The 57,440-nt window shown below is 66.5% G+C and carries 50 protein-coding genes and 1 tRNA gene (2 of these 51 only partly in view); 23 read left to right on the forward strand and 28 right to left on the reverse strand.

Annotated features, from left to right (window positions below):
- Positions 1 to 216: the 5' portion of an ATP-binding response regulator gene (locus AC6BOR_RS08785; protein WP_498058097.1), read on the reverse strand. 1,239 nt of this gene lie to the left of the window's left edge; 216 of the gene's 1,455 nt are visible here — the first part of the coding sequence; its start codon is at positions 214 to 216; its stop codon lies off the left edge, out of view.
- A gap of 116 nt (positions 217 to 332) precedes the next feature.
- Here AC6BOR_RS08785 and AC6BOR_RS08790 point away from each other — a divergent pair, with 116 nt between their 5' ends.
- Positions 333 to 1,883, forward strand: coding sequence for an amidase (locus AC6BOR_RS08790; RefSeq protein ID WP_498058098.1), 1,551 nt, complete (start codon positions 333 to 335; stop codon positions 1,881 to 1,883).
- Positions 1,884 to 1,891: 8 nt separating this feature from the next.
- Here the strand turns inward: AC6BOR_RS08790 and AC6BOR_RS08795 are convergent, their stop codons facing one another.
- Entirely contained in the window at positions 1,892 to 2,356 is a 465-nt protein-coding gene (locus AC6BOR_RS08795; RefSeq protein WP_498058099.1) for a DUF2244 domain-containing protein, read from the reverse strand.
- 90 nt (positions 2,357 to 2,446) lie between these two features.
- Here AC6BOR_RS08795 and nth point away from each other — a divergent pair, with 90 nt between their 5' ends.
- From nth to AC6BOR_RS08830, 7 genes are all read left to right on the forward strand, one after another.
- The gene (nth, locus tag AC6BOR_RS08800) at positions 2,447 to 3,088 is read left to right on the forward strand and encodes an endonuclease III (RefSeq protein WP_498060633.1); all 642 of its coding nucleotides are present in this window, start codon (positions 2,447 to 2,449) and stop codon (positions 3,086 to 3,088) included.
- 55 nt (positions 3,089 to 3,143) lie between these two features.
- Positions 3,144 to 3,506 (forward strand): hypothetical protein, encoded by a 363-nt coding sequence (locus AC6BOR_RS08805; protein ID WP_498058100.1) that lies wholly within the window; start codon positions 3,144 to 3,146, stop codon positions 3,504 to 3,506.
- A 46-nt stretch (positions 3,507 to 3,552) separates the two neighbouring features.
- Positions 3,553 to 3,629, forward strand: a tRNA-Arg gene (locus AC6BOR_RS08810).
- Between the two features lie 301 nt (positions 3,630 to 3,930).
- A complete protein-coding gene (locus AC6BOR_RS08815; protein WP_498060634.1) occupies positions 3,931 to 5,304 on the forward strand; it encodes an MFS transporter in 1,374 nt (457 codons plus the stop codon).
- 41 nt (positions 5,305 to 5,345) lie between these two features.
- Positions 5,346 to 6,137, forward strand: coding sequence for a class I mannose-6-phosphate isomerase (locus AC6BOR_RS08820; protein ID WP_498058101.1), 792 nt, complete (start codon positions 5,346 to 5,348; stop codon positions 6,135 to 6,137).
- Positions 6,138 to 6,186: 49 nt separating this feature from the next.
- On the forward strand, positions 6,187 to 7,842 hold the full coding sequence (locus AC6BOR_RS08825; protein ID WP_498058102.1) for a sulfatase family protein: 1,656 nt from the start codon (positions 6,187 to 6,189) through the stop codon (positions 7,840 to 7,842).
- 101 nt (positions 7,843 to 7,943) lie between these two features.
- Positions 7,944 to 9,176 (forward strand): ROK family transcriptional regulator, encoded by a 1,233-nt coding sequence (locus tag AC6BOR_RS08830; RefSeq protein WP_498058103.1) that lies wholly within the window; start codon positions 7,944 to 7,946, stop codon positions 9,174 to 9,176.
- Positions 9,177 to 9,183: 7 nt separating this feature from the next.
- On the opposite strand, the gene AC6BOR_RS08835 is transcribed toward AC6BOR_RS08830, so the two are convergent.
- The gene (locus AC6BOR_RS08835; protein WP_498058104.1) at positions 9,184 to 10,110 is read right to left on the reverse strand and encodes an ROK family protein; all 927 of its coding nucleotides are present in this window, start codon (positions 10,108 to 10,110) and stop codon (positions 9,184 to 9,186) included.
- Positions 10,111 to 10,136: 26 nt separating this feature from the next.
- On the reverse strand, positions 10,137 to 13,562 hold the full coding sequence (locus AC6BOR_RS08840; protein WP_498058105.1) for a glycosyl hydrolase 2 galactose-binding domain-containing protein: 3,426 nt from the start codon (positions 13,560 to 13,562) through the stop codon (positions 10,137 to 10,139).
- 402 nt (positions 13,563 to 13,964) lie between these two features.
- On the opposite strand from AC6BOR_RS08840, the gene AC6BOR_RS08845 reads away from it, so the two are divergent.
- From AC6BOR_RS08845 to AC6BOR_RS08865, 5 genes are all read left to right on the forward strand, one after another.
- On the forward strand, positions 13,965 to 17,141 hold the full coding sequence (locus tag AC6BOR_RS08845; RefSeq protein ID WP_498058106.1) for a TonB-dependent receptor: 3,177 nt from the start codon (positions 13,965 to 13,967) through the stop codon (positions 17,139 to 17,141).
- Positions 17,142 to 17,188: 47 nt separating this feature from the next.
- Positions 17,189 to 18,478 (forward strand): hypothetical protein, encoded by a 1,290-nt coding sequence (locus AC6BOR_RS08850; protein ID WP_498058107.1) that lies wholly within the window; start codon positions 17,189 to 17,191, stop codon positions 18,476 to 18,478.
- 209 nt (positions 18,479 to 18,687) lie between these two features.
- Positions 18,688 to 19,482, forward strand: coding sequence for an ImuA family protein (locus AC6BOR_RS08855; protein WP_498058108.1), 795 nt, complete (start codon positions 18,688 to 18,690; stop codon positions 19,480 to 19,482).
- Positions 19,397 to 20,929, forward strand: a complete 1,533-nt coding sequence (locus AC6BOR_RS08860) for a Y-family DNA polymerase (RefSeq protein ID WP_498058109.1) — start codon at positions 19,397 to 19,399, stop codon at positions 20,927 to 20,929. The genes AC6BOR_RS08855 and AC6BOR_RS08860 overlap by 86 nt, the downstream gene beginning before the upstream one ends.
- Complete coding sequence (locus AC6BOR_RS08865; protein WP_498058110.1) at positions 20,926 to 24,270, forward strand: error-prone DNA polymerase; 3,345 nt, start codon at positions 20,926 to 20,928, stop codon at positions 24,268 to 24,270. The genes AC6BOR_RS08860 and AC6BOR_RS08865 overlap by 4 nt, the downstream gene beginning before the upstream one ends.
- Before the next feature lie 13 nt (positions 24,271 to 24,283).
- Here the strand turns inward: AC6BOR_RS08865 and AC6BOR_RS08870 are convergent, their stop codons facing one another.
- Positions 24,284 to 25,618 carry an MFS transporter gene (locus AC6BOR_RS08870; protein ID WP_498058111.1) on the reverse strand — a complete coding sequence of 445 codons (1,335 nt, stop codon included), beginning with the start codon at positions 25,616 to 25,618 and terminating at the stop codon, positions 24,284 to 24,286.
- Between the two features lie 39 nt (positions 25,619 to 25,657).
- Positions 25,658 to 26,200 carry a TetR/AcrR family transcriptional regulator gene (locus AC6BOR_RS08875; RefSeq protein WP_498058112.1) on the reverse strand — a complete coding sequence of 181 codons (543 nt, stop codon included), beginning with the start codon at positions 26,198 to 26,200 and terminating at the stop codon, positions 25,658 to 25,660.
- 42 nt (positions 26,201 to 26,242) lie between these two features.
- Here AC6BOR_RS08875 and AC6BOR_RS08880 point away from each other — a divergent pair, with 42 nt between their 5' ends.
- The gene (locus tag AC6BOR_RS08880) at positions 26,243 to 27,268 is read left to right on the forward strand and encodes an SDR family oxidoreductase (protein ID WP_498058113.1); all 1,026 of its coding nucleotides are present in this window, start codon (positions 26,243 to 26,245) and stop codon (positions 27,266 to 27,268) included.
- A 125-nt stretch (positions 27,269 to 27,393) separates the two neighbouring features.
- Here the strand turns inward: AC6BOR_RS08880 and AC6BOR_RS08885 are convergent, their stop codons facing one another.
- Complete coding sequence (locus tag AC6BOR_RS08885) at positions 27,394 to 29,202, reverse strand: DUF885 domain-containing protein (protein WP_498058114.1); 1,809 nt, start codon at positions 29,200 to 29,202, stop codon at positions 27,394 to 27,396.
- Between the two features lie 295 nt (positions 29,203 to 29,497).
- Between AC6BOR_RS08885 and AC6BOR_RS08890 the strand changes: the two genes are divergently transcribed.
- Complete coding sequence (locus tag AC6BOR_RS08890) at positions 29,498 to 29,632, forward strand: hypothetical protein (protein ID WP_498060635.1); 135 nt, start codon at positions 29,498 to 29,500, stop codon at positions 29,630 to 29,632.
- On the opposite strand, the gene AC6BOR_RS08895 is transcribed toward AC6BOR_RS08890, so the two are convergent.
- From AC6BOR_RS08895 to AC6BOR_RS08910, 4 genes are all read right to left on the reverse strand, one after another.
- Positions 29,577 to 29,768, reverse strand: coding sequence for a hypothetical protein (locus AC6BOR_RS08895; protein ID WP_498060699.1), 192 nt, complete (start codon positions 29,766 to 29,768; stop codon positions 29,577 to 29,579). The two genes, AC6BOR_RS08890 and AC6BOR_RS08895, sit on opposite strands and share 56 nt — an antisense overlap.
- Positions 29,769 to 29,923: 155 nt before the next feature.
- Positions 29,924 to 31,186 carry a metal-dependent hydrolase family protein gene (locus AC6BOR_RS08900; protein ID WP_498058115.1) on the reverse strand — a complete coding sequence of 421 codons (1,263 nt, stop codon included), beginning with the start codon at positions 31,184 to 31,186 and terminating at the stop codon, positions 29,924 to 29,926.
- Between the two features lie 220 nt (positions 31,187 to 31,406).
- Positions 31,407 to 31,832 carry a CoA-binding protein gene (locus AC6BOR_RS08905; RefSeq protein ID WP_498058116.1) on the reverse strand — a complete coding sequence of 142 codons (426 nt, stop codon included), beginning with the start codon at positions 31,830 to 31,832 and terminating at the stop codon, positions 31,407 to 31,409.
- Position 31,833: 1 nt separating this feature from the next.
- Positions 31,834 to 32,862: an Mrp/NBP35 family ATP-binding protein gene (locus tag AC6BOR_RS08910; RefSeq protein WP_498058117.1), complete on the reverse strand. Its 1,029-nt coding sequence runs from the start codon at positions 32,860 to 32,862 to the stop codon at positions 31,834 to 31,836.
- A 125-nt stretch (positions 32,863 to 32,987) separates the two neighbouring features.
- On the opposite strand from AC6BOR_RS08910, the gene hflK reads away from it, so the two are divergent.
- From hflK to AC6BOR_RS08925, 3 genes are all read left to right on the forward strand, one after another.
- Entirely contained in the window at positions 32,988 to 34,079 is a 1,092-nt protein-coding gene (gene hflK / locus AC6BOR_RS08915) for an FtsH protease activity modulator HflK (RefSeq protein WP_498058118.1), read from the forward strand.
- A gap of 17 nt (positions 34,080 to 34,096) precedes the next feature.
- The gene (gene hflC / locus AC6BOR_RS08920) at positions 34,097 to 34,945 is read left to right on the forward strand and encodes a protease modulator HflC (RefSeq protein ID WP_498060636.1); all 849 of its coding nucleotides are present in this window, start codon (positions 34,097 to 34,099) and stop codon (positions 34,943 to 34,945) included.
- 94 nt (positions 34,946 to 35,039) lie between these two features.
- Positions 35,040 to 36,593, forward strand: coding sequence for a Do family serine endopeptidase (locus AC6BOR_RS08925; protein WP_498058119.1), 1,554 nt, complete (start codon positions 35,040 to 35,042; stop codon positions 36,591 to 36,593).
- A 54-nt stretch (positions 36,594 to 36,647) separates the two neighbouring features.
- Here the strand turns inward: AC6BOR_RS08925 and AC6BOR_RS08930 are convergent, their stop codons facing one another.
- From AC6BOR_RS08930 to AC6BOR_RS08960, 7 genes are all read right to left on the reverse strand, one after another.
- Positions 36,648 to 37,802 carry an N-acetyltransferase gene (locus AC6BOR_RS08930; protein ID WP_498058120.1) on the reverse strand — a complete coding sequence of 385 codons (1,155 nt, stop codon included), beginning with the start codon at positions 37,800 to 37,802 and terminating at the stop codon, positions 36,648 to 36,650.
- Between the two features lie 41 nt (positions 37,803 to 37,843).
- Positions 37,844 to 38,932: an LPS export ABC transporter permease LptG gene (gene lptG / locus AC6BOR_RS08935; RefSeq protein WP_498058121.1), complete on the reverse strand. Its 1,089-nt coding sequence runs from the start codon at positions 38,930 to 38,932 to the stop codon at positions 37,844 to 37,846.
- 5 nt (positions 38,933 to 38,937) lie between these two features.
- On the reverse strand, positions 38,938 to 40,152 hold the full coding sequence (gene lptF, locus AC6BOR_RS08940) for an LPS export ABC transporter permease LptF (protein WP_498058122.1): 1,215 nt from the start codon (positions 40,150 to 40,152) through the stop codon (positions 38,938 to 38,940).
- 92 nt (positions 40,153 to 40,244) lie between these two features.
- Positions 40,245 to 41,459: a serine palmitoyltransferase gene (spt, locus tag AC6BOR_RS08945; RefSeq protein WP_498058123.1), complete on the reverse strand. Its 1,215-nt coding sequence runs from the start codon at positions 41,457 to 41,459 to the stop codon at positions 40,245 to 40,247.
- A gap of 4 nt (positions 41,460 to 41,463) precedes the next feature.
- On the reverse strand, positions 41,464 to 41,715 hold the full coding sequence (locus AC6BOR_RS08950; protein ID WP_498058124.1) for an acyl carrier protein: 252 nt from the start codon (positions 41,713 to 41,715) through the stop codon (positions 41,464 to 41,466).
- A 264-nt stretch (positions 41,716 to 41,979) separates the two neighbouring features.
- Positions 41,980 to 42,909: an NAD-dependent epimerase/dehydratase family protein gene (locus AC6BOR_RS08955; protein WP_498060637.1), complete on the reverse strand. Its 930-nt coding sequence runs from the start codon at positions 42,907 to 42,909 to the stop codon at positions 41,980 to 41,982.
- Between the two features lie 72 nt (positions 42,910 to 42,981).
- Positions 42,982 to 44,733, reverse strand: a complete 1,752-nt coding sequence (locus AC6BOR_RS08960; protein ID WP_498058125.1) for a fatty acyl-AMP ligase — start codon at positions 44,731 to 44,733, stop codon at positions 42,982 to 42,984.
- A gap of 122 nt (positions 44,734 to 44,855) precedes the next feature.
- On the opposite strand from AC6BOR_RS08960, the gene AC6BOR_RS08965 reads away from it, so the two are divergent.
- Positions 44,856 to 45,410 carry a regulatory protein RecX gene (locus AC6BOR_RS08965; RefSeq protein WP_498058126.1) on the forward strand — a complete coding sequence of 185 codons (555 nt, stop codon included), beginning with the start codon at positions 44,856 to 44,858 and terminating at the stop codon, positions 45,408 to 45,410.
- Here AC6BOR_RS08965 and AC6BOR_RS08970 read toward each other — a convergent pair.
- Both AC6BOR_RS08970 and clpA read right to left on the reverse strand, forming a co-directional pair.
- A complete protein-coding gene (locus AC6BOR_RS08970; protein WP_498058127.1) occupies positions 45,395 to 45,598 on the reverse strand; it encodes a hypothetical protein in 204 nt (67 codons plus the stop codon). The two genes, AC6BOR_RS08965 and AC6BOR_RS08970, sit on opposite strands and share 16 nt — an antisense overlap.
- A gap of 77 nt (positions 45,599 to 45,675) precedes the next feature.
- The gene (gene clpA, locus AC6BOR_RS08975; protein WP_498058128.1) at positions 45,676 to 48,030 is read right to left on the reverse strand and encodes an ATP-dependent Clp protease ATP-binding subunit ClpA; all 2,355 of its coding nucleotides are present in this window, start codon (positions 48,028 to 48,030) and stop codon (positions 45,676 to 45,678) included.
- A gap of 234 nt (positions 48,031 to 48,264) precedes the next feature.
- On the opposite strand from clpA, the gene AC6BOR_RS08980 reads away from it, so the two are divergent.
- Entirely contained in the window at positions 48,265 to 48,990 is a 726-nt protein-coding gene (locus AC6BOR_RS08980) for a phosphatase PAP2 family protein (protein ID WP_498058129.1), read from the forward strand.
- 13 nt (positions 48,991 to 49,003) lie between these two features.
- The gene (locus AC6BOR_RS08985) at positions 49,004 to 49,771 is read left to right on the forward strand and encodes an acid phosphatase (protein ID WP_498058130.1); all 768 of its coding nucleotides are present in this window, start codon (positions 49,004 to 49,006) and stop codon (positions 49,769 to 49,771) included.
- Positions 49,772 to 49,828: 57 nt separating this feature from the next.
- Here the strand turns inward: AC6BOR_RS08985 and AC6BOR_RS08990 are convergent, their stop codons facing one another.
- The 7 genes from AC6BOR_RS08990 to AC6BOR_RS09020 form a co-directional block, all read right to left on the reverse strand.
- Positions 49,829 to 51,055 carry an acyl-CoA dehydrogenase family protein gene (locus AC6BOR_RS08990; RefSeq protein ID WP_498058131.1) on the reverse strand — a complete coding sequence of 409 codons (1,227 nt, stop codon included), beginning with the start codon at positions 51,053 to 51,055 and terminating at the stop codon, positions 49,829 to 49,831.
- Positions 51,056 to 51,076: 21 nt separating this feature from the next.
- Positions 51,077 to 52,189 carry an acyl-CoA dehydrogenase family protein gene (locus AC6BOR_RS08995; RefSeq protein WP_498058132.1) on the reverse strand — a complete coding sequence of 371 codons (1,113 nt, stop codon included), beginning with the start codon at positions 52,187 to 52,189 and terminating at the stop codon, positions 51,077 to 51,079.
- Between the two features lie 347 nt (positions 52,190 to 52,536).
- Positions 52,537 to 53,253: a sulfotransferase-like domain-containing protein gene (locus AC6BOR_RS09000; protein ID WP_498058133.1), complete on the reverse strand. Its 717-nt coding sequence runs from the start codon at positions 53,251 to 53,253 to the stop codon at positions 52,537 to 52,539.
- Positions 53,250 to 54,200 carry an aminotransferase class IV gene (locus AC6BOR_RS09005; protein WP_498058134.1) on the reverse strand — a complete coding sequence of 317 codons (951 nt, stop codon included), beginning with the start codon at positions 54,198 to 54,200 and terminating at the stop codon, positions 53,250 to 53,252. Before AC6BOR_RS09005 ends, AC6BOR_RS09000 begins: the two co-directional genes overlap by 4 nt.
- Complete coding sequence (locus AC6BOR_RS09010; protein WP_498058135.1) at positions 54,197 to 54,391, reverse strand: DUF1192 family protein; 195 nt, start codon at positions 54,389 to 54,391, stop codon at positions 54,197 to 54,199. Before AC6BOR_RS09010 ends, AC6BOR_RS09005 begins: the two co-directional genes overlap by 4 nt.
- 55 nt (positions 54,392 to 54,446) lie before the next feature.
- Positions 54,447 to 54,893, reverse strand: a complete 447-nt coding sequence (locus AC6BOR_RS09015; RefSeq protein ID WP_498058136.1) for a DUF417 family protein — start codon at positions 54,891 to 54,893, stop codon at positions 54,447 to 54,449.
- Positions 54,894 to 54,972: 79 nt separating this feature from the next.
- Entirely contained in the window at positions 54,973 to 55,479 is a 507-nt protein-coding gene (locus AC6BOR_RS09020) for a MarR family winged helix-turn-helix transcriptional regulator (RefSeq protein ID WP_498058137.1), read from the reverse strand.
- 72 nt (positions 55,480 to 55,551) lie between these two features.
- Here AC6BOR_RS09020 and AC6BOR_RS09025 point away from each other — a divergent pair, with 72 nt between their 5' ends.
- On the forward strand, positions 55,552 to 56,553 hold the full coding sequence (locus AC6BOR_RS09025) for an NAD(P)H-quinone oxidoreductase (RefSeq protein ID WP_498058138.1): 1,002 nt from the start codon (positions 55,552 to 55,554) through the stop codon (positions 56,551 to 56,553).
- Positions 56,546 to 57,208 carry an HPP family protein gene (locus AC6BOR_RS09030; protein ID WP_498058139.1) on the forward strand — a complete coding sequence of 221 codons (663 nt, stop codon included), beginning with the start codon at positions 56,546 to 56,548 and terminating at the stop codon, positions 57,206 to 57,208. The genes AC6BOR_RS09025 and AC6BOR_RS09030 overlap by 8 nt, the downstream gene beginning before the upstream one ends.
- Here AC6BOR_RS09030 and AC6BOR_RS09035 read toward each other — a convergent pair whose 3' ends face one another.
- Positions 57,209 to 57,440 carry the 3' end of an aminotransferase class V-fold PLP-dependent enzyme gene (locus AC6BOR_RS09035; protein ID WP_498058140.1) on the reverse strand. It continues 989 nt past the right edge of the window, so only the last 232 of its 1,221 coding nucleotides appear in the window; its start codon lies off the right edge, out of view; it ends in the stop codon at positions 57,209 to 57,211.

The following is a 57,440-nucleotide window of genomic DNA, read 5'->3' on the forward strand; positions in this document are numbered from 1 at the left end:
GATGATGCGCCCGGCCTCGCTGGGCGAAATTGCCGCGCCGCGCTCCAGCAGCTGGGCATAGCCGTGGATGGCATTCAGCGGCGTGCGGATTTCGTGGCTCAGGCCCATCAGGAACCGGGTCTTGGCCAGATTGGCCGCTTCGGCCACATCGCGCGCCTGGGCCAGCGCTGCCAGCTGCTGCGCCGTGCTGTCCTCCCCTGGCGGCCGTGATGGCACGCTGCATCCCCCGTCTGTGCTGCACTGCGGCAAACATTAGGGTGACATTGCGTCCGTTGCAAATGTCAGCGGGGCTGGCATGAGCAGGCCATCTGCATTTGCGAGGGGGATCATCGATGCGCACCACCCTGTTTGCCCTGCTGCTGGCCAGCACCACCCCGGCGCTGGCTGCGCCGACTGTCGGTGCTTCTGCCCCGGCGGTGGGCGTTGCCGAAGCCAACACCGCCGCCGCCATCACCCGCATCAAGGCGCTGAACCCGCGCCTCAACGCGGTGATCGCCATCGATCCCACCGCGCTGGATCAGGCAAAAGCGCTGGATGCCGCCAGGACGCGCGGGCCCCTGTTTGGCCTGCCGATCCTGGTGAAGGACAATGTCGACATGGCCGGCCCGCTGCCCACCACCGCCGGCAGCCTGGCCCTGAAGGACAATGTCACCGGCCGCGATGCGCCGTTCCTCGCCCGGCTGCGCGCTGCCGGCGCCGTGCTGCTGGGCAAGACCAACCTGTCGGAATGGGCCAATATCCGCGCCGATGCCTCGATCTCGGGCTGGAGCGCGGTGGGCGGGCAGACCCGCAACCCGCATGCCCTGTCGCGCAACACCTGCGGCTCCTCCTCCGGCAGTGGCGCGGCGGTCGCAGCCCAGATGGTCGATGCCGCGATCGGCACCGAAACCGATGGCAGCATCACCTGCCCGGCGGCGATGAACGGCATTGTCGGCATCAAGCCGACCGTTGGCCTCGTCAGCCGCACCCATGTCGTGCCGATCAGCCACAGCCAGGACACGGCGGGCCCGATGACGCGCGACGTGCGCACCGCCGCCCGGCTGCTCACCGCCATGGCCGGCAGCGACCCGGCCGATCCGGCGACGAAAGAGGCGGACGCGCGCAAGACCGATTACACCGCTGCGCTGAAGCCCGATGCCCTGAAGGGCGCGCGCATCGGCGTGCTGCGTTGGGCCACCGGCTGGCACGCCGGCGTCGATGCCCGCTTCGAAGCCGCGCTGGCCGTGCTGAAGGCGCAAGGCGCAACGCTGGTGGACATCACCACCGGCCCCAACCGGCGCGAGATCGGCCCCAACGAATTCCAGGTGCTGCTGACCGAACTGAAGGCCGATCTGGCGGCCTATCTCGCCAGCACGCCAGCCACGGTCAAAACCCGCACGCTGGCCGACGTGATTGCCTTCAACAAGGCCAATGCAGCCACCGAAATGGGTCTGTTCGGGCAGGACACGTTCGAAAAGGCCGAAGCCACCAAGGGCCTGACCGATCCCGCCTATCTGACGGCGCGCGAAACCTCGCTGAAGTTTGCCGGCAGGGAGGGGATCGACAAGATGCTGGCCGAGGCCAAGGTGGAGGTTCTGGTCGCCCCCACTGCCGCGCCGGCCTGGTTCATCGATCCGGTCAATGCCGATCAGGCGCCGGGCGGCAGTGCCGGCGGGCTGGCGGCGGTGGCAGGCTACCCGCACCTCACCGTGCCGATGGGCGGCGTGCGCGGGCTGCCGGTTGGCCTGTCGTTCATCGGCCCGGCGTGGAGCGAGGCACGGCTGCTCGCCCTGGGTTATGCCTTTGAACAGGCCGCCCCGGCCATGAAGCTGATCCCGGCCATGGTGCAGACGGTGGAAGAAAACGCCGAGGTGCAGGCGCTGTTTGCGCCGGCCAAACGCTGATCCTGACCCTAGCGGGCCTGGTTGCGCCAGCGCGCCAGCCCCTCGCGGATCAGCGCGCCCACCTCGCGCCGTTCGGGGGCCGACAGGAACTGGCCAACCCGCAGCCGCCTGCCCTGGCTGGCCAGGAACAGATGCGCATCGCCCAGCGGCGTCTCCTCGATCTGGACACGGGTGAAATAGGGCTCCAGCTCGGCCACCCTGGCCTCTCCCCACGGCGAGATGCGGGTGAAGGTGAACTGGCCATCATCGGCCAGCACCAGCCGTTCCCGCGCACCGCCCGACCGGTAACTGGCCCGCAAGGCCCAGGCCAGCAACGCCACATCGGCCACCATGAACGGGATCACCGGCCACAGGCCCAGGATCAGGAAGCGGATGGACCCGATCAGGAAAAACCCGCCCACCAGCACCAGCAACCACCGCGCCTGATCCCTGCGCAGCGAACGGTTGGGGGTGAGGGTGAGATCGAGAATCACGACGCCCGTTCTTTATGTCACAGCCACTTTACCCGCCACCGGCTTTGGTGGAAGCAAGGTCGCACCATGACCAAGCTTGCTCGCCGGCAGATGACGCCGCCCGAAATCCACGAGTTTTTCGCCCGGCTGTCGGCCGCCAACCCGGCGCCGGTGACGGAATTGGCCTATGGCAATGGCTACCAGCTGCTGGTGGCCGTCGTGCTGTCGGCCCAGGCCACCGATGTGGGGGTGAACAAGGCGACGCGACGCCTGTTCGAACTGGTCCACACCCCGGCCCAGATGCTGGAACTGGGCGAAGATGGGCTAAAGGCCCATATCCGCACCATCGGCCTGTTCAACAGCAAGGCCAAGAATGTCATCGCCCTGTCGCACCGGCTGGTGGCGGAATTTGGCGGCCAGGTGCCCGACAGCCGCGACGTGCTGGAAACCCTGCCCGGCGTTGGCCGCAAGACCGCCAATGTGGTGGTGAACGTGTTGTTTGGCCAGGAAACCTGTGCGGTCGATACCCATGTGTTCCGGCTGGCCAACCGCACCGGCCTCGCACCCGGCAAAACCCCGCTGGCGGTGGAAAACGGCATCATGAAACGGGTGAAGGCGCCGTGGCGGCGCGATGCCCATCATTGGCTGATCCTGCACGGCCGCTATGTCTGCACCGCCCGCAGCCCGAAATGCGGGGAGTGCGCGGTGGCCGATCTGTGCCAGTTCCGCGGCAAGGCGCTGGCGGCGGGCTGAATTCAGCACGGGTTCAGCCGCCGATCCGCAGCCTGCGCGGCGAAGGGAGTGACTGATGCGCCATCTGATCCTCACCCTGGCCCTGCTGGCCGTTCCCGCCAGCGCGGCGCCGCCGGAACCCGGCACCACCCGCTCCTGCCTGGCACTCGCGATGATCCGCAACAGCAAGGTGGTTGATGGCAAGACCATCGATTTCACCCTGCGCGATGGCAGCGTGTGGCGCAGCACCCTGCCCGGCGGCGAATGCCCGCAACTGGGCTTTGAACGTGCCTTTTCCTATGAAACCTCGATAAGCCAGCTGTGCAAGCAGGACATCATCACCGTGCTGCAGAACATGGGCGGCCTGATGCGCGGCGCCCGCTGCGGCCTGGGCGAATTCGTGGCGCAACCGCCGCCACCTGCCAAGGCCAAACGCTGATTCCCGCTGGCGCCCGCCCGCCACCCCTGCTAACAGCCCTGCCCACGCACCCGTAGCTCAGCTGGATAGAGCGCTGCCCTCCGAAGGCAGAGGTCACAGGTTCGAATCCTGTCGGGTGCGCCATCTTCCAAAAAATGCCGGATTCGCAGCCATCCTGCCATGTCAGGAGCTGGCCAGCGAAACGCGCGTGGCATCGGTGTCCGCGCGCAACGCGGGCGAACGCGCGGAGCATTTCCAGAAACGCGTCTCGCGGGCTGCAACGCGGCGGCAGGCTGGGCTGCTGCGATTGGAAAAACATATTCCGCAACATGATGGGATTTCGTGGCGGGGAACGCCCTTCCGCACGAAGGAGACGCCCTAACAATAACAAAAACATTTTTGCTTTACAGAATGAAATTCCCGGCTATCGTCCCATGTCGTGGCGATGGCCGACGTGCCTGCCGATCCGGCCGGCCCGCAGCATTGCCGTGGGGGATCGCGCATGGGCAGCAGCCAGTCGTCAGGCAATGTGCCGACCAGCCAAAGCGACAGTGGCGGCTTCGCCTTTGCCGCGGTCACCACCCTGTTTTTCGCCTGGGGCTTCATCACCTCGCTGATCGACCCGCTCGTTGCGGCCGTGAAGGGCATCTTCACCCTGTCCGACTTCGAGGCGCAGCTGAGCGCTTCGGCTTTCTTCATCGCCTATGGCGTGATGAGCCTGCCGGCTGCCGCCCTGCTGGCGCGCTGCCAGCCGGTTGCCACCGTGCTGATTGCCCTGGTCACGATGATCACCGGCTGCCTGATCATGCTGCTGGCGGCCAATGTCGCAGTTTATGGCCTGGTCCTGCTCGGCCTGTTCATCCTAGCCAGCGGGATCACCATCCTGCAGGTGGCGGCCAACCCGCTGGCCGCGGCGCTGGGCCGGCCCGAACGCAGCCACCTGCGCCTCACACTCAGCCAGGCGTTCAACAGCCTGGGCACCTTCATCGGGCCGTTCATCGGTGCATCGCTGTTTCTGGCCGGTGTCGAAATCGTCGAAGGCGAAGCGCTGAACCCGGCGGTGCGGGCAGCGGCGCTGGTGGGCATCGATGCCGCCTTCCTGTGGATCGCCGTGCTGATTGGCCTGTTGGCGCTGTTCATCTGGTTCGCCCGCGGCCTCATCGCTGCTGCCGCCGCCCGCAGTGCTGCTGCTCCGGCAGCGGTCTCCATTGGCGCGATGCTGGCCGACGTGGCCCGATCGCGCTGGGCATTGCTCGGGGGCGCGGCCATCTTCCTTTATGTGGGCGCCGAGGTTGCCATCGGCACGCAGATGGCGCTGTTCCTCAGCAGCCGCGACGTGCTGGACATCGGCCTTGAACAGGCCGGCAAGCTGGTCAGCCTCTACTGGGGCGGTGCCATGGTCGGGCGGCTGATCGGCTCCGTGCTGCTGGCCCGGCTGCCGGCGGCATGGCTGCTCGCCGGTTTTGCCGCTGCGGCCTGCGGGTTGTGCCTGTTCGTCGCCAGCGTTGGCGGGGCGGCTGCCGGTTATGCTGCGCTGGCCATCGGCCTGTTCAATTCGATCATGTTCCCGGTGATCTTCACCCTCACGCTGGAACGCTCGACGGCCAGCAAGGAGGCGACATCGGGCTTCCTGTGCTTTGCCATTGTCGGCGGGGCGGCGGTGCCGTTGCTGGCCGGCCTGGTGTCGGGCGCCACCAGCTATGCCACCGCCTTCCTGGTGCCGGCGCTCTGCTATGCCATGCTGCTGGCCTTTGGCGCCGCCGCCGCCCGCGCGCCGGTGCTGCGCAGCGGGCCGGTTGCCGTTGCGGCTGGCCATTGAGCGGGGAGGGCGCCGTGGCCATCCGCCAACTTGCCGGACACGTGGTCGAGAAGCTCTGGGGCCGGCGTGACGTGCCGCTGCAGCTGGCCGATGCCCGCCACACGGCCGAGCCGGTGGGTGAGGTGTGGTTTGCCGATGCGGCTGCGCCCGATCTGATGGTGAAATGGCTGTTCACCTCCGAAAAACTGTCGATCCAGGTGCATCCCGATGATGCGCTGGCACAGGCCAGTGGCCACAAACGCGGCAAGGAAGAGGCCTGGTATGTGATCTCGGCCGAGCCGGGGGCGGTGATCGGCGCCGGCTTTGCCGAAGCGCTGACCACGGACGAGCTGCACGCGGCCTCGCTGGATGGCCGGGTCGAGGCGCTGATGACCTGGCACCCGGCCGGGCCGGGCGATTTCTTTCATGTGCCGGCCGGCACCGTGCATGCCATCGGCGCCGGCCTGTCGCTGATCGAGATTCAGCAGAATGTCGATCTCACCTATCGCCTGTTCGATTATGGCCGGCCGCGGCCGCTGCAGCTTGATGAAGGGCTGGCGGCCGCCGTGGCAGCGCCCTTCGTGCCCGCCGCGCCCTTGCCGTCGGGCCCGGCCCGCACGCAACTGGTTGCCAGCCCGCGCTTTGCCATCGAACGGCTGGTGGGTGTGGCCGACCATCACGTGACCGCCAGCGCCGGGCACCCCGCCTGGCTGATCCCGGTGGCCGGCGATTGCCGGGCCGGTGACACGACGCTGCCGGCGTTCACGGTGTGGTTGGCTGATGCGGCGACCACCATCAACCTGGGGCCAGGGGGCTGCCTGCTGGTTGCACGGGCAGGGCCGCCGGCGCCATGATCAACCGCCCGCACGGCGGCAGCCGGACAGACATGAAGGTGAGGATGCCATGATCAAGACAGGCTTTCTGCGCGGCTCTGCCCTGGTGCTGGCGATGCTGGTTGCGGCTGCTGGCCCAATCGGCGCCGTCGCGGCCCAACAAGCGGCCAAGGCTGCACCGGCCAAGCCGGCCGAAGCGCCGCGCCGCCCGCCCAACTTCATCTTCATCCTGAATGATGACCAGCGCTATGATGCGATGGGCTTTCTCGACCCCGCGCTCCGCACGCCCAACATGGATCGCATGGCGCGCGAAGGCGTGCATTTCCCCAACGCCTTTGTCACCACGGCGCTGTGCAGCCCCAGCCGGGCGTCCATCCTGACCGGGCAATATATGCACAACCACGGCATCGCCGATAACAACATCAAGTTCCGGCCGGGCACCTTCTTCTTCCCGATGGCGCTGCAGGCGGCCGGCTATCGCACCGCCTTCATGGGCAAGTGGCACATGGGCGGGCACAGCGATGATCCCCAGCCCGGCTTTGATCGCTGGATCAGCTTCCGTGGCCAGGGCGAATATCTGCCCGATGATGGCAAGGGCGGCCCGCGCCACACGCTCAACATCGATGGCCAGCGGGTCGAACGGCAGGGCTATATCACGGATGAGCTCAACAACCATGCGCTGGCCTGGCTCAACAGCCAGACCGGCGACAAGCCCTTCTTCCTCTATCTCAGCCACAAGGCCGTGCACGCCGATTTCATTCCGGCCGAACGCCACCGCAACAGCCTGAGCCGTGATGACGTCAAGCTGCCGGCCAGCATGGCCAACACGCCGGAGAATTATGACGGCAAGCCGCGCTGGACGAAGGATCAGCGCAACAGCTGGCACGGGGTCGAATTTCCCTATCACTCCACCCTCGACGTCACCGATTACAAGCTGCGCTACAACCGCACCCTGATGGCGGTTGACGATGGCATCGGCGCCATCCTCGCCGCGCTGAAGAAGAAGAACATGCTGGACAACACCATCGTCGTGATGATGGGCGACAATGGCTTCCTGTTTGGCGAACATGGCATGATCGACAAGCGCAGCGCCTATGAGGAATCGATGCGCGTGCCGCTGATCGCCTTTGGTGGCGGCATCCCCAAGGGGCGGGTGGTGAACGAAATTGTCGCCAACATCGATCTGGCGCCGACCTTCCTGGCCCTGGCTGGCGCCCAGCCCCCTGCCGGCGTGCACTTTGACGGCATGAGCTATGCCGATCTCCTTATGGGCCGCAGCCCGGCCGCGCCCTGGCGCACCGCGCTCAATTACGAATATTATTGGGAATATAATTACCCGCAGACGCCCACCACCTTCGCGCTGCGCGGCGATCGTTACAAATATATCCAGTATCACGGCGTGTGGGACACCGAGGAGCTTTATGACCTCAAGGCCGATCCCAAGGAGATGCACAACCTGATCGCTGATCCGGCGCTGCGCCCGGTGATCCGCAAGATGCGCGCCGATCTGTTCGCGGGCCTTGATCCCGATCAGGGCCGCTCCAGCGTCACCTTCACCCAGCGGATGGACGAAGGCTCGGTGCTGCGCAACCGCAACGGTTCGAAACCGGGCGACTTCCCCACGCGCTGGCTGCGCGATGGCACGGAAACCGATCTGGGCAATGGCAACAAGGACAATGGCGCCAGGGGCACCGGTGCCAACACCAGCCCGCCGCACGGCCAGTAATCTGGCCCGGCCAGCCAGTTGCCGGGCGCAAATTGCGCTGGCGCGGCGGAGCGCCTAAGCTGAACGGCAGACGGCGGCTGCCAGATGGAGATGATCGCGCAATGACGACAACCGAACGCCAGCCGTCAACTGTTGGCATTTCGGCGCGCGACCGGGTCAATCTGCTCAGCAACGGCCTGTCGGGCACCAACCTGGAACGCGGCAGCTCGCACAATCTGCGCGTCACCTTGCAGGCGATCCGCCTCAACGCGCCGGTGACCAAGGTGGAACTGGCCGAAATCACCGGCCTGACCCCGCCATCGATCACCAACATCGCGCGCAAGCTGTTTGCCGATGGCCTGATCGTCGAAGCCGGCCGCCGCCGGGGGGAGCGCGGGCAGCCGGCGCTGAAGCTGGCCATCAACCCGGATGGCGCCTTTTCGATCGGCGTGAATGTCGACCGCGATCACATGACCATGGTGGCGCTGGATTTCCTCGGCGATCTGCGGCTGCGCATTGTCGAACCCGTGCAATTTCCCATGCCCGATCAGGTGCGCGATTTCGTCGGCCGCAATTTCGATGCGATGCGCGCTGGCGGCGAGATCGACATGAACCGCATCGCCGGCATCGGCCTTGCCATTCCCGATGATTTCGGCGGAGTTGACTTGCCCAACCGGCCGGCCGCCTTCGGCATTTGGGAAAGCACCGATCCCCGCCAGCTGCTGGGCAGCCATGGCCTTGATGTCATCACCGAAAATGATGCGACCGCGGCCGCCATCGGCGAATTGCAGTTCGGCCATGGCCGGGTGGCCCAGACCTTCTTCTATCTGCTGGTCAATGCTGGCCTCGGCGGCGGCCTCGTCATCGATGGCCATTCGGTCACCGGCGCATCGGGGCGCAGCGGCGAGGTGGGCTTCCTGCCGATTGCCCGCACCCGCCGCAATCCGGTGGTGCTGCAGGATATTGTCTCGCTGTCAGGCCTGGCCAGCCATCTTGCCGAAGCCGGCATCGCCGATCCCGGGCCGCTGGACCAGTTGAGCGGCGCTGCAGCCGTCGCAGCGGCCGACTGGATCGAAAAGGCTGCCGATCTGCTGACGGATCCGCTGATGGTGATCAATGCTGTCATCGATCCCGACGCCATCTTCATCGGCGGGCGGCTGCCGGCGGCGCTGGTTGATCAGCTGTGCGACCGGCTGGCGCTCAACATGCGCCATCGCGGGACCACATTGCCCGCCCGGGCGCCGATCCGCCGCGCGCAGCTGGCCGAAGATGCGGCGGCCATCGGTGCCGCCATCCTGCCCTTTGCCACGCGGTTCCTGCCCAACCGCACCGCGCTGATGAAGATCGAGGGCTGATCAGCCCTTACCCAAGCGCGGTGACCAGACTGGGGTGCGGCCGCGCAATCGGCACGGCCAGCGCGATCGGCCCCAGCGGCCCGGCCAGCGTGCCCAGGCCCGGCGGCACCACATAGAGCTCCAGCCGCTCCAGCTCGCGTGCGGTCAGATAGCCATTCAGGCTGGCGTGCAGGCCGCGCCGGATGATCGGAAACAGCTGCGGCTGGGCCGTGATGACGCCGCCGCCCAGGAAGATCTGGCGCGGCGTCGCGGTCAGCACGATGTTGTGCAGCATCTGCGCGATGGCATGGCCCACCAGCGACCAGATCGGATCATCGGTCGCAATCAGGCTGGCGCGCATGCCAGACCGCTGGATGATCGCCGGGCCGGCGGCAAGCCCTTCGACACAATCGCCATGATAGGGGCATGAGCCCGGCCAATTATCGCCTGCCACGCGCGGCACCCGCATATGGCCCAGTTCGGCGTGGCCAAAGCCGCTGATCGGTGCGCCGCCAACGATCAGACCCACACCAACGCCGGTGCCGATGGTGACATAGGCAAAATTGTCCAGCCCGGCAGCGGCACCCCACCGCATCTCGGCCAGGGCAGCGCCATTGACATCGGTGTCCAGCGCCACCGGCACATCCAGCCCGGCGCTCAATTCCTGGGCAACGGCAACGCCGCTCCAGCCCGGCTTGGGGGTCTGGCCGATATGCCCCCAGTGCGGCGAGGCGCGGTCGACATGGACCGGACCAAAGGCGGCAATGCCAAGCCCGCGAATGTCATGCCCATCATCGAACCAGCGGTGCAGCACCGCCCGGATGCGGGGCAGAGTGATGTCGGGCGCTTCAGTGTCAACACGCTCCTGGGCCAGGATGGCCCCATCGGCGGTGGCCAGCACGCACACGCACTTGGTGCCCCCCAGTTCCACGCCTGCCAGCAATGCGTCGGCCATCTTGTCCCCCTTTGGTGCGTGCGCCGTCATGGCATCACCGTCGATGCCGTTGCCCCGACATTCCAACCCTGCACCGCGATGCTCTGCGCCGCCGGGCCACCCATTGGCGACCGGATGGTGATCGTGCGCGTTTCGCCTGGCAGCAACGCAACATAATTGTCGCTGGCATAGGCCGGCAGCACGCGTTTGCCCGCAGCATCACGCGGAGACAGCCTGACCATCAGCGCCGGCTGGCGGCCGGGATTGTGCAACTGCACCTCGATCACCTGTTCATTGGCATCGGCCACACGCCGCGCCGTCACCGCGATCGTGGCCGGCGCCATTGCCGCCAGGGCGCGATAGGCGGCGGGATCCTGCGCCAGCCAATAGACATTCTCGCTGATCAGCCGGCCGTCGCTGGCCAGCAATGACAGGCGGGTGAGGACCACAGGCGCCGCGGCAAACAGCGCATCCGGCACAGCGGCACCAAGGCTGGCAACGGCATGGCCGGCAACGTTCACGGCAACGGTGCGATCCTCCAGGCTGGTGCCGTCCAGCGCCAGGGTTTGCACGCGCAGCGTTGCACCCGAAATCGGCTGGGCCAGGCTGTTGACCACGGCAAGGGCGCGATCCGGCAGGTTGATCTGCACATGCACCGGCTCCGAACCCTTTTTCGCACCGAAGAAGGCGGCGTGGGTGTCATAATCATGGCTGTAGATCTGCCAGGCCGTGCTGGGCCAGGCCGGCTGGGTCATCCACAGCAGCCGGCCGCTGTTGCGGGTGAACAGGCCGGCGTTCATGCCTTCGAAGATGGCGCGGTGCGATTCATAGTTCAGCAGCTGTGCCTTGGCCTCGAAATCGGCGAGATCGCGCGGTGGGCCCAGCCGGTTGGCCATCGCCTTGTTGAAGCTGGCGACATCGCCGGCCTTGCCCTGGTGCCAGTCGTGATAGGCCCAGCTGTCGCTCACCGGCCACTGGTCGGCCGCCGGCATCATCGCCTGGAACGCCTCCAGCGTGGGGAAGGACGGCGTGCCGACCTCGGTGGAAAAGCCGCGCCCGATGCGGGTGAAATAGGCTTCGGGCGGCTGATAATTCCACGGGCCGCTGCCAGCCATGTTGATCTCGCGCGAGTTGGGCAGATAGGCGCGCGTGCCATCCAGGTTGCGCACCAGCCGGTCGAGGCCGAGGTTCAGTACCGGCGGCGGCACGCCTTCGTTGCGGCCGATCCACAGCGCGATCGAAGGATGGTGCTGAAACCGGCTGATGCTGTCGGCGGCATTGGCCAGGAACAAGGCGCTGTCGCCGGGTTCGGCGTTGTGATCCTGGGTCGACAGCCAGAAATCGTTCAGCACCAGCAGGCCATATTCATCGGCCAGATCGAAGAAAAGCGGCGCGCTGCTCTGCCCCATCCAGTTGCGGATGGTGTTCACATTGGCTTCCCGGTGCAGCCGGAAATAAGGCTCCATGCGCTCGCGCGAGACGCGCTTCAGCCAATCATCCATCCCCCAGTTGCCGCCGCGCACGGCGATGGGCACGCCGTTCACCTTGATCAGCAGGTGCGGGGCCAGTGTCGTGTCGGCCACGCTGGTCAGCGCCGGCGACCCGGCCGGCGCCCGCGCCAGTGACACGGCCCAGCCGCCGGTCACCTTGCGGATGCCCTCGTGCGCGACATCGATCAGCGCCTCACCGGGGCTGCGCGCCGGGGCCAGCGCAACCCGCTGCATCTCTTCGTTCGCATCGACCGCCGACAGTTCATAGCTGATCTCCCGGATGCCGAAGCGGATCGACCGGCTGTCGCTGACCAGATCACCCACCTTGGCAACCAGCGTCAGGTCCTGCAGCGCCGCTGCGCCATAGCCGTTGGGCCACCACAGCTGCGGATTGCGCACGCGCAGCGCTGCATGCCGGGCCGGCGTGAAGCGGACGCTGCTGGTCGCCCCCGGCGCGACGCGGGCCGTTTCCCGCAAGATGGCGCCGGCCACGCGGGCCTCCACCACGACATCCTGTTCGGTCACGCCGTCATTGCTGACGGGCACCGAAATGGTCAATTCGGCCACGCTGTTGTCCGGCAGGGGCAGCACCGTGGTCACATGGGGATCGCCCAGCCGGGCATCGCCGGTCGCCTGCAACAGCACGTCCTGCCAGATGCCGGTATTGCGATCCCTGACGCTGGGGATCCAGTCCCAGCCCTGAGCCGCGCCAAAGGTCGGGCCGTCGATCATCATCGCCCCGCCATTCTGGCCGGGCCCGGCGGCAAGCGATTCCTCGTGGGGGCGATCAGGATGCGGCGGCGGCGAGACCCGTACAGCCACCGCCAGGCGGCTGGCAGACTGGAACCGCGCCGGCAGCTCAAAGCGCCCACGGATGAAGGCGCCTTCGCTGCGGCCCAGCCGTTCGCCATTCACCCAGATTTCGCCAGCATAGTTGATGCCCTGGAATTCCAGCGCAAGCCGGGCGCGGCCCGGGCTGGCGGGGCGGTCAAACTCGGTCCGATACCAGTAATCCTGCTTGTTAAGTTTCTCAGGAATCAGCAGATTGTTGAGGCCGTGGGCCGGATCGGGATAGACTCCATTGGCAACATAGCTGGTGAGCACCGTGCCCGGCACGACGGCCGGCAGCCAGCCTGCGGGATTGAAACCGGGCTGCGCCAGGGCGGCCGGGGCGGCCTTCATGTCGGGGGCCGCCACGAATTGCCAGCCGCCCACGCGCCAGCGGCCGTCGCCGGCTGCCACCAGCGGCGCGGTGTTCGCGGGTGTCATCGGGCGGGGCGGCGGTGCGGCGGCAGCGCGGCTGACCGGCAAGGTCGCCGGGTCCTGCGGGGCCGTCAGCCCCACCGTCTGCTTTGTCTGCAATGGCCAGCTCGGGCTGCCGCTGTCAAAATCAATCAGCTGCTCGTCCGGTTTGCTGCTTGCGAGGTGCAGCGCAGCCGCCGATTCGCCTTGCCACATCAGTAGATTGGCAACCGCGCCGCGAAACACGGGCTTGCCGGGCAGGCGCGGGGCCAGCACCAGCGCCATCGGTGTGGCGGTGGCGGCCAGGCCGAGGGGCCTCGCCGGCTTGTCGCCTGCACGGAGGGACAATTGACCCTGGGTAAGCGACAGGCTGATCAGCTGCCAGTCCCCCGGATTGCCGGTCAGCGGCACGGCGGTGCGAGCCGGGCCCGACACGGCGTACAGGGCGCCGCCCTCCAGCCCGAGTTCGACCAGGCTGTTGCCCTTGTCGTCCACCAGGGCCGCCACCGGACGGGCGGCCTGCATCGCTGACGGTGCGTCGAGCTTGATCCAGCCCATGAGAGTCCAGCCCGGCGACGGGGTGAGCGGTGAGGTCAGATCCCGCCGGATGGCGGTGCCTGCGGCCGGGAAGACGGCGTTGACCGGGCCGACGAGAATCGGACTGGCCGGGCGGGACGCGCTCGCGGCTGGCTGGGCTGAGGCCATGCCGGCCGGCAGGGCAAGGCCCAGGAGCACAATCATGCAGGGCAGCGCCGGATACGGCCGGGCCATAGATTGTCACTCCCCCCTTGGCGCGTGGAGTCGCGCCTAATTACAAAAGCCATTTTATTTATATGCGGAGGTGCTGGTCAAGCGCTTATCCATCCAAACCTGCGGTTGCGGGGCGATGGCGCCTTGGGAGGCGGCATTTCCGCGCAATTTCAGGCGGTTCGTGCGGTCGCAAAGGGCAGCGAGCGGGCGCAAATTTAAATGAAACAATTTTCTTTACTAAAGCGATTGTCTGGGTGTAGCCTTTGCAATGAGGGGCAAAGACCGTGGGAGACGCAAGCGCCAGAAGTCCGGCGCGCGACAACCGGGGCGGCTCGGCGGCCTTCACACAGAACAAGAATGTCGAGACGGCCAGAAAATTGGGGGGAGAAACACATGATGCAGCGTCTGTTCGCTTCGGGTTCCAGGCTCGCCCTTGTCGCAGGCGCCCTTGGCGTCGGCAGCACGGCAGCCCTGGCACAGGATGCGCCGCCGAAGCCGGCAACCCCGCCCCAATCCGTAACGGCGCCAGCTGCCGCCACGCCAGCTGCTGCCCCGGCGCAAACGACTGATGCCGAAAACACCATCGTCGTGGTTGGTGTGCGCCAGTCGATCGTCAGCTCGATCACCGACAAGCAGAACGCCACCGAGATCAAGGATGTCATCACGGCTGAGGACATCGGCCAGCTCGCCAACGACAACGTGGCCGAAGCGCTGCAGCGTATCCCGGGCGTCGAGATCAACCGCAGCAACGACGGCGCCGGCAAGCAGGTGCAAATTCGCGGCCTGTCGGAAAACAATGTGACCATCAACGGCGCGACGGCGACCGGCACCGGCGACGTCGATCTGTCAAACGGCAATGACCGCAGCGTCAATTTCCAGGACATTCCTGCCGAGCTGTTCTCGGGCGTCGAAATCCTCAAGGCCTCCACCGCCGACAAGATCGAAGGTTCGCTGGGCGGCACCATCAACCTGCAGACCCGCGCGCCCCTGAAGGGCAAGAAGAATTTCACCGTCAACGTGTCGGCGTCTGATATCTACCGCCCCTATGGCGACAAGTGGAGCCCGTCCGGCAACCTGTTCGTCCAGAAGAAGTTCCGCGACACGCCGCTGGGCGATTTCGGGGTCATCCTGAACTTCGGCTACAAGCGGATTTCATCGGTCACGGCGGTTTATGGCGGGGGCGAGTTTTTCGGCGCCCCTGGCATCTGGTTGCGCATGTCTGGCGCATCGCCGCTGCCGACCAGTACCGGCACTGATCAGAACAACAACAATTACAACTTCTTCTCGCTTGCAACGGTGCCCAACGCCACCGGCGGCGGCTCGTTGCCAAACCCTTATCGTTATGCCCCACTCGATGCCAATGGGGATGGCCTGGCCAATGGCAGCGACACGCTGTACATTCCCAATTCCTTCGGCCTGTCACGCCGCACCCGCGACGACACGCGCAAGACCTTCAACGGCACCCTGCAATGGAAGCCGGCCAGCAACCTGGACATCCGCTTTGATACCGTGCTGTCCAGCCTCAACCAGAACCTGACCGGGGCAAACTTCAACCTCGTGTCGAGCGTCCCCCGCGCTGGGATTCTCAGCGGCGGCCCCGCCAACGTGTTCCAGCAACTGGGCACCACGGCTGGTCTTGGCCCGGTCTATGTCATGACCGGTGGCCGGCTCGCGTCGTTCGTCCTGCGTGGCGGCGCCCAGCCGTCGATCAACGAGACACGGCGAGATTCCCAACAATTCGCGTTGCAGACGACCTGGGATATCACGTCCAACTTCAGCCTGTTCGCGGAAGGGTCGGTTTCACGCGGCAAGGCCACGACGCTCAATTTCGGGCAGCTCAACACCTCGATCGAGCAGCAGGGCGGTGTGGCGGCCCGTCTCAACAACCAGGATTTCTACAACGTCGTCGATTTCAGCCTGGGGGACAATCTGATCCCCAACGTCACCTTGTATGAAGACCCGTTCCCATCGTCCTTCTTCGGGGTCAATTCGGTCGTTCCCAATTCCGGCTTGAAGCGACTGACCATCGGCGACCTGAACTATGAACGGCTGCGCTATTTCACCTATCAACGCAATGCGGCCGACACCAACAACAAGGATGACTCTGTCCGACTTGATGCCACCTGGAAGTTCGACGGCGGCCTTGTTTCGGTGTTGAAAGGCGGCTTCCGCTGGGCAAAGCGCGAATTCGAGCGCCAGAGCTTCGTCAACCAGAACCAGGGTGGCACCAACATCCCCTACAGCATCTGGGATGGCGTGCGCCCCCCTGCCCAGTCGGTGCTGATCCAGCAGATCCCGGTCAATCCGGCCAGAACCACCGACACGGCGGCTGCCGCGACGGCACAATTCCTGACCGCGTGCCAGACAACGACCGATCTCGGCAACGCGCTGACCAAGTTCGGCGGCACCCTTCCCTTCAGCTTCGGCACGACGGGCGGTTGCGACATCACCGCGGTGCAGAATTATTTCAACATGATCGATATCCGCGCGGTCAACCCAGCCACCGGCGCCGGCTATTACGAGAATATCCCCGAACGCTTCAACGTGGGAGACGAAACGGCCGCCGCCTATCTGCAGGCCGATTTCAAGTTCCCGATTGGCCAGGTGGACGTGTTCGGCAACGTTGGTGTGCGCTATGTGCGGACCAATACCAGATCGTCAGGCTATGCCCTGCAGGCCGACAAGACTTATGCCATCACCACATTCCGGAACCAGTATGACGATTTCCTGCCGTCGGGGAACATCAACTTCTCGCTGAAGCGCAATCTGTTGCTGCGCATGGCTTACTCGCGCACGCTGGGCCGGCCGCAGCTGACCCAGATTGCACCCAGCCTGATCCTCGTTCGGCCGACCTCACCTGATCCGGGCTATGCCGGTTCCGGCACCGCGGGGAACCCCTATCTGCAGGCAATCCATTCCGACAATTTCGACACATCGCTGGAATGGTATTATGACAAGGCCAGCTATGTGTCGGTGGCGGTCTTTGCCAAGAATATCGACTCAACCATCTTTCTCGATCCGACCCCGGTCGATTTCCAGATCGGTGATGAGCTCTTCAAGGTTCAGACCTACAGGAATTTCGGTGGCACCAAGATCAAGGGCCTCGAAGTCGGCATGTCGCACGCCTTCAACTATCTGCCCGGCGTCCTCAAGCACCTGGGCGTGACCGGCAACCTGACCTTGCTCGACGAAAGCAGCAGCTTGCGTGACCAGGAAGGCGATCCGATCCGCCGCCGCGGCCTGTCCAAGGCCACTTACAACGTGAGCGGCTATTATGACGACGGCCGGCTCAGCCTGCGCCTTGCATACAACTGGCGGTCGGCCTTCACCCGGGTCGAAACCGTGCCGCTTGGCTTTGGCAGCGCCAACTCGTTGCCGGAAATCGAAGGAGCGCGCGGCCAACTTGATTTCTCGACACGCTTCGCAATCACCAAGCAGGTGAAATTCACGCTTGATGCGATCAACATCACCGATACGGGCACCTTCCGTTACATGAAATACCCGGTGCTGGTGAACTATGTCGCGCGTGCTGGCCGGGCCTTCAGCCTGGGCGTCAACGTTAACTTCTGATTGCGACCATCCGGTCGGGCAGCGCCCGGCCGGACATAAGGATGGGCATGATCGCGTTTCCCCGCACCGCGCCAGTGCTGCTGGCAACGGCCCTGCTGACCATCGCGCTGGCGGCCCAACCGGCCGATGCCCAACCAGCCGCCAAGAGCTGCGCCGCCGATCCCGACGCTGCCGCCAGCAGCTTCAACTATGTGCTGGGCACCCAGGCAATTGGCGGCAACTATCAGTTCGGCGCCGGCAGCCGCCTGCTGGAACAGGCACAGCAGATCCGCGGGATGGGATCCAATCTTCTGAAAATCTCGTTCGGCAGGGGCTCAGCAAAGCGCTACGGCACCGAAGCGGCGGCGGCCAAGGCCCGGACAACGCTTGAATATCTGCAATCCTCGCCCGAGATGCAGCAAGCGCTGGACATGGATTTCCGCTACTATCAGGCGTGGGTGCACAGCTACACTGGTGCCGAATGGCACGATGGCATCACGCTTGCCGAAGCGCGGCAGCTGTATGACGAGATGTATGCCCTGACCGCCTGGTTGCTGAAGCGCTATTCCGGCACAGGCAAGATGTTCATGCTGGGCAACTGGGAAGGGGACTGGCAGCTGCTCGGCCGTCAGAAGCGCGAAGCGGAACCGACACCCAAGGCCATCACCGGCATGATCGCCCTGTTGAAGATCAGGCAGCTTGCGATCGACACGGCAAAGGCACAGATACCCCACCAGAATGTCGAGGTTTATCATTATCTTGAGGTCAATCTGGTCCGCAAGGCCATGGCAGGCAAGCCCAGCGTGGCGCTCAGTGTGCTGCCCGCTGTCGACGTCGATCTGGTGTCCTATTCCAGTTACGAGGCCATCAAGCAGTCGCCAACGCCGGATCCGGATGCGATCCGCCAGCCCTTGACCGAGACGCTTGCCTATCTGGAGGCGCAGATGCGGCCCAAGGCTGGTCTGCCGTTCGCCCGGCGGGTGTTCATTGGCGAATATGGCTATCATGCCGATCGAAGCAAGCCGCTCACCGTCAAGCAGCAATTTATGAAAAGCCGCTTTGTCATGCAGAGCGCCATCGGGCTGGATCTGCCCTTTGCCCTGATCTGGCAGATGTACAACAATGAATATGCCGAAGATGGCACATCGAAGGAAATGTCCCTGATCGACGAGAGCGGCCGCAAGCGGGCGCTCTACATGCTGCACCAGCAGTATCTGGCGCAGATGCAGCAATTCGTGGCCCAATCCTGCCGCGACACCGGCGCCGTGCCCAGCCGCGCGGCGTTCAAGGCGCGGGCGCTGCAACTGCTCAACCAGTCCGGCTTCGAGAAACTCGACGCAGTGGCAGCCGCGCCCTGACAGCGCCCGTTAAGGGCCGAAATCAGCAATGGAAGGCGCCAGTTGGCCTGGCCAGCACTGGTTTTGCGACATTCCGACAGTGGCCGCCGCATACCCGGCGATAACCATCAGATCGCCCTGCTCGAGCACAGTCTAGACGTTCCGCGCGACTGCTGCGCCGCCCGAGTGTCGCATTGACGCTGGCCCCGATTGGAACATAATAGGAACAAATGAGTGAGTCGCTTCGCCTTGCCCAGCAGAGGCTCGCATCGATCGAGCATCGTCGGCCCTTGATGACGAGCCAGCCGGCATCGCTGCTGACGACAGGCCATGATGCGATCGACGAGGCCCTGGGCGGCGGATTGATGTGTGGGCGCATGCACGAAGTGCTGGCCGATCGCGACGATGCGGGCAGCGGATCGGGCTTCGCCGGTCTCATCACCCGCCTGATTGGCGGCGAGGCGCTGTGGCTGGTTGAGGAGACGGCGTGGCGGCAGGCCGGGGCGCTTTGCCCGACCGGGCTGGCGGCCATCGGGCTGAATCCGGCGCTGCTGATCCTCGCCGTCTTGCCCGATGCAACGGCGGTGCTGCGGGCGGCGGTGGACGGGCTGCGCTGTCCGGCGCTGGGCGCGGTGGTGATCATGCTGGCGGGCAATCCGCGCGTGCTTGATCTGACGGCCAGCCGCCGTCTGGCGCTGGCAGCCGAGGCAGATGGTGTCACCGCGATCCTGCTGCGCCTCGGCGGGCAGGCGGCGCCCAATGCGGCGCAGACGCGGTGGCGGGTGGCGGCGGCGCCATCGGTGCCGCTGGCGGCCAACGCCCCCGGTTATCCGGCGTGGGATCTGGAATTGCTGCGTCAGCGCGGCCGCCCCGATGGTGGCCAGTGGCGGGTGGAATGGAATCGTGAGCAGGGACGATTGTGTGAATGGCGAGAAGAGGATGGAGCGACGCTTCCTGGCGCTTTGGCTGCCGTTCCTGGAAACCGATCGCCTGGGATGGGAACGGCCCTTCGCCGCGTCCGCTGATGCGCCGCTCGCGCTGATCGAGCCGCATCGCGGTGCGTTGCGGCTGGCGGCGTGCGATGCGGCGGCGCTTTCGCTGGGCCTCAGCCGCGGGATGACGCTGGCCGATGCCCGGGCGCGGGTACCGGAACTGGTGGTGACACAGGCCGATCTGGCCGCCAGCCGATACTGGTTGGAGCGGATTGCCGATGCCTGTGACCGCTTCACCCCGCTGGTTGAAGTGGAGCCGCCTGATGGCCTGATCCTGGATGTGACCGGATGCCTGCATCTGTTCAACGGTGAGGCCGGGCTGATCGCGGCGGTGGAGGCAGCCATGCGCCGCTGGGCCAGCCAGTTGCGGCTGGCGATGGCGGCAACACCGGAAGGCGCGCGGGCACTGGCGCGGTTTCAATCGGCGCCGGCGCGGGATGAGGCAGCAGCGCTGCGCCGCCTGCCGGTTGCGGCGCTGGAACTGGATGGAGAGGCGGAGCGCGGCCTGCGCCGGGCGGGCCTCAAGACGCTGGGTGACCTCGCTGACAGGCCATCGGCACCGCTGGCCGCGCGCTTTGGGCGGGAGCTGATCGACCGGCTCGACCGGGTGCTGGGGCGCAGCGACAGCCGCATCACCCCGCGCCGCCCGCGCCCCGCCCTGCTGCTGGAGCGGCGCTTTGCCGAACCGATCACCACCGCCGATGCCGCCATGGCGGTGATCGGCGATCTGGCCGAGGATGCGGCACGTGCCCTGGAAGAGCGCCACCGGGGCGGTCGCCGCTTCGTGGCGCGCCTTTATCGCAGCGACGGCCATGTGATCGATCTTGCCGTCGAAAGCGGGCTGCCCCTGCGTGACCGGCCGCGCATCCAGCGCCTGTTCGAGGAGCGGGTGGGGGCGCTGGCCGATCCGATCGATCCCGGCTTTGGCTTTGACATGATCCGCCTGGCCGTGCCGCACGACGAACCGCTGGCAGCAGCACAGCTGGGGCTGGAGGGCGGCGCGGCCAAGGAGGAGGCGGTGGCGGCGCTGATCGATCGGCTGAGCGCGCGGGTGGGCCGGCGGCGCGTGCGCCGATTTGTGCCGCGCAACAGCCATCTGCCCGAACAGGCATCGCTGGCCCTGCCGGCGATCACGTTGAGCAACCCGGCCGCCTGGCCCAAGCCCGATACCGGCGAGCCGCCGCTGCGGCCCATTCACCTGTTCGATCCGCCCCAACCGGTTGAGGTGATCGCTGGCCTGCCCGATGGCCCGCCCCAACGCTTCCGCTGGCAGCGCATGTTGCACGAGGTTGCCCGGGCGGAGGGGCCAGAACGCATCGGGGCCGAATGGTGGCGGCGCGCGCCCGGTGATCCGGGGCTGACCCGCGATTACTACCGGGTGGAGGATGTGCGCGGCCGCCGCTTCTGGCTGTTCCGCCACGGCCTTTATGGTGACGAGCGCGCCGAACCGCGCTGGTATGTCCATGGGCTGTTTTCGTGAACGAACGGCCGGCCTATGCCGAACTGGTCACGGCCACGCATTTTTCGTTCCTGCGCGGGGCATCGCAACCGGCCGACCTGATCGCGCGCGCCATCGATCTGGACCTGGCCGGAATCGGCATTGCCGACCGCAACAGCGTCGCCGGTGTGGTGCGCGCCTGGACGGCCATGCGGATCGCCCGTGAAGCTGAGCCCGGCGCAACCCGGCCGCTGCCACGCTTCGTCGTCGGCGCACGGCTCGTGTTCGCCGATGGCACGCCAGACATCGTCGCCTATCCGGTTGATCGCGCGGCATGGGGCCGGCTGACCCGGCTGCTGACCGTGGGCAATCTGCGCGCCGAAAAGGGTGACTGCATATTGAAGCTGACAGACCTGCTGGCCTTTCAGGAGGGGTTGCAGCTTATCGTCCTGCCCGAAAGCACCGCCACGCCGCAGCGCCTGCACCGCAACCCGGTGGCGCACGACAGCGCCGCGCCGGTGCCGCCGCTGTCGCTGGTGCATCCGGAAGGGCTGGCGGCGCTGCTCGGCCGGCTGGCCCGCATCGCGCCAAACCGGGTGTGGCTGGGGGTGACGATGCCACGGCGCGGGCGCGATGCGCGGCGCCTGGCCATGCTGAATGCGCTTGCCGCCAGCGCCGGCGTGCCGGTGATTGCCACCAACGACGTGCTCTATGCCGCCCCGCAGGAGCGCCCGCTGCATGACGTGCTGACCTGTATCCGCGAAGGCGTGACAATCGCCGATGTCGGAACGCGGCTGGAGGTCAACGCCGAACGCCATCTGAAACCGCCGCACGAGATGGCCCGCCTGTACCGTGACTGCCCCCAGGCCCTGGCCGAGACAATCCGCTTTCTGGACGGGATCAGCTTCGATCTTGAACAGCTGCGCTATCAATATCCGGACGAGCCTGTCCCCGCCGACTGGGAACCGCAGGCCTGGCTGGAGCATATCGTCATGGCGGCGGCAAAGGCACGCTATGGCCCTGATCTGACACCCGATGTCCGCAAGCGGCTGGACGATGAGTTCGGCCTGATCCGCCAGCGCAATTATGCCCCCTATTTCCTCACCGTGCATGATCTGGTGCGGTTCGCACGCGCCCAGCAACCGCCGATCCTGTGCCAGGGGCGGGGCAGCGCTGCCAACTCCATCGTGTGCTTCCTGCTGGGCGTCACCTCGGTCGATCCCAGCGCGCATGATCTGCTGTTTTCGCGCTTCGTGTCCGAAGAGCGCAACGAGCCGCCCGATATCGACGTCGATTTCGAGCATGAACGCCGGGAAGAGGTGATCCAGTATATCTATCGCCGTTATGGCCGCCACCGCGCCGCCATAGCCGCAACCGTCATTCATTACCGCCCGCGCAGCGCGGTCCGCGAAATCGGCAAGGCCCTGGGCATGAGCGAGGATGTGACCGCGCGCATCGTTTCGACCGTGTGGGGCAGCTTCACCCGCGACCTGCCCGAACAGCGGATCAGCGAAGCCGGCTTTGATCCGCAGGCCCCCGAGGTGCGCCGCCTGATCGACCTGACCCAGCAGCTGCTGGCCGCCCCCTTTCCGCGGCATCTGTCACAGCATGTCGGCGGCTTCATCCTCACGCAGGACCGGCTGGATGAAACCGTGCCGCTGCACAATGCCGCGATGGCCGATCGCACCTTTGCCGAGTGGGACAAGGACGACATCGACGCCCTGGGCATCATGAAGGTCGATGTGCTGGCGCTGGGCATGCTCAGCTGCATCCGCCGGGCCTTTGCCTTGATGGCCCGGCACGGGCTGGGCGAGCACACGCTGGAACTGGATATCAAGGCGGATGATCCCGCCGTTTATGCCATGCTGGAACGCGGCGACAGCATCGGCGTGTTCCAGGTGGAAAGCCGGGCCCAGATGAACATGCTGCCCCGGCTGAAACCGCGCAGCCTCTATGATCTCACCGTTCAGGTGGCGATCGTGCGGCCGGGCCCAATCGAGGGCGACATGGTCCACCCCTATCTGCGCCGCCGTGCCGGCCTGGAGGCGGCGGAATATCCCTCCCCTGGCCCTGGGCATAACCCCAACGAGCTGAAGGAGCTGCTCGGGCGCACCTATGGCGTGCCGATTTTCCAGGAACAGGCGATGAAGCTGGCCATCGTGGCCGCAGGGTTCACGCCATCAGAGGCCGACCAGCTGCGGCGGGCGATGGCGACATTCCGCAACCGCGGCGGCATCGACAAGTTCGGGGAAAAGATGATCGGCGGCATGGTCGCCCGCGGCTATGACCGCGCCTTTGCCGAGCGCTGCTACAAGCAGATCGAAGGCTTTGGCAGCTATGGTTTCCCCGAAAGCCACGCCTTGTCCTTTGCCCGGCTCGTCTATGTGTCGAGCTGGATCAAATGCCATCACCCCGGCATCTTCGCCTGCGCGCTGCTGAATTCGCAGCCCATGGGCTTTTATGCGCCCGCCCAGATCGTCCGCGATGCGCGCGAGCATGGCGTTGAAGTGCGGCCGATCGACATCAATCACAGCGGGTGGGATTCAAGTATGGAGCCCGTTGGCGAAACCGGTCTGGCCCTCCGGCTTGGCCTGCGCCTGATTGACGGGTTCCATCAGCAATGGGCCGATTGGATGGCAGCGGCACGCATCGACGGCCGCTTTGCCTCGACCGAGGATCTGGCCCGTCGCGCCGATCTGCCGGCCCGGGCGCTGCGCCTGCTCGCCGATGCCGATGCGCTCGGCTCGCTTGGCCTGTCGCGGCGTGAGGCGCTTTGGGAAGCGCGGCGAACCCCATCGGGGGAGCTGCCGCTGTTTGCTGCGGCCCGGGCGCGCGAGCTGGGCGACGAACCTGCCGCACGCCTGCCGGCCATGCCGATGCCCGAGGAGGTGGCAAATGATTACCAGAGCTTCCGCCTGTCGCTGAAGGATCATCCGATGAGCTTCATCCGCCCGGTGCTGGCGGCTGAGGGCGTATTGTCCTGTGCGCAAACCAGTGCCGCAAAGGCGGGCAGCATCGTCAGCACCGCCGGTGTCGTGCTCGTTCGCCAACGGCCCGGCAAGGGCAATGCCATCTTCATCACCATCGAGGATGAAACCGGCATCACCAATGTGCTGTTGTGGGCGCGCCTGTTCGAACATTTCCGCCGCGCGGTGATGGCATCACGGCTGATGCTGGTGTCGGGCGAGGTGCAGCGCAGCCGCGAGGGCGTGGTCCACCTGATGGCCAACCGGATCGAGGATCGCACCGATCTGCTGGGCCTGCTGGGCGACGAGCCGCCGCGCCCGCCCTTGAGCCCGGTGGACGAGGTCGCGCGGCCGGTGAACCAGCACCGCCACCCCCGCGATGTCCGCATCTTGCCGGGATCACGGGATTTTCATTGATCCCGGCCCGGCCTCAGCCCGCATTGCGTTCCCCCGGCTCCCGGCCCAGTTCCGGCTTGGTGAAGGCATAGACCGACAGGGCCAGCAGCGCCGCCGCGCCGAGCCAATAGGTGAGGGTGTGGCCGAACTGGTAGAGGCCGATGCCAACAGCCGGCGCGAAGATGAAGCAGCTGCCGTTGACCGAGGTGACGGCACCGGCCACCCCGCCCTGTTCCGCCCGCGACACCGCCAGGCTGGCGCCCGCCGTGAAGCCGGGGCGGGCAAGGCCATAGCCCAGGCTGACCAGCGCGAAGGCAATCACCAGCCCATGCAGATCATGGGCCAGCGCAATGCCGGCCGTGCCGGCCGCTGCGATCAACGTGCCCCAGCGCATCAGCGAGGGCGGGGTGAGGCGCAGCTGCGGGATCAGGCCCCATTGTGCCAGCAAGGTGGAAAAGGCGCCGGCCATGAAGATGACGGCGATTTCCTGCTGGGATTCCAGCGCATTGCCGCCCAGCGTGTCGATCACCAGGAAGCCCAGCGCCTGGCCGGTCGCGGCCTGGATCGATCCTGAGACAAAGCCGAAGATCATGAAGGGCAGGATGCGACCGTCCTTGATGCTGAGTCGCTTTGGCCGACCGGCGGCGGCGGCGCTCACACTCGCACCGGTGGTGCTGCCAGCGACGCTGGGTTCCGAGGATGGCGCCCCGCTGCCGCCCTGTGCGGCAAAATGGGTGGGATCATCATCGGGCAGCACCCGCGCCACGGCCAGCGTGACCAGCGCCGCAATGGCGGCAAAAGCAAACATCGGCCCAGCCAGGCCAAAGGGTGCCAGGATGAACAGCGGCGCCACGGCCGGCCCGATGATGGTGCCAAGGCCAAAGGCGGAGGCCAGGCTGGACAGCGCGGCGGTGCGATCCTGCTCTCCAGTACGGGCCGCGACATAGGCCTGGGCCGCCGGATTGGAGGCCGAGCCGAAAATGCCGAACAGGCTGCGCAGCGTGGCGAACAGCGCGAAGGTGGCGATCGGCACCAGCCAGCCCTGCAGCCCGGCATAGATGGCGATGCCGCAGCCGGCCATGGAGACCATGAAGCCCAGCGTGCCGACCAGCATCAGCCGCCGCCGCCCCCGCATGTCAGACTGGCGGGCCCAATAGGGGGCACTGAATGTCCACAGCAGCGCGGAGAAGGAGAAGATGATCGCCACCAGCATGTCGGGGATGTGGATCACCCGGGCGATGGCGGGCAGCACGGTCTGCAAGGCGGTGTTGCCAGCGGCCACGGTGAGCAGCGCCACGAACAGCACGGCAAATTCGCCGCGCGGCAGCGACGAAGCCTTCAGGCCGGCAAAAGGATTGGGCGTCTGCACCTGGCCCTTTTGGGCCGGCGGCGCGGCAATGCCAACCCGTTACTTTTCCCCCACCAGCGCCGCGAGGCGGTGGACATCGGCGACATAGTCCGCCTCCGACAGGCCGGCATGTTTCAGGCCCGTGGCGGCGTTGGTGATCATGCGGGCCAGGCCGGCATCGCCCAGCCGCCGGGTGAGCAGCGCGATGAAGCGGGCGGCGCTGGCCTCGTGCAGATCCGCGGTCAGGCTGGCGGCGACCGCCAATATCTCATCGGCATGCGGGCTGGCGGCGCACAGGCGATGGATCGGCAGATCCTTGGCCAGGATGGCGGCGGCCAGGCCGGTGGCGGGCGCAATCCCTTCGGGCCAGGCCAGTTCGGCCGCGATGGCGGCATCGGCCAGCAGGGTTTCGGCAACGGCGCGGAACAGCTCCTCCTTGCCGCAGAACATCAGATAGAGCGCCGGCCGCGACATGCCGGCGGCCGCCGCCACATCGCCCATCGTGCAGCGGCGATAACCGTGGCGCGAAAAGGCCTGGATGGCCGCCTGCACCACACGGGCGCGCCGGTCTTCGCTGGCAGGATTTGACAAAACAGACGGCATTTGTCAGTTTGTATCACGCTTCAGGACAGGGAGACAAGTGTGATGGGCAGCGAATCGCAGAAGGGCAAGGTGCTGGTCACCGGCGCGTCGGGCTATATTGCCGGCTTCGTGATCAAGGCGCTGGTCGCCGATGGCTGGCAGGTGCGCGGCACCATTCGCAATCTCGCGCGGGCCGCCGAAGTGCGCGCCACCCTGGGCCTGCCCGACCTGGAGCTGGTCGCCTGTGACTTGATGAGCGATACCGGCTGGGCCGAGGCGATGGCCGGGGTGGACTATGTCCAGCACATCGCCTCCCCGATCCCGGCCGGCGAGCCCAAGGACCCGAACGAGCTGATCGTGCCGGCCCGCGAAGGCGCCCTGCGAGCCCTGCGCTTTGCCCAGGCCGCCGGGGTGAAGCGCGTGGTGATGACCAGCAGTATGGCCGCCATCGCCTATGGCCACCCCGATGGCAGCCCGCCGTTCACCGAGTCCACCTGGTCCAACATCGATTCGATGGATGCCTATGCCTATATCAAGTCCAAGACTTTGGCCGAGCGTGCCGCGCGGGACTGGATGGCGGCCCATGGCGGGGCGATGGAATATGTCTCGATCAATCCGGCCGCTGTTCTGGGCCCGGTGCTGGGCGCCGATTTCTCGACCAGCCTCGAAGTGGTGAAGAAGCTGCTCGATGGTGCGCTGCCCGGCCTGCCCAACCTGGGCTTTGGCGTGGTTGATGTCCGCGATGTCGCCGCCCTGCATGTGCAGGCGATGACAACACCGGGGCTGAACGGCGAACGCTTCATTGCCCAGGGCCGCTTCATCTGGATGCGCGAGGTGGCCGAAGTGCTGAAGGCCGGCCTCGGCGCGAAGGCGAAGAGCGTGCCGACGCGCGGCCTGCCCAACTGGTTGTTGAAACTGCTCGCCAATTTCGATGCCACGGTGAAGATGGTGGTGCCCGAACTCGGCCGCCGCCGCGACGCCAGCGCCGCCCATGCGCTGCAGCTTCTGGGCTGGAAAACGCGGGACGAGGCGACGACGATCCTCGATTGCGCCAACAGCCTGATCGAGAAGGGGCTGGTGAAGGGGTAAACAGGTCCTCCCCATGCAAGCATGGGGAGGTGGCAGCCGCAGTCTGACGGAGGGGTGGTGCGGGACCAATGCCCCTCCACCGTCCTGCGGACGGTCCCCCTCCCCAAACAAGTTTGGGGAGGAGCTTACTTGCCGCCGTTCGCCACCCAACGATCGATCTTGGCCTCCAGCACCGCCATCGGCAGCGCGCCGGTCATCAGCACCTGGGCGTGGAAGCCCTTGATGTTGAACTTCGGTCCCAGCGCGGCCTCCGCCTTGGCCCGCAGCCGGCTGATGGTGAGCTGGCCGATCTTGTAGGCCAGCGCTTGGCTCGGGATGGCGATATAGCGTTCCACCTCGGCCACGGCATCGGTGCGGCTCATGCTGCTGTTGGCCAGCATGTAATCAATGGCCTGATCGCGGCCCCAGCCCTTGGCATGGATGCCAGTATCCACCACCAGCCGCATGGCGCGCAGCATGTCGTCCTCATAACGGCCCTGCAGCTGATACGGGTCCTTGAAGAAGCCCAGCTCCGGCCCCAGGCTCTCGGCATAGAGCGCCCAGCCTTCGGCAAAGGCGGTGTTGCCGCCAAAGCGCTGGAAGGCCGGCAGCTTGTCATTCTCCTGCGCCAGGCTGATCTGGAAATGATGGCCCGGCACGGCTTCGTGGAGATAAAGCGTCTCCACGCCATAATTGCTGCGCGACGGCAGATCATAGGCGTTGAAATAGAAAATGCCCGGCCGGCTGCCATCCGGCGTGCCGCCCTGGTAGCTGCCGGCAGCATCGGTCTTTTCCCGGTGCGGCGGCACGGCACGGATTTCCAGCGGCGATTTGGGGATGGTGTCAAACAGATTGCCCACCACCGCATCGACCCGCTTGCCGGTGGCGCGGAAGGCATCGCCCATGGCCTGGGCGCTGGCAAACTTGAACTGCTTGTCAGTGCGCAGAAATTCGAAAAAGGCCTTGCGGTCACCCTGGAACCCCACCCGGGCCTTCACCTCGTCCATCCCCTTCAGGATGCGGGCCACCTCATTGAGGCCGATGTTGTGGATCTCGTCCGGGGTCAGCGCCGTGGTCGTGCTGCTGGCGACCAGATAGCGATACAACTCCGGCCCGCCGGGCATCGCGCCCAGGCCGGGCTGTTCACGGGCAACGGGCAGATATTCGGTTTTCAGGAAATCACGCAGCCGGATCAGCGCCGGGTTGACCCGTTCACCCACCATCTTGGCATAAGCCGCCTTCAGCCGGGCCTGATCCGCCGCGCCGATCCCTTCCGGGAATTTCTGCACCGGCTTCATCATGATGGAGCCATCGGTGCCGCCCGCCGTGAGGTTGTTCAGCTGATCGATGATGTTGTTCACCACCAGCTTGGGCTGCACCACGCCGGTTGCCATGCCCTGGCGGAAGCGCAGGATGGCGAGATCGAGCAGCAGCACGAACTGCTCATGCCGCTTCAGCGCGTCCTCATAATCCTTCACCGTCTTGAACGGCGCTGCGCTTTCGCCAGACTGCAACTCGGCAATGAAATTGTGGAACCCGAAGAAATGATCGATCGGCCGCGGCGCCGTGGCGGCAATCACCGCCGGGGTGAGCCCGGCCAGATCTGTCTCCCGCTGCCACTTGAACGTATCATAACTCACCTGTTCGTCGGGCGTCAGCGCCGCGCGGTCGATGGCGGTCAGCGCCTTCAGCTCATTCTCCGCCGCCCGCTTCTCTGCCGCATAGGCCGCATCGGTGATCAGTTCGCCCATCTGATCCGCCGCCGACGTGTCGCCCCGGAACAGGCGATACAGCGGGTTGCGCTTCAGATTGTCGGCATCACTCTGCGCAAACAACGCTGCCAAGCGGGCCGAGGGACTCTCCGCCGCCGCCGGGGCCACCGGGGCCGTGGTCTGGGCCAACGCCGGGGTGATGGCCAACAGGCTGGCCGCAATCAGCAGGGCAGAAACGCGCATCAGGATACTCCATCAGGACGAGAGGCGTATTGCTCCCATAAGACGCTGGGCGGTGCAGTCAATCAGGTTTGAGGCAGGAAGAAGGGGCCTCCGCCCCGGATCAAGTCCGGGGTGACGTGGGCAGGGTCGCAGACCCTGCACCCGTTTGTTTGCGGGCGGCGCTTTATGGCGGATTTGGGGTGGTTAGCAGCCCCTCCCCCGCATCGTCGCCCCGTGCTTGACACGGGGCTTGGCTTTGCTTCCAGGCATCGTCAACAATAGGCGAGCGATGGCAAAAGGCGGCTGGGTTTACATCATGGCAAACCGCTATCGCGGCGGCATGTACGTCGGCGTGACGGCCGATGTGCTGCGGCGGGTGCAGCAGCATCGCAGGCTCAAGCCGTGTCGTCGATTTTGCCAAGCACCGGCTGGTCTACGCCGAGCGCCATGATGAGATCGAGCGCGCCATAGCCCGCGAAAAGCTGTTGAAGAAATGGCGACGCGAATGGAAATTCGCCCTGATCGAGGCCGAAAACCCCGATTGGGATGATTTGTGGGACAGGTGGTTCACGCCCAGCGAGCAGCAAGAATAGCCAAGCCCCGTGTCAAGCACGGGGCGACGGGGATGTGGAACGAACGCAAAGGGAAGCAAGCGGACGCGCTTCCCACGTAGCACCCACGAAATCGAACGGGTGCAGGGTCTGCGACCCTGCCCGCCGGAGGCTCTTCTCCTCCTGCCCCTTCACTCCACCACCTTCCCCCGCGCCATCACCCAGCGTACCTGCGCCAGCTGCTTGGCGTCCACCAATGGATCGCCATCCGTGGCGATGATGTCGGCGGCTTTGCCCACCTCCAGCGTGCCGGTTTCGGCGGACAGGCCCAGCAATTCCGCCGCGTCGCTGGTGGCGCTGATCAGCACCTCGCGCGGGGTCATGCCGCCAAATTCGACCATGTCGGCGGCTTCCTGGCCGTTGCGGCCATGTTCGAACACGCCGGCATCGGTGCCGAAGGCGATGCGGGCGCCGGCGGCGCGGGCGATAATGATCTGTTTGCCGCGGCGTTCGAGAATGGCGCGCACCTTGGCTTCGACCACGGGCGTGTAGGCGCCGGTGCCGAGCCGTTCGGCGGTGGCGCGGAACGGCAGCAGGGTGGGGACCAGCCAACCGCGGTTGGCGGCGAGCGCCTTGGCGCCGGCTTCGTCGGCGAAGCTGCCATGTTCGATGGAATCGACCCCGGCGCGGGCGGCGGCTTCGATGCCGCGCGGGCCGTGGGCGTGGGCTGCGACCTTGAGGCCTAGGCTGTGGGCGGTGGTGACGATGGCGCGCATTTCATCGTCGGTGAAATGCTGATCGAGACCGCGGCCCTGCTGGCTGAGCACGCCGCCGGTGGCAGTGAACTTGATCACATCGGCACCGCGCTGGCTGGCCTCGCGCACGCGGGCGGCGCATTCGGTGGCCCCGGTGCAGGTGTTGCCCTGGTCCAGCGCATCGTTGACGGCGGGCAGGAAGCCCGAGGTGTCACCATGGCCGCCGACGATGGAGAGGGCCGGCCCGGCGGCGAGGATGCGCGGGCCGGGGAAGAGCCCGGCGTTGATGGCATCGCGCACGGCAAAGCCGGCAAGGCGGGCGCTGCCGAGGTCGCGCACGGTGGTGAAGCCGGCCTTTGCGGTGATGCGGGCGTTTTTCAGGCCATAGGCGACGGAGAGTTCCGGGCTGTCCACCGCCTCGCGCCAGAAGGGCGTGCCGGGATCGCCGGTGAGGTGGACGTGGCAATCGATGAGGCCGGGGGCGAGGGTGCGGGTGGATTGATCGATGACGGTTGCGCCGGCCGGGATGGCGGCGCTGGCCGGCTGGATGGCGGTGATGCGGCCATCGGTGACGATGATCGTGCTGGGGCCAAGGGCGGGTTTGGCAGCATCGGTGATGACGCGGGCGGCCTTTATGGCGATGGTTTCGGCGGCGGCCGGTGATGCCAGCAGCAAGGCGGCGATGAGGGTGGTGCGCATGGATGGTCCCCTATGGTTGGGGACATGGTGCGCCGGGGCCGGGGTGGCGGCCAGTTGCAATGCGGTCATCTTGGGCAGCAGAGGTGGGCCCCTCCGTCAGCCCCGGCCTTCGCCGGGGCTGCCACCTCCCCAAACGAGTTTGGGGAGGATCCGTGGCGGTGCGGGTGCGCGTGAAGACGGACGGGTCCAGGGTCCGCGACCCTGGCCGCCGGAGGCATTTCTACGTTCTCGAAATACCCAGCCGGCGCAGTTCGATTTTCGGGCAGCGGTCCATCACCACGGTCAGGCCGGCGGCTTCGGCGCGGGCGGCGGCGGCGGGATCGACCACGCCCAGTTGCGTCCAGATGGCCTTGGCGCCGGCAGCGATGGCCTCGTTCACCACATCGGCCACGAATTCGCTGCGGCGGAACACGTCGACCAGGTCGATGGGTTCGGCGATGTCGGCGAGGGTGGCGACGACGGTCTGGCCCAGGATGGTCTGGCCGGCGAGCAGCGGGTTGACCGGGATGACGTGGTAGCCATGCGCGAGGAGGACGCCCATCACCTCGTGGGCGGCGCGTTCGGGGCGGTCGCTGGCGCCGACGAGGGCGATGGTGCGGGTCTGCCGGAGCAGGGCAGCGATATCGGCATCGGCGGTGAGCGGCATGTCAGAGCCCGACGGTGATCATGACGCTGCGGGCGATCTCGTCAAACTGGGTGCCGGTCTCGCCGCTGACCGGCTGGGCGGTTTCGGACGCGCTGCGCACCGCCATCTGGAGCGGGATGCGGCCAAGGAAGGGCACGCCCATGGCCTGGGCTTCGGCTTCGGCGCCGCCGTGGCCGAACGGGTCGGAGACATGGCCGCACTGGGGGCAGCAATAGCCGGCCATGTTTTCAACGACGCCGAGCACGCGGACATTGACTTCGCCGAACATGGCGACGGCGCGGCGGGCATCGATGAGGGCGAGATCCTGCGGGGTGGAGACGATGACGGCGCCATCGGGCTTGAGCTTCTGCGCCAGGGTGAGCTGCACGTCGCCGGTGCCGGGCGGCAGATCGATGACCAGCACGTCCAATGCGCCCCAATCGCATTGTTCGACCATCTGGACGAGAGCGGAGGATGCCATCGGCCCGCGCCAGACGATGGCCTTGTTGGGATCGGTCATCATCCCCATCGACAGCGCCTTGATGCCGTGGCGGGTTTCGGGCTGCAGCCGGTCATTTTCAACGCGGGCGCGGCCGGTGATGCCAAGCAGGGTGGGCACGGAGGGGCCATAGATATCGGCGTCGAGCAGGCCCACCGCCTGGCCGGCGCGGGCCAGCGCAAAGGCGAGATTGGCGGCGACGGTGGATTTGCCCACCCCGCCCTTGCCGCTGGCCACCGCGACCAGTTTGCGGATGCCGGGCACCGTCGTTTCCTTGGGGCGGACGGCGCCATTGGGGGCAGAGGCGCGGTCGGCGGTGAGGATGATGCGGGCGGCCGATACGCCGGGCACGCGGCGGATGGCGGCTTCAACGGTGGCCTGCAGGCGTTCGGCGGCGGTCTTGTCCAGCCCATCAACGGCGAGGACCAGGCCGACCTGGCCATCATCCTTGACGACGATGCCGGCGGCGCGGCCAGTGGCGATCAGGCTGCCGCCGCCCGCCGGATCGGGCAGGCCGGCAAGCGCGGCCGAAACATCATCCTTGATCGCCATGGGGTGAATTTCCGTTCCTTATCCGCCAACAAACGCCGCATGCGCGCCGCTTGCCCTCGCAATCCCTGTTCGGGGTCGTATATAGTGGTTTCGATTGCAGTGATAAGGTCTGGAAGACGACGCCCATGCCCTGGCAGAACAACAGCGACCCATGGGGTGAAGACGGCAAGCCCGATGATGGCGAGCCGCAGCGCCCGCAGGCGAACAAGCCGGTGAACCCCTGGGGCGACGGCCCGGCGCGCAAGCCGACGCCGATCCGCGGCAGCAAGGGCAATGATTTTGACGATCTGATCCGCCGCAGCCAGGAACGGCTGCGCAGCCAGTTCGGTGGCGGCGGCGGTGGCGGCGGCCTTGATATGGGCGATGGCCGCTGGCTGATGTGGGCGGGCGGGGCGATCCTGCTGGCCTGGGTGGGCCTGACCAGCTTCTATCGGGTGGATGCGCAGGAACGCGCGGTGGTGCAGCGCTTTGGCCGCTATGTCACCTCCAACGGGCCGGGCCTGCATTTCAAGCTGCCGTGGCCGATCGACGCCGTGGAACGCCGCAAGGTGGAGCAGATCAACATCATCGACATCAGCTCCAGCGAAGGCGCCAGCGAAAATCTGATGCTGACCGGGGACCAGAATCTGATCAACCTCGCCTATGCGGTGCGCTGGAAGATCCGGAACCCGGAAAATTTCCTCTATGAACTGGCCGATCCGGAAAAGACCGTGCGCGAAGTGGCGGAAAGCGCCATGCGCGCCGAGATTGCCCGCGCTTCGCTGAACGCCGCGCTGGGGCCGCAGCGCGCCCAGATCGCCGATCAGGTGCGCGACCGCATGCAGGAGCTGCTCGACAGCTACAAGAGCGGGATCGACGTGCGCGGGGTGGACATCAAGCAGGCCGATCCGCCCGCCGCGGTGGACACCGCCTTCAAGGATGTTTCGGCCGCCCAGCAGGACGAGCAGCAATATCTCAACCGCGCCCGCACCTATGCCCAGACGGTGGTGGCCCGTGCCCAGGGCGATGCGGCGGCCTTTGATGCGGTTTATGCCCAGTATCGCCTCGCCCCCGAGGTGACGCGCAAACGCATGTATCTGGAAACCATGGAACGCGTGCTGGCCAAGGTGGACAAGACCATCGTGGATGCCCCCGGTGTCGCGCCCTATCTGCCGTTGCCCGAGGTGCGCCGCCGCGCCGTGCCTGCGCCGGCCGAAGCGCCGGCCCCGGCCCGCTGAGCCCCAGGAGAGAGATGATGGACAGCCTGATGCGCAATCCCATGCTGCTCGCCGGTGTCGGCTTTGCCGCCGTCGTGCTGGGCATGGCAAGTTTCTACACCGTGCCGGAAACCAAGCAGGCCGTGGTGCTGCGGCTGGGCAAGCCGGAGCGGATCGTGAACGAATATGATCCCAAGGCGCCCTTTGGCGAAAGCGGCGCCGGCCTCGCCATCAAGGTGCCCTTCATCGAGGATGTGCGCTTTGTCGACAAGCGCATCATGGACCTCGACATGGATGCGCAGACCGTGCTCTCCACCGATCAGCTGCGGCTGGTGGTGGACGCCTTTGCCCGGTTCCGCATCGTTGATCCACAGCGGATGGTGCAGACGGTGGGCACCGAGGACAATGCTGCCGATGCACTGAAGCGTATTCTGGCGTCGAAACTGCGCAACGAGCTGGGCAAGCAGCCCTTTGCCGCGCTGTTGTCTCCGGAACGCAGCGAGGTGATGGACGAGATCCAGGCCAGCGTGAACACCCAGGCCAAGCAATATGGCGCCGAGATCATCGATGTGCGCATCAAGCGCGCCGATCTGCCGTCGGGCGCCACGCTGGACGCGGCCTATGCCCGCATGGCCTCGGCCCGCGCGCAGGAAGCCGCCAACATCCGCGCGCAGGGACAGAAGCAGGCGCAGGTTGTGCAAGCCGAAGCCGATGCCCAGGCCGCCCGCATCTATGCCGACAGTTTCGGCAAGGATCCGGAATTCTATGCCTTTTATCGCGCCATGCAGGCCTATCGCACCACGTTCGAGGATGGCAGCGCCACGGTGGTGCTGGGCCCCAACAACGAGTTCCTGCGCGAATTCGAAGGCCGCAAGACCAATCGCTGAACGTTCAGCGCCGTTCATGAACGGTTAGGCGTGTTGTTCGCATAAGCCGGTCAACCGCCTGCCAATCAGAAAGAGACTCATGCCGAACAAGATCATGCGCAATCTGATCCCCGCCGCCCTGCTGGCCACCGGTGTGGCCGCCATCGCCGTGGCCCAGGCCCCGTCGCAACCGGTGGCCCAGAATGCGCAGGCCCCCGCCGCGGCGATCATGCCGCCCGGTGGTGCGCCGCGCAGCTTTGCCGATCTCACGGCCCGGCTGGCCCCGGCCGTCGTCAACGTCTCCACCACCCAGAAGGTTGAAATCGGCCGCAGCCGCCGCTTCCCCGGCCAGCCGTCCAACCCGCTGGAGGAATTCTTCCGCCGCTTCCAGGAACAGCAGGATGGCGGCGAGCCGGTCACGCGCGAAGCGACCAGCCTGGGATCGGGCTTCATCATCGCGCCCGATGGCTATATCGTCACCAACAACCATGTGATTTCGGCCGGTGAAGGCCGCACCCAGCCGGTGGAATCGATCACCGTCACCCTGGCAGACCGGCGCGAATACAAGGCGCGCGTGGTCGGCCGCGATCCGCTCACCGATCTGGCCGTGCTGAAGATCGAGGCAACCGGCCTGCCGTTCGTGCAGTTCGGCAACAGCCAGGCGGTGCGCGTCGGCGATTGGTCCATCGCCATCGGCAACCCGTTTGGCCTGGGCGGCACCGTGACGGCCGGCATCATCTCGGCCCTGCACCGCGACATCGGATCGGGCCAGTATGATCGCTATATCCAGACCGATGCCTCCATCAACCAGGGCAATTCGGGCGGGCCGCTGTTTGATCTCAACGGCAATGTGATCGGCATCAACACGGCGATCTTCTCGCCCACCGGCGGCAATGTCGGCCTCGGCTTTGCCATTCCCGCCGAACTGGCCAAGCCGGTGGTGGACCAGCTGAAGGCCACCGGGGCCGTCAAGCGCGGCTATCTGGGTGTGGCCATCCAGCGGCTGACCGCCGATATCGCCGATGGCCTGGGCCTGCCCAAGGACAAGGGCGAGATTGTCGCCAATGTTGAATCGAACGGCCCGGCCGGCCGCGCCGGCGTCCGCCAGGGCGACGTGATCCTGAAGGTGGCGGGCCGCGAGGTCGATTACGACAACAGCCTGTCCTACATCGTCGCCACCACCCCGATCGGCGCGACCGTGCCGATCGAGCTGCTGCGCGACGGCAAGCGCATGACGCTGAACGCCACCATCGTGCAGCGCCCGTCGGAAAGCGTGGTGGCACAGCGCGCCGGCCTGCCCGCCGATGGCGATGATGATCAACCGGCGGATGACGCCGGCAAGGCCCCAGGCATCGAAGCCGCCAAGGCCAGCCTGGGCATCACCCTGCAGCCGATCACCGCCCAACTGCGCCAGCAGCTGCGCATCGACGACAAGGTGCAGGGCGTGGTGATCGCCGGCATCAGCCCGTCGTCAGACGCAGCGGTGAAGGGCCTGCAGCGCGGCGACATCATCCTGAAGATCGGCCAGAAGCCGGTGACCAGCCCGGCGGAAGCCGCCGCCGCCGTGGACGCGGAGCGCAAGGCCGGCAAGGACACGGTGCTGATGCTGGTGCAGCGCGGCAACACCCCGCCCACCTACCGCGGCATCAAGCTGCAGCCGGTGAAGTAAGCCGGCCACACCGCCGGAAACGAGGGGGAGCGGGCGACCGCTCCCCCTTTTTCGTCAGAGCGCGTGTTCGTAGATGCGGTAGGTGCGCGTCACATGGCTGTCGATGGCGTCGGCGATGGAGCGCATCGGGCCGTTGTCGTCGAGGATCCAGCCAATCTCGCCTTCGCTGGCGCCGAATTCGGCGACGGAAGCGCGGCGGATATATTCGATCATCTGGAACGCCATCAGGCTGGCGACGCGGTGGCCCTGCAGCGATTTCCTGATGCCCATCAGCGGCACGCGCATGCGCTTCACCTTGGGCGCGCGCAGCCGCCAAAGCAACTTGGCCCAGCCGAACGGGAACAGGCTGCCGTTGAGATCGCGGGTCAGCTCGTTGATGTCGGGCAGGGTGATCATGAAGCCGACGGGCACGCCTTCATATTCGGCGATGCGCACCAGATTTTCAAAGATGATCGGTTTCAGCTTCTTGCCGACATAGGCGATCTCGTCAGGCGTCAGCGGCACGAAGCCCCAATTGTCCGACCAGGCGTCGTTCAGGATATCAAGGATCAGCGCGGCTTCCTGGTCAAATTTCGCCTTGTTCACCGGCCGCGTCACCAGCTTGGCGTTGCGTTCGGAGAAGGCGACGATGCGCTGCACCATTTCCGGAAACGGCTGGGCGATCGGCAGTGACCAGGCGTGCAGATCCTTCACGCCCTGATAGCCGCGCGCCGTCACCAGCCGCTCATAATGCGGCAGATGGTGACCCATCATCACGGTAGGCGGCCCATCAAAGCCCTGGACCAAAAGGCCCGGCTCGTCCCACACCGACAGGCTGAACGGCCCCAGCGCCCGGGTCATGCCACGGCTGCGCAGCCAATCCTCGGCCGCGCCAAACAGCGCATCGGCCACGGCCGCATCATCGATGCATTCGAACATGCCCCAATGCCCGGTGCCGGGGCCACCCCCGGGGGCTTCGGGCGCAATCACCAGCTGATCCACCTGCGCCGAAATGCGGCCGACGACCTGGCCATCCTTCAGCGCCAGCCAGAAGGCGGCTTCGGCATGGCCGAACCAGGGGTTGGTCTTGATGCCGCCAATCAGGCCGAGCATCTCGCTTTTCAGCGGCGGCACCCAATGGGGATCGTTGGCATAGAGCGTCCACGGCAGGTCAACAAAGGCCTTGCGGTCGGCCGCGCTCTCGACGCGCTTCAGGGTGATCGTGCTCATCGGGCCCTTGGTAAGCGGCAATCAAGGCAGTTTGGGGGCAATCATTCTTCGGTGCGGATCAGCACGGCTTCGCCGATCAACAGGAACAGGATGAACGGCGACCAGGCAGCCATCAGCGGCGGCACCGTGCCGAAATTGCCCATCGCCAGCATGAAATTGTCGGCCACGAAAAAGGCGAAGCCCAGCGCCATGCCGATGACTGCGCGCACGAACAATTTGCCCGACCGGGCCAGGCCAAAGGCCGCCACCGCGCCAAGGAGCGGCATCAACACGGCCGACAGCGGCCCCGAAATCTTGTGCCAGGCCGCTGCTTCCAGAACGTCGGTGGATTTGCCGGCGGCGCGTTGTTCGGCGATCTGCGGCCACAAGTCCCATAGCGGCACGAAATTGGGGTTGATGCTGGCGGTGGTGAACTGGCGCGGCACCACATCGGTGGTGAACAGCAACTGGTCACGCCGTTCCAGCCCACCGCTCGCCACATCGAACAGCCGCACCTTGTTCAGCTGCCAGCCGCCCGCCACCGGTGTCGCGCTGGCGGCCATCACCACCTGCACCAGCCGGTTGCCGCGCCGGTCATAGATGGTGACATCATCAAGCCGGGTGGCAGCACCGCGGCCGCTGACCGCTTCGGCGTGAAACAGATCATCGCCGCCGCGCACCCAGCTTTGCGTCTTGGCCGCCACCGCCGGGGGCAGCTTGCGATATTCCACCTCCTGCCAGGCCTTCAGCGTGGCGCTGGCCCGTGTGGCGATGCGTTCGTTCCAGGCGAAATTGGCCACGGCAACGCCGAGCGCCGCCAGCATCAGCGGCGCCAGGATATGGTGGGCTGACAAGCCCGCCGCCTTGAAGATCACCACCTCGCTGTTCTGGTTCAGTGTGGCCAGCGTCACCAGTGTGGCCAGCAGCACCGAAAAGGGCAGGAACAGCTGCACGATCTGCGGCGCGCGCAGGGAGACATAGACCCACAGATCGGATTCAGTGTTGCCGGCCGCTGCCAGCACCTTGCCGCTTTCCGACAACAGATCCAGCGACTGCAGGATGACGGTGAGGCCGATGATGAAGGCCGCCACCCGGATCAGGAACATCCGTGCCGTGTACCAGGCGATGGTGCGGGAGGGGAACAAGGCCATGGCGATCACCCTGCCGACAGCACATCATCGGCCCAGTTCTGGCGGCGCACCAGGCGCGCTGCCAGGCCAGTGACCAGGCCGCTGATCTTGCCGAACCAGCGATCGAGCGCGCCGATCGGCTGACCGCCCGGCCGGCACAGCACGCGGAACATCCACAGCGCCAGGCCGAGGAACAGGGCATAGGGCACCCATTGCGCCAGCACCGGATCAACCCGGCCCAGCGCGCCCATGCGCTCGCCATATTCGGTGAGCTTGTGGAAGGTGACGAGCGCGATGATCGACAGAAACACCCCCAGCGCCGAGGTGGAGCGCTTGGGCGGCACCGCCATGGCGACGGCGAGGAAGGGCAGCACGAACATGATCACGCACTGCACGACACGGCGGTGAAAGGTGGCCGCCGCGCTGCGACGCAGGTCTTGTGTGTCGCCATTCCACATGCTGCGCCACAGTTCGGGCAGGGTCGCTTCCAGATTGCCTTCGCCGCGTTTGCGGAAGGCGACCATTTCCGGCAGCGGGATCGGCACATCATGCTGGGAAAAGCTGAGCACGCGCGGGGTGGCGCCCGGCGACGGGCTGTGCACCAGCGTGCCATCGCGCAGGCGCAGCAGGATGGTTTCGGGATCATCGGTGGCGAGGAAGCTGCCGCGCGCCGCAGTGGCGGCAATCGTCTGGCCATTCTTGCTGCCGCGCACGAACAGGCCGCGCAAATCGGCGCCGCCTTCGCGCGATTCTTCCACCCGCAAGGTCATGCCGCCGCCCAGATTGGCGAATTCCCCCACCTTGATCGACGCGCCCAGCGCGCCCGAACGCAGTTCAAAGCGCAGATTTTCATAGGCATAGCGGGTGACCGGCTGCAGCCAGCCGACAATGCCGAAATTCACCACGGCAAACACGCCGGCAAAGATGAACGGCACGCGCAGCAGCCGGCCATAGGAAATGCCGACGGCCAGCAGCGAATCCAGTTCGGACGACAGCGCCAGGCGGCGAAAGGCCAGCAGCGTGCCCAGCATCACGCCAATGGGGATGCCGAGCGACAGATATTCGGGCAGCAGATTGCCCAGCATGCGCCATACCACGCTGACCGGCCCGCCTTCGTTGATGACGAAATCGAACAGGCGCAGCATGCGATCCAGCACCAGCAGCATGGCCGCCACCACCAGCGTGCCGATCAGCGGCACCAGGATCAGGCCGAACAGGTAACGATCGATGCGTTTGGTCACGCAGCTGCCCCAGGTGGTGTCTTGGTCACCGGGCGCGCGAACGACCGGGCGGCCATGCTATAGCCGCCCAGCCTTTCTGCGTCATGAAGAAATCAGGCGGGCTCGTGCAAGGCCAGATTGGCCATCTGCGCGGCCTGTTCGAACTTGCCCAGCACCGTGTCGATCTGCGCATCCGAATGCAGGGCGCAGATGGAACAGCGCAGCAGGAACACGCCGGCGGGCGTGGCGGGCGGGCGGCTCATGTTCACATAGACGCCCAGTTCGATGAGGGTGGACCACATCAGTGCCGTGGTTTCCTGATCCGGCATCAGCACCGAAACAATGGCGCTTTCCGGCGTTTCGGTGGCGAGCTTGAAGCCGCGTGCCTTCAGCCCACCGTGCAGGCGGCGGGTGGCTTCCCACAGCCGGGCGCGCTTGTCGTGCGCGGTCATCAGCTTGCGGATGGAGGTGGCGGCGCTGGCCACCACCGCGGGCGGCAGCGAGGCGGTGAAGGTGTAGGGCCGGCAGACGAGGCGCAGTATCTCGAACTTCGGGTGGTTGGAGACGCAGAAGCCGCCGACCGTGCCCACCGATTTCGAGAAGGTGCCAACGACGAAATCGACATCATCGGCGACGCCCTGTTCCTCGTACACGCCGCGGCCGTTGGGCCCGAAAAAGCCCATGCCATGCGCTTCATCGACCAGAACCATGGCGCCATGCGCCTTGGCGATGGCCACCAGCTCGGGCAGCGGCGCGATGTCGCCCAGCATCGAATAGACGCCTTCCAGCACAACCAGCTTGCCGGCTTCGGGCGGCAGGCGCTTCAGCCGCTTTTCCAGATCGGCGGCGTCGTTGTGGCGGAAGCGCACGATGTCGGCGTTGGACATCTTGCAGCCATCATAGATGGAGGCGTGGCTGTCGGCATCGAGGATGATGAAATCGCCCTTGCCGGCCAGCGTGGAGACCATGCCGAGATTGGCCTGGTAGCCGGTGGAGAACACCATGGCGTGGGACATGCCATAGAAGTCCTTAAGCGCTTCCTCGCACTCTTTGTGGGTCTGGTAGGTGCCGTTGAGCACGCGGCTGCCGGTGGTGCCGGCGCCATAATCGCGGATGGCGGCCTGGCCGGCGGCCACCACATCGGGATCGAACGTCATCCCCATATAGTTATAGGTGCCGAGCAGGATGGTGTGCTGGCCCTTGATGATGGCTTCGGTGGGCGACAGCACCTTGTCCATCACGATGCCGAACGGATCGCGGATGCCGGCCGACAGCAGCCCGGCATGTTCGGCGATCAGCGGATCAAACTTCGACAGAAGATCGGTCATGGCCTCAGCCCTTCTTCGTCACCAGGCCGTGCACGGCATCGGCCACCTGGCCGATGGTTTCCAGATCGGGCAGCATGTTCAGGGGGATGAGGATATCCCATTCGTCTTCCATGCTGGCCACCAGATCCATCACGGTCAGGCTGTCCATTTCCATGTCGCCGGCAAAGGTCGTGGTTTCGGTGAGGGCCACCTTCTTGGCATTCAGCGGCTCGATCAGTTCGATGATGCGGGCATAAACCCCGGCGCGGTCAGTCATGAAGGCTCCATCCTTGTGCGTTGCTGGCCCTTTGCCTTCACATCATGGCCAAATTGCGGAACCTTAGGCTCAGGACCTGTCAAATCCATGTCCCGGCACAGCCCGCAGCACCCCGGCACGAGTGAGGGACCGCAGCGGCGGTGGCAGCGCCACCGCCCAAGCGAAGCGAGCGCGGTGCCGGGGCGCTGCCCCGCCTGCGGCCACCCTCCTCGCCATTTGGCCGCTTCGTTCAATGACGGGACATGGATTTGACAGGTCCTTGGCCTAGAGCCAGCCGCGTGCGCGATAATCGCGCACCGTGTCGGCGAGACCGGCCGCGAGATCGATCTGCGGCTGCCAGAGGCCGGCCAGACGATCATTGCCGCCGCGCGCCACCCAATCGGGATGGGCAAGATAGCGGGCGCGATCCGGCGTCAGCTTGGGGATCAGCCGCGATGCCGCCAGCGTCATGAGCAGGCCGGCGGGGATCGGCAGTACCAGCGGCCGGCGACCGAGCGCGCCACCGATGGCGCGGGCAAAATCGGCGTGGCTGTGGCCGCCGTGGGCGCCGGCGCCATCATCGATTTCCAGGATGGTGCGGCTGGGCCCTGCATCGGCCAGCGCCAGCAAGGCACGGGCCAGATCATCGACATGGATGAGGCTGATGCGCGCCGCCGGCCCGCCGGGGGCGACGCCCAGGCCGAACCGCGCCAGCGCGAACAGATCACGCATTTCGGCATCGCCGGGGCCATAGACGCCGGGCGGGCGCACGATCACCCAGTCCCCCGCCCGCGCCTGAACCAACGCATCGCCTGCCGCCTTGGAAGCGCCATAGAGCGACAGGGCCGGTTCCCGCGCGGCGAGGCTGGAAACATGGACAAAGCGCGGCACCGCAGCGGCTGCGGCCAGCACATTGGCGTTGCCGGTGACATTGCCGGCGTGGAAACCGGCGGCATCGGGCGCGTTCACCACGCCGGCAATGTGCAGCACGGCGGCGGCACCATCGCACAGCCGGGCGAGGGCGTGCGCGTCATCCAGATCGCCCAGCACCCATTCGACACCGGGCTGCGGCGGCTGCGGCCGGCGGGCGAGGGCGCGGATAGGCCGGTTCGCCAGCGCCAGCACACGGCGGCCGACGAAGCCGGTGGCGCCGGTCAGGGCGATCAAACTCCCCTCCCGCGTGCGGGAGGGGTTGGGGGTGGGAATTGCGGTCATGTCATAGGTGGGGTGGTTGGCGATGCTGACACTGCCCACCCCCAGCCCCTCCCGCAAGCGGGAGGGGAGTCGTCAGGCCGCAACTTCAAACGGCTGAATCTCGCCCGACAGATATTGCAGCCGCGCCTTGGAGCGCGACAGCTTGCCCGACGAGGTGCGCGGCAGGGTGCGCGGCGGCACCAGTTCGACCACGCAGCTCATGCCGGTGATCGCCTTCACCTTGGTTCGGATGGCATCGCGCAGCTTGATGCGCTCGTCATTGTCGCTGGTGCGGCACTGCACCAGCACCGCCGGCGCTTCCTCGCCCGAGGGGGTGGTGATCGAAAAGGCGGCAATGTCGCCGGCCTTGAAGCCGGGCAGCTGCTCGATCGCCCATTCGATATCCTGCGGCCAGTGATTCTTGCCGTTGATGATGATCATGTCCTTGGCGCGGCCAACGATATAGATCGAACCATCCTTCATATAGGCCATGTCGCCGGTGTCGAGCCAGCCGTCGGGCGACAGCGCCGCCTCGGTGGCTTCGGGATCGCGGAAGTATCCGGCCATCACGCCCAGCCCGCGCACAAACACGCGGCCGATCTTGCGGTCCGGCAGCACACGGCCCTTCTCGTCGCGGACCTCGATCGTCATGCCCGGCACGGCCTTGCCGCAATTGACAATGGCGCGATAGCGGGTGGGCAGGCGCTGATCGGCACGGGCATCGCCGGCGGTGCCGGACAGGGTGCGCTCGTCGATCAGGTCGCACTGGATGCCGTCACCCGGCGGCATGATGGTGACGGCCAGCGTGGCTTCAGCCAGACCATAGCTGGGCAGGAAGGCACTGGCCTTGAAGCCGGCCGGCGCAAAGGCATCGACAAAGGCCTGCATCACTTCCGGGCGGATCATGTCGGCGCCGTTGCCGGCCACGCGCCAGCGCGACAGGTCATACCGCTCGGCCACCGGGATCGAATGGGAAATGCGGCGGGCGCAGATATCATAGCCAAAGGTCGGCGAATAGCTGAGCGTCGCATCCTTGTTGCGGCTGATCAGCGTGAGCCACGACAGCGGCCGGCGGGCGAAATCCTCGGTGGCGATATAATCGACCGAGAGCTGGTTCGCCATCGGCGACAGCATGCAGCCCACCAGGCCCATGTCGTGATACCAGGGCAGCCAGCTCACCACGCGGTCGCCTTCGCCCACCTTCATCATGAAGGCATGGCCGGCGAGATTGGCCAGCAGCGCCTCGTGGGTGACGGCCACGCCGTGCGGGAAGCGGGTGGAGCCCGAGGAATATTGCAGATAGGCGATGTCGGTCGGCTTGGCCTGCGGCAGCGTCACCACCGGCGCATCCGCGGCAAACCACAGCGACCAGTCGTGCGCCGCGCACTTGCCGGCGGCGGCTTCGGCCACCATCGGATAGAGACCGGTGGGGGAGAGCACCATCACCGGGTCACAGCTGTTCAGCTGCACACGGATCTGATCGACATAGGCATCGCGGCCGCCAAAGCTGGTCGGCAGCGGCAGCGGCACCGGCAGCGCGCCGGCATAGATCGCGCCGAAAAAGGCGGCGGCAAAGCCGGCCCCGGTTTCGGCGATCAGCGCAATGCGGTCACCCGGCTGCACGCCTTCAGCAATGAAGTGCATGGCGTGGCGGCGGGCATCGGCGGCCAGTTCGGCATAGGGATACACACGGACGAGATCGGCACGGGCATCGTGGAAGTTGAAGCCCTTTGCCCCAAGCGCAGCATAATCCAGCGCCTCCACCACGGTGCCGAAATCCGATTGGCGCATCGGCCGGCCATCATCGGTCGGGGTGGGGCGCAGCGTTTCAGCCGTGTCAGCCATGGTCTTCTCCCTTGCCCCCCGCCGGAATTTCGACCCAAATGGCGGGGGAAATATTCTTGTCCACGCTCCCTCTGGCACGCTGGGGCGTTCAAAATCCGGCCCGATCATGGCAGGAAAGTGGCATGACTGATGAAAGGCGCCCGCAGCCCAAGGCCCCACGCCGGGCCCCGCCGCCGCTGAACGAGGCGCAATTGCGCGAGCTGGCGCTGCATTATGCCGCCCGCTTTGCCACCACCAGAGCCCGGCTGCAGCGCTATCTGGCGCGCAAACTAAAGGAGCGCGGCTGGGCCGGCGATGCCCCGCCCGATGTGCCGGCGCTGATCAACCGGCTGGCCGCGCTGCGCTATGTCGACGATGCCGCCTATGCCGGCATGAAATCGCGCGCCATGGCGGCCCGCGGGCTGGGCCCGCGCCGGGTGGCGGCACAGCTGGCTGCCGACGGCGTGGACGTGGATGACCGTGGCGACGCGCCCGACGAGGCTGAGGCGCTGGCGGTGGCCATCGCCTTTGCCCGGCGCAAGCGGCTGGGGCCGTTCGGGCCGGCGGATGCCGACCGGGCGCAGCAGCAGAAGCAGCTGGCCGCGATGCTGCGCGCCGGCCATGGCATGGCGGTGGCGCGCCGCGTGCTGGCGGCCGGCTCAATCGATGATCTGGAGGCGGATCAGTTCAGCAGCTGACGGGCGCCGCCGGACCAGCTGATCACCAGGCCCAGCGCCTTGCCCATGATCTCGCCGGTCAGCGCAAAGCGCTGCGGGCGCGGATCGCCGGCATCTTCAAAGGCGAGGGTCAGGCGCGGTTCGGCGGCGACAATGGCGGCCGCCACCAGCATCAGCATCCCCAGCCGTTCCACCACCAGCCGCGTCATGGCCTGTCCCCGATTCGTGCTTCCGTCAGTGTCCGCTGCCGCCCATGCCGCGCGGGGCCTGAGCGGCAGATGAACGGTCAGGCCTCTTCCGTTGGCGCCGGCAGCGCCTTGGGCGCTTTCCTAGCCTTCAGCTTCTTGATCGCCGGCACGATCTCGAACGACAGATCATCGTCCTTCACGTGCACGCGCACCTCGCCGCCGTTGACCAGCTTGCCGAACAGCAATTCCTCGGCCAGCGGCTGCTTGATCTTCTCCTGGATCAGGCGGCCCATCGGCCGGGCACCATAGAGCCGGTCATAACCGCGCTGGATCAACCAGGCCTTGGCCTCTTCGGTCAGGCTGATGTGCACTTCACGGTCGGCCAGCTGCAGCTCCAGGCCCAGCACGAACTTGTCGATCACCATGGCAACCACGGCCGGAGGGAGATAGCCGAACGGCACGGTGGCATCGAGGCGGTTGCGGAATTCCGGGCTGAACAGCTTCTTGATCGCTTCCTCGTCCTCACCCACGCGGGTGGTGGCGCCAAAGCCGATGCCTTCGCGCGCCATGTCGGCGGCCCCGGCATTGGTGGTCATGATCAGGATGATGTTGCGGAAATCCACCGTCTTGCCGTGGTGATCGGTCAGCTTGCCGTTGTCCATCACCTGCAGCAGGATGTTGAACAGATCGGGGTGGGCCTTCTCGATCTCGTCCAGCAGCAGCACCGAATGCGGCTGCTGATCGACCGCATCGGTCAAGAGGCCGCCCTGATCAAAGCCGACATAGCCCGGAGGCGCCCCGATCAGCCGGCTGACCGAATGGCGCTCCATATATTCCGACATGTCGAAGCGGGTGAGCGGAATGCCCAGGATGGTCGCCAGCTGCTTGGCCACCTCGGTCTTGCCGACGCCGGTCGGGCCGGAGAAGAGATAGCAGCCGATCGGCTTGTTGGGTTCGCGAAGCCCGGCGCGGGCCAGCTTGATGGCGCTGGCCAGCTTCTCGATGGCGGCATCCTGGCCGAACACCACGCGCTTCAGATCGGCTTCCAGCGTGGCGAGCTGGGCCTTGTCGTCGGTCGAAACGCTCTTCGGCGGGATGCGGGCCATGGTGGCGATCACCGCCTCCACCTCCTTCACGCCGATGGTCTTCTTGCGCTTGTGTTCGGGCAGCAGCATCTGGCTGGCACCGGTCTCGTCGATCACGTCGATGGCCTTGTCGGGCAGCTTGCGATCGTTGATGTAGCGCGCCGAAAGCTCCACCGCCGCCTTGATGGCATCGGGGGTGTATTTCAGCTTGTGATGCTCTTCATAGGACGGGCGCAGACCCATCAGGATCTTCACCGTGTCCTCGATGGTCGGCTCGTTCACGTCGATCTTCTGGAACCGGCGCAGCAGGGCACGGTCCTTCTCGAAATGATTGCGGAATTCCTTGTAGGTGGTCGAACCGATGCAGCGGATCGCGCCGGATGACAGCGCCGGCTTCAACAGGTTCGATGCATCCATGGCGCCGCCGCTGGTGGCGCCGGCACCGATCACCGTGTGGATTTCATCGATGAACAGCACCGCATCGGGCAGCTTTTCCAGTTCGGACACGACATTCTTCAGCCGCTCCTCGAAATCGCCGCGATAGCGGGTGCCCGCCAGCAGCGCGCCCATGTCGAGGCTGTAGATTACCGCGGGCTTCAGCACATCGGGCACCTGGCCCTCGATGATCTTGCGGGCCAGGCCTTCGGCAATCGCGGTCTTGCCCACGCCCGGATCCCCCACATAGAGCGGGTTGTTCTTGGTGCGCCGGCACAGGATCTGGATGGTGCGGTCCACCTCGGCGCTGCGACCGATCAGCGGATCGACCTTGCCGTTCTTCGCCTTCTCGTTGAGGTTGACGGTGAACTGCTTGAGGGCGCTTTCGCTGCCCTTCTTCTCGGTCTTCTCTGCCTTGGCCGGCTTTTCCTCCGGCTCGTCCTTCTCGGCACCGCCGCCAGCCGCGCCCTTGGGCGGCTTGGCTTCGGACTGGCCGGACTTGGCGATGCCATGGCTGATGAAGCTGACGGCATCGAGGCGCGTCATGTCCTGCTGCTGCAGGAAGAAGACGGCATGGCTCTCGCGTTCGGAAAACAGCGCGACCAGCACATTGGCGCCGGTCACTTCCTCGCGGCCAGACGATTGCACGTGCAGGATCGCCCGCTGCACCACGCGCTGAAATCCGGCGGTGGGCGACGGATCGATGCTGGCATCGGCCTTCAGCGCGGTCAGCTCGGTGTCGAGATAGCGGATCAGCTGGCTCTGCAGCTCTTCCAGATCAACATTGCAGGCCTTCATCACCTGGGCGGCGTGCGTGTCGGTGGTGAGCGCCAGCAACAGATGTTCCAGCGTGGCATATTCGTGCGTCCGGCGGGCAGCTTCGGCCAGAGCGTTGTGGAGGGTCTTCTCCAATTCCCGTGTGAACGAGGGCATCAAATTCTCCGGGGCGCTGTTTCGGGGGGAAAGCAGCGCCGTTGCCGGCCCGGCCAGATGTCGGGCCTTGATCCCAATGTCTGCCCGGGGCGGCCAAACATCAAGGGGCAAACGGCCCAGCTGGCCGCTTTTATAGCTGTGGCATGGCGGCACAGGCGACGGCGCGGGCCGGATGGCGGTTTTTTCTGGCCAGACAGCCGCCAGCGCAGGCAAGATGCCGGCATGGGGACAAGAATGATCGCGCGATCCGTCATGCTGGCCGCGGCGCTGCTGGCCATGCCGGCCGTTGGCCAGGGCCTGGTGCAAAAGGGGGCGGCCCCCTATCTGGCGCCGCCGGCCAGCAACGCCGTCCTGAAGGCCGTGCCGCCGCCGCCGGCACCGGGCAGCGCCGCCGACCGGGAGGATCGCGCCGCCTATGCCGCCGCCGCCAGCGGCATCGGCAGCCGCGACTGGCAGCGCGCCAAGGCGCAACGCTCCTTGAACCTGCCCGGTTACCGCCAGCAGCTGAGCTGCGCCTTTGGCCGCCAGATCGATCCCAAGCTGACGCCGCACCTGTTCGCGCTGCTCACCCGCAGCGCCCAGGATGCCCGCCGCGCCGTCAACGCCGCCAAGGACAAGTTCAGCCGCCCGCGCCCCTTCACCACCGATGGTGGGGAGGCCTGCGACCTGGCCGGCAACCCGGATTTTGCCTATCCATCGGGCCATGCCACCACATCGGCGCTATGGGCGCTGGTGCTGGCCGATGTCGCCCCCGCCCGGGCATCCGAACTCGATGGTTTTGCCCGCGAAACCGGCCAGCTGCGCGTGGCCTGCCGGGTGCACTGGCCGTCTGACGTGGCGGCGGGCCGCAGCCTGGCCCAGCTGCTCCATCGCCAGATTGCCAGCACCCCGGCCTATCGCGCCGATCTGGCCCGGGCCCGCACCGAACTGGCCAGCGCGCCACCGGCCTTTTACTGCTGATGAAAGGGATATCATGCGCCTGATCCTGCCCCTGCTGCTCACCGCCAGCGCCGCTGCCGCCCAGCCCGCGCCGCCGTTGCCGCCACCAATCAGCGTCAGTGTCGGGCCGGCCGGCTATGTCGAACGCATGCAGCCGCTCAGCATGCTGCGCCTGTTGCCGCCACCGCCCGTCGCCGGCAGCAGCGAGGCCAAGGCGGATCAATTCGTCTATCGCCAGAGCCGCAAGGGCATCGGCGGCCCCGATTGGCAGCGCGCCATCGGCCAGCTGAGCGTGACGAGCCCGAGTTTCGTCAAGGAAATCAGCTGCGCGCTGGGGGCGCAATTGTCGGCCGAAACCACGCCGGCCACCATGGCCCTGCTGCGCCGCGCCGGCACCGATCTGGGCCGCGCCGTGTTCGCCGCCAAGGATTATTACAAGCGCCCGCGCCCGTTCACCACCGATGGCGGCAAGGCCTGTGACCCTGATCATGCCAAGGATGGCGGCAAGCCCCTCGGCTTTGCCTATCCGTCCGGCCATGCCGCGGTGGGCTGGCTGTGGGGCCTGATCCTGTCGGACGCGCGGCCATCACGCAGCGCCGAGATCCTGAAATTCGGCAAGGCGACCGGCGATCTGCGCATCGCCTGCCGGGTGCACTGGGCGTCGGACGTGGTGGGCGGGCGGCTGATGGCCACCGCGCTCTACCAGCGCATCGAGGACACGCCGGCCTACAAGGCCGATCTGGAAAAGGCCCGCGCCGAATTGAGCCTGGCCCCGGTGCCGGAAGGCTGCCCGGCGACCTGACAGCAAAAGGGGCGCCGTCCGGCTGGCCAGCGCCCCAATTTGTCCCGCCTGTGGCGGTTATGCCGTCACCGCCTGGTTGAACGGCGTGTCCTTATCCGGCCGCATGTCGCCGGGCAGGCCCAGCACGCGTTCCGCGATGATGTTCCTCAGGATTTCGTCCGTCCCGCCGGCAATGCGCAGACCGGCCGAACCGAGATAGCTGCCCTGCAGCTTGGCCAGTTCCGGATCGGCGTCCGCCCCGGCAACGAAGCCATCGCCGCCCGACAGATCGAGGGCGAAGCTGGCCAGATCCTGCATGGTCTTGGCCACCACTACCTTGGAGATGGACTGTTCCGGCCCCGGCACCTGGCCCTTGGACAGCGCCGAAAGCGCGCGCATCTGGGTCAGCTTGATGCCCTGGTCGTTGATATAGGTCTGGGCGATCTTCTGGCGCACATCGCTGGCGGCAATCGCCGGGTTGCCATCGGGGGCATCCACACCGCGCGCCAGCTTCATCAGCGTTTCATAGCCGGGCGCATAGCGCGGCTTGCCGCCAACGGCGAGACGCTCGTGCATCAGCGTGGTCAGCGCCACCTTCCAGCCATCGCCGACAGCGCCGAGCCGGTGCGAATCATGGACCCGCACGCCGTCGAAGAACACCTCGTTGAAATCGCTGCCGCCCGACATCTGCTTGATGCCCTTCACCGTCACCCCCGGCGCCTTCATGTTCACGATGAACATGGTCAGGCCCTTGTGCTTGGGCATGCTGGGATCGGTGCGGGTCACAACGATGCCGAAATCGCTGGCGTGGGCAAAGCTGGTCCACACCTTCTGGCCATCGATCACCCATTCATCGCCATCGCGCACCGCCTTGGTGCGGATGCCGGCAAGGTCAGACCCGGCGGCCGGTTCGGAAAACAGCTGGCACCACACCTCCTCGCCCAGCAGCGCTTTCGGCACATAACGCTGGATCACCTCGGGCTGGCCGTGGGTGAAGACGGTGGGGATGCACATGCCAAGGCCAATGGAATAGAGGCCCTGCGGCACGTGCCAGCGGCTTTCCTCCTGGCCATAGATGATGCTGTGCATGGGCGTCAGGCCCTGGCCGCCGAACATCTTGGGCCAGGTGATGCCGGTATATCCGGCGGCGTGCTTCTTGGCCTGCCAGGCCTTCGAACGCGCGATGAATTCGGGCAGTTTCCAGCTTTCGGCCGGCGGCTCCCGATACTCGGCGGCGTTCGCTTCCAGCCAGGCGCGCACCGTGGCGCGATATTCGGCTTCCTGTGGGGTGTCGTTGAAATCCATCTTGCCTCTCCCCTGTTCCAATCACGCGGCCGCGCGGTTGCGCTGTTCCAGCGCGCGCACCAACCGTTCCGCCCACCAGCCGCGCGGGCCCAGCGCGGCCACCAGCGCCCGGTTGCGGCGGTAATAAAACTGGCAATCGCTTTCCCAGGTGAACCCGATGCCGCCGTGCAGCTGCACATTCTCCTCGGCACAATAGGCCAGCGCATCGAGGCTGGCGACGCGCGCCGCTGCCGCAGCCTGGCGCAATTCGGCGCCGTTGGTGCCGATCATGGCCAGGCCATGCAGGGCATGGGCGCGGGCCAGTTCCAGTTTGATATACATGTCGGCGCACTTGTGCTTCACCGCCTGATAGCGGCCGATCTTCTGGCCAAAGGCAACGCGGGTCTTGGCATAATCCACCGTCATTGCCATCGCCGCGCCGGCGGTGCCGATGGCTTCATAGGCCAGGATCACCGCCGCGCGGTCGAGCCAGTCCTGATAATCGCCGGCCGTGCCCAGCGCCTCGGCCGGGGTGGCGTTCAGCGTCAGCCGGCCATGGCGGCGGACGAGATCAACCGTTTCCACCGCCGCGGTGTCGGCGCCCTTCAGATCGACAATGTAGAGCTGCGGGCCATCCGCGCCAGCTGCCACCACGATGGCGACATGGGCAACGGCCAGATCGGCGACCGGCTGCTTCACGCCGGACAGCTTGCCGCCCCCCCCTGAACCCTTGAGTGCCTCGGTCCGCACATTGGCCGGGTTCACCGCGCCGGGCTCGCTCCACGCCACGCAGGCGATGGTCTCGCCGCTGGCGATGCCAGGCAGCCATTTGGCCTGCTGTGCCTCGGTGCCGGCCAGCACCAGCGCTTCGGTGGCGAGCAGGGTGGACACGAGCGGCACATGCGCCAGGCTGCCGCCGGCGGCTTCGGCCAGCTGGGCGACTTCCTCGACGGACAGGCCGAGGCCACCATGGGCTTCCGGCACGCGCGCCGCCGTCCAGCCCAGCTCGCTGATCTCCTTCCACAGCGCAGCGTCCATGGCCGGCGCATCGGCCGCCATCGCCTTGCGCGCCGGGCCGGTGCCGGCCTTTTCGGCGAGCAGCTTCTTCGCCTGTTCGCCCAGTTCCTTGGCTTCGTCGGAAAAATCGAAGTTCACGGGTCCACTCCCCAGGTCATGACGCGGCGCAGATTACGCGCGCGTCAGCCCCCGGCAACCTGTCGCTTTTGATTTGGGCTAGGCCGTGAACGCATAAATATCACCCCCCGTGATGGCCCGGAGAAGCCAAATCGGCATTGGCGGGCGGCGCGGGCGGGGCAGCGCCCCCCGGCAAGCCGACTGACGACGTTGATTTGGCTTCTCCGGGCCACCGCAGGCGGGCTTTTCAGCCCCGATGCAGCGCTCGCTGCGCTTGTGCGGTAGCTTTGGCTACCGCCGCTGCGCTTGCTCACTCGCCTCGGGGCTGAAAAGCCCGTCCCGGGGGATGATATTAATGCGTTCACGGCCTACAGCCGGTGCGCCGCCATCGCCTCATAATGCGGCCGGCATTCATCGCGTACCCGCGCTGCCTCGCCGTCCAGCACCGGAGGCGGACCTTCCGCTGCGTCAAAGCCGGTGGAGGCCAGCACCCGGCCATACCAGTGCGGTGCCCACACCCCATCGGTGGCGCGCGGCCCCGGCGGCCAGCGCAGCATCGCGGGATCCCAGGCGATTCCCAGCGCCGCGCACAGCCGGGCCAGCGTGCCGGCCGGATCGCGCAGCACATCGGCCGAATCAACCACCGGCGGCGCCTGGCCCGCCTGGTCGGCCAGCCGCTCGAACCAGTCGCGCTGCCTGGCAAAGCCCAGCCCCTGCGCCGTCACCACCTCCCGCTTGGCGGCATAGCTGGCGATCACCCGTTCCGGCGCGCGGATCAGGAAGGAATGACGAAAGCCCGCAAGGCGGAACAGATCGACCGGCCCGACCATGTGGTGAACCATGTGCTTCTGATACCAGACCGGCCGTTCGCACGCGCCCGACAGCGCGGCGGTCACGCTGTGCCAGTCGCAGTCCATGGCGGCGATGACCTCGGCCGCCATCGGGTGATCATCGCCGGTCTGCTTCAGATACGCCCCATAATAAGGCTCGTCGCTGACATGGCAGTCGCTGCGGGCGCCAAAACTGCGCATCATCGCGGTCGACAGGTTGCGCGGGCCCGACCACATGGCGATCCGGATGGTCACGGCCGCCCCCGCGCCGCCACATCGGCTTCGATCAGGGCGCGATACAGGCCCTGCAGCCGCTCCACCATCGGCCCGCGCGCCGGGGTCAGCGGCCGGCCGTCGATGCTGGTCACCGGCACCACGCCGGCAAAGGTGCCGGTCACAAAGGCCTCATCCGCCGAATAGACATCGGTCAGGCTGAAATTCCTTTCAAACACCGGGATGCCATGATCCTCACACACGCGGATGACGTTGCCGCGCGTGATGCCGGCCAGGCAATAATCGCCGCTCGATGTCCACACCTCCTGCACCCCGCGGCGGTTGCGCTTCACGATGAAGAAATGGGTGGAATTGCATGTCGCCACAAAGCCGTGTGGATCCAGCATCAACGCCTCGTCCGCCCCGGCTTGCGTCGCCTGGATGCAGGCGGTGATGCAGTTCAGCTTCGAATGGCTGTTCAGCTTGGGGTCCTGCACGTCCGGATAACCGCGCCGCACATGCACGGTGGCAAGGCGGATGCCCTTCTCGATGGTGCTCGGCAGCGGATCCTTGTGCTCGGCGATGATGACGATGGTGGCAGGCGACACCACCACACGGGGATCCTGATAGGGGGTGGAGCGCAGGCCGCGCGTCACCATCAGCCTGATATGGCAGGCGGTCATCGCGTTCGCGTCGATGGTGGCGTAGATCCGCCGTTCCAGCTCGTCGCGGCTGATGCCGATGTCCATGAAAATGGCCTTGGCACCTTCCCACAGCCGGTCGAGATGCTGGTCGAGAAAGGCCACACGCCCGGCATGGACACGCAGGCCCTCCCACACGCCGTCGCCCAGCATGAAGCCCGAATCAAACACGCTCACCATCGCTTCGGCGCGCGGGCGCAGCACGCCGTTGACGTTGATCAGGATGCGCTCGTTGCGGGCATCGGGCGCATAATCATGCGTGCCCAATGAGGTCTGATGGCCGGTCATGACTTGAACAGACTGTCGGCCGCGGCGCGGAACCTGGCGGCGCCGTCGCGCTTGGCCCTGGCGCGCGCCAGTTCGGCCTCCAGCGCGGCGATGCGCTCATCCAGATCGGCGATGGACAGACGGTCCAGATCCTCCCGCGCCAGATCGGCGAGGAGGTCATGTTTCTTCCTGGGCAGATCATCATCGAACATGCCCGCCACGCTGGCGCGCGGCGGGCATGTCGTCAAGCCGGGGGGGACGGCGTGATCAGGCCATGGCGAGCCTGGAACGGGCGGCCGGCAGCGCCGCGCGGCTTTCCAGCGCTGACCACAGGGCAATGGCCAGGAGGCCGATATCCTTCAGGATGAAGCCCTGCAGGTCGCCGCCGGCATTGGGCGTGGTGAACAGGAAGCTGAGGGTGCCAAACAGCGCCACGGCAATCATCAGGCTGCCGATCAGCCCGGCCCGCGCCGACCAGGGCCGCGCCAGCAGCAACAACGCCGCAGCCACCTCATAGACGCCGATCAGATTGGAAGCGCCCTGCACGCTGAACAGCGCATAGAGCCAGCTGAAGAACGGGCTGTTGGCCATCAGCGGCTGGATGGCGGCGGCTTCGACCGCGGTGAACTTGTAGAGGCCAAAGCCCAGGAAAAACAGGATCAGGGCGCCGCGCAGCAGATGTTCACCGGCGGCAACATTGCGGGTGGTGGTCATAGCACATCTCCCAAAAAGGATGCGCCAAGCATATATCTCCCCAGTCGGCTCACCAAATTAAATATGCGTCACGCATATACTAGTCGGACAGCACCCGCTCCGCCGGGCAGGTGTCACAGCGATCATGGTCACACAGGCGGCACAGGCGCAGCGCGTCGGCCTCGCTCTCCACTCGCGCTGCCAGCAGGCGCGCCACCGCCCCGGCCAGCATATCGGCTTCGCCGGGATCGAGCATCGCCACCAGCTGGCGCAGCGGCGCGGTGCGGGCCGCCTGCACCGCCATCGCCCGGTCGCGGCCGGCCGGGGTGAGCTGCAGCTGCACGGCGCGGCGATCCTGCGGCGATTGCTGCCGCTGCATCAGCCCATCGGCGACCAGCCGGTCCACCAGCCGCACCGCACCGGGGTGGGACAGGCCCACCGCCGGCGCCAGCGCCGAGATGCTGAGATCGGGCACATGGCCGGCAAGCACCAGCGCGGCAGCCGCCGGGCCAGGCTCTCCGGCCGCGGTTTCCGCTGCGGCCCGCATGTCGTCGGCAAGGGCAAGCGCCAGTGCGCCCAGCTGGTTGGCCAGATCATCATTGCTCATGCCCGCGACATATGTGCGCTGCGCATATTCTGCAAGCATTGACCGTCGCTGCCGGGCTGGCATGGTGCAGCCATGACCATTCCCAACCACATGACCGCCATCGATCCCGCAGCACCTGGAGGGCCGGAGGTGCTGGTGCCGGTTTCGCGCCCCGTGCCCCAGCCCGGCCCGGGCGATGTGCTGGTGAAGGTGGCAGCCGCCGGGGTGAACCGGCCCGATGTGCTGCAGCGGCTGGGCCTGTATCCGATGCCGCCCGGCACGCCGACGATCATGGGGCTGGAAATCGCCGGCACCGTGGTGGCGGTGGGGGAGAATGTCACGCGCTGGCGCCCCGGTGATGCGGTGTGCGCGCTGGTGGCGGGCGGCGGCTATGCCGAATATTGCGTCGCGCCGGCCGGGCAATGTCTGCCGGTGCCGGCCGGCATGGCGATGACCGATGCCGCCGGACTGCCGGAGACCTGGTTCACCGTCTGGTCAAACGTGATGGACCGTGGCCATGCCCGGCCCGGTGAGACGATCCTGATCCACGGCGGCACCAGCGGCATCGGCATCACCGCCCTGCAGCTGGCGCAGGAAATCGGCCTGACCGCCATTGCCACCTGCGGCAGCGACGAGAAATGTGCCGCCGCCCGCGCCCACGGCGCTGCCCACGCCATCAATTACCGCAGCCAGGATTTCGCTGCCGAGGCGCTCGCGCTGACCGGCGGCAAGGGCGTGGACATCGTGCTCGACATGGTGGGCGGCGATTATGTGCCGAAGAACATCGCCTGCCTGGCCGATGATGGCCGGCACGTGAGTATCGCCTTCCAGCGCGGGCCAACGGCGGAGGTCAACCTGGCGCTCGTGATGCGCAAGCGGCTCGTGCTGACGGGTTCGATGCTGCGGCCACGCCCAATCGCGTTCAAGCAGGCGATTGCCGAAACGCTGGAAGGCGTGATCTGGCCGGCCTTCGCCGCCGGTCGCATCACGCCGGTGACCGACATGGTCTTCCCACTGGCCGACGCCGCCGAAGCGCACCGCCGCATGGAAGCCGGCGCGCATGTGGGGAAGATCGTGCTGCAGATTGATGGCTGATCCGCGCCGCTGGTTGCCGCGGCTGGCGGGGGCAACGCTGGCCGACCGGTTGCGCGCCGGTCTGGCCGCTGTGGCCGGCATCGCACTGGTGGCGCTGGCGTCGGGGCTGGTGCCGATGGCCACTTCCCCCGGCCTTGTCCTGGTGGCGCCCATCGGCGCATCGGCGGTGCTGGTGTTTGCCGTGCCGGCCAGCCCATTGGCCCAACCCTGGGCGGTGATCGGGGGCAATATGGTCTCGGCCCTCGTCGGCCTGATTGCCGTGTCTCTGGTTCCAGTGCCGGCGCTGGCGGCTGGCATCGCCGTGGGCGTTGCCATCATCGCCATGAGCCTGCTGCGCTGCCTGCATCCGCCGGGCGGTGCGGTGGCCCTCACCACGGTGCTGGGATCACCGCTGCTTGCCGCAGCTGGGCCATGGTTTCCACTGTTGCCGGTGGGTCTGAACTCGGTCGCGTTGGTCCTGGCGGGGTGGGGCTGGCACCGCCTCTCGGGCCACAGCTATCCCCACCGGCCACCACCGGCAGTGGCGCCGCAATTCCACCGCGATGACATTGATGCGGCCCTAGCCGAAATGGGCGACAGTTTCGATGTCGCCCCCGATGATCTTGATGTGCTGCTCAACCGGGCAGAAGCCCATGCCCGGGCCCGCCAACGCTGATCAGCTCACCATCCCGCGCGGCGCAAAGCGCTCCTCTTGCCATTCCCCGCTGGCCAGCACCGCCTGCAACGCGGCCAGCGCCAGCCCAACATCGGCATAACGGGTGGTGAGCGCCGGGAAACCGAAGCGCATGGCATCGGGCGGCCGCATGTCGCCCACCACGCCGCGGGCGATCAGGGCGGCCATCACGCGGCGGGCCTGGGGATGGCGGATGATGACATGGGCGGCGTGG

Source organism: Sandarakinorhabdus sp. FBCC-B8862, assembly GCF_059745315.1.

Coding starts and splice junctions, on each gene's coding strand:
- AC6BOR_RS08790 (WP_498058098.1), top strand. CDS start 333: ATGCGCACCACCCTGTTTGCCCTGCTGCTGGCCAGCACCACCCCGGCG.
- nth (WP_498060633.1), top strand. CDS start 2,447: ATGACGCCGCCCGAAATCCACGAGTTTTTCGCCCGGCTGTCGGCCGCC.
- AC6BOR_RS08805 (WP_498058100.1), top strand. CDS start 3,144: ATGCGCCATCTGATCCTCACCCTGGCCCTGCTGGCCGTTCCCGCCAGC.
- AC6BOR_RS08815 (WP_498060634.1), top strand. CDS start 3,931: ATGGCCGACGTGCCTGCCGATCCGGCCGGCCCGCAGCATTGCCGTGGG.
- AC6BOR_RS08825 (WP_498058102.1), top strand. CDS start 6,187: ATGATCAAGACAGGCTTTCTGCGCGGCTCTGCCCTGGTGCTGGCGATG.
- AC6BOR_RS08830 (WP_498058103.1), top strand. CDS start 7,944: ATGACGACAACCGAACGCCAGCCGTCAACTGTTGGCATTTCGGCGCGC.
- AC6BOR_RS08835 (WP_498058104.1), bottom strand. CDS start 10,110: ATGGCCGACGCATTGCTGGCAGGCGTGGAACTGGGGGGCACCAAGTGC.
- AC6BOR_RS08840 (WP_498058105.1), bottom strand. CDS start 13,562: ATGATTGTGCTCCTGGGCCTTGCCCTGCCGGCCGGCATGGCCTCAGCC.
- AC6BOR_RS08845 (WP_498058106.1), top strand. CDS start 13,965: ATGATGCAGCGTCTGTTCGCTTCGGGTTCCAGGCTCGCCCTTGTCGCA.
- AC6BOR_RS08850 (WP_498058107.1), top strand. CDS start 17,189: ATGATCGCGTTTCCCCGCACCGCGCCAGTGCTGCTGGCAACGGCCCTG.
- AC6BOR_RS08855 (WP_498058108.1), top strand. CDS start 18,688: ATGAGTGAGTCGCTTCGCCTTGCCCAGCAGAGGCTCGCATCGATCGAG.
- AC6BOR_RS08860 (WP_498058109.1), top strand. CDS start 19,397: ATGGAGCGACGCTTCCTGGCGCTTTGGCTGCCGTTCCTGGAAACCGAT.
- AC6BOR_RS08875 (WP_498058112.1), bottom strand. CDS start 26,200: ATGCCGTCTGTTTTGTCAAATCCTGCCAGCGAAGACCGGCGCGCCCGT.
- AC6BOR_RS08880 (WP_498058113.1), top strand. CDS start 26,243: ATGGGCAGCGAATCGCAGAAGGGCAAGGTGCTGGTCACCGGCGCGTCG.
- AC6BOR_RS08885 (WP_498058114.1), bottom strand. CDS start 29,202: ATGCGCGTTTCTGCCCTGCTGATTGCGGCCAGCCTGTTGGCCATCACC.
- AC6BOR_RS08890 (WP_498060635.1), top strand. CDS start 29,498: ATGGCAAACCGCTATCGCGGCGGCATGTACGTCGGCGTGACGGCCGAT.
- AC6BOR_RS08900 (WP_498058115.1), bottom strand. CDS start 31,186: ATGCGCACCACCCTCATCGCCGCCTTGCTGCTGGCATCACCGGCCGCC.
- AC6BOR_RS08905 (WP_498058116.1), bottom strand. CDS start 31,832: ATGCCGCTCACCGCCGATGCCGATATCGCTGCCCTGCTCCGGCAGACC.
- AC6BOR_RS08910 (WP_498058117.1), bottom strand. CDS start 32,862: ATGGCGATCAAGGATGATGTTTCGGCCGCGCTTGCCGGCCTGCCCGAT.
- hflK (WP_498058118.1), top strand. CDS start 32,988: ATGCCCTGGCAGAACAACAGCGACCCATGGGGTGAAGACGGCAAGCCC.
- hflC (WP_498060636.1), top strand. CDS start 34,097: ATGGACAGCCTGATGCGCAATCCCATGCTGCTCGCCGGTGTCGGCTTT.
- AC6BOR_RS08925 (WP_498058119.1), top strand. CDS start 35,040: ATGCGCAATCTGATCCCCGCCGCCCTGCTGGCCACCGGTGTGGCCGCC.
- AC6BOR_RS08930 (WP_498058120.1), bottom strand. CDS start 37,802: ATGAGCACGATCACCCTGAAGCGCGTCGAGAGCGCGGCCGACCGCAAG.
- lptG (WP_498058121.1), bottom strand. CDS start 38,932: ATGGCCTTGTTCCCCTCCCGCACCATCGCCTGGTACACGGCACGGATG.
- spt (WP_498058123.1), bottom strand. CDS start 41,459: ATGACCGATCTTCTGTCGAAGTTTGATCCGCTGATCGCCGAACATGCC.
- AC6BOR_RS08950 (WP_498058124.1), bottom strand. CDS start 41,715: ATGACTGACCGCGCCGGGGTTTATGCCCGCATCATCGAACTGATCGAG.
- AC6BOR_RS08955 (WP_498060637.1), bottom strand. CDS start 42,909: ATGACCGCAATTCCCACCCCCAACCCCTCCCGCACGCGGGAGGGGAGT.
- AC6BOR_RS08960 (WP_498058125.1), bottom strand. CDS start 44,733: ATGGCTGACACGGCTGAAACGCTGCGCCCCACCCCGACCGATGATGGC.
- AC6BOR_RS08965 (WP_498058126.1), top strand. CDS start 44,856: ATGACTGATGAAAGGCGCCCGCAGCCCAAGGCCCCACGCCGGGCCCCG.
- AC6BOR_RS08970 (WP_498058127.1), bottom strand. CDS start 45,598: ATGACGCGGCTGGTGGTGGAACGGCTGGGGATGCTGATGCTGGTGGCG.
- clpA (WP_498058128.1), bottom strand. CDS start 48,030: ATGCCCTCGTTCACACGGGAATTGGAGAAGACCCTCCACAACGCTCTG.
- AC6BOR_RS08980 (WP_498058129.1), top strand. CDS start 48,265: ATGATCGCGCGATCCGTCATGCTGGCCGCGGCGCTGCTGGCCATGCCG.
- AC6BOR_RS08985 (WP_498058130.1), top strand. CDS start 49,004: ATGCGCCTGATCCTGCCCCTGCTGCTCACCGCCAGCGCCGCTGCCGCC.
- AC6BOR_RS08990 (WP_498058131.1), bottom strand. CDS start 51,055: ATGGATTTCAACGACACCCCACAGGAAGCCGAATATCGCGCCACGGTG.
- AC6BOR_RS09005 (WP_498058134.1), bottom strand. CDS start 54,200: ATGACCGGCCATCAGACCTCATTGGGCACGCATGATTATGCGCCCGAT.
- AC6BOR_RS09010 (WP_498058135.1), bottom strand. CDS start 54,391: ATGTTCGATGATGATCTGCCCAGGAAGAAACATGACCTCCTCGCCGAT.
- AC6BOR_RS09015 (WP_498058136.1), bottom strand. CDS start 54,893: ATGACCACCACCCGCAATGTTGCCGCCGGTGAACATCTGCTGCGCGGC.
- AC6BOR_RS09020 (WP_498058137.1), bottom strand. CDS start 55,479: ATGAGCAATGATGATCTGGCCAACCAGCTGGGCGCACTGGCGCTTGCC.
- AC6BOR_RS09025 (WP_498058138.1), top strand. CDS start 55,552: ATGACCATTCCCAACCACATGACCGCCATCGATCCCGCAGCACCTGGA.
- AC6BOR_RS09030 (WP_498058139.1), top strand. CDS start 56,546: ATGGCTGATCCGCGCCGCTGGTTGCCGCGGCTGGCGGGGGCAACGCTG.